General features: G+C 57.5%; 45 protein-coding genes and 2 pseudogenes (1 of these 47 running past the window's edge). 23 read left to right on the top strand and 24 right to left on the bottom strand.

The features are described 5' to 3' along the window. The 6 genes from QRN50_RS03185 to QRN50_RS03160 form a co-directional block, all read right to left on the bottom strand. Positions 1 to 2,134, bottom strand: the beginning of a protein-coding gene (locus QRN50_RS03185) for a type I polyketide synthase (protein WP_096127256.1). 5,048 nt of this gene lie to the left of the window's left edge; the window shows 2,134 of its 7,182 coding nt (coding positions 1-2,134); the start codon lies at positions 2,132 to 2,134; its stop codon lies off the left edge, out of view. A gap of 10 nt (positions 2,135 to 2,144) precedes the next feature. After that, positions 2,145 to 11,840, bottom strand: a complete 9,696-nt coding sequence (locus tag QRN50_RS03180; RefSeq protein ID WP_096127255.1) for an SDR family NAD(P)-dependent oxidoreductase — start codon at positions 11,838 to 11,840, stop codon at positions 2,145 to 2,147. A 20-nt stretch (positions 11,841 to 11,860) separates the two neighbouring features. Beyond that, positions 11,861 to 13,876, bottom strand: coding sequence for an asparagine synthase (glutamine-hydrolyzing) (gene asnB, locus QRN50_RS03175; RefSeq protein WP_239986848.1), 2,016 nt, complete (start codon positions 13,874 to 13,876; stop codon positions 11,861 to 11,863). Between the two features lie 197 nt (positions 13,877 to 14,073). Then, on the bottom strand, positions 14,074 to 14,319 hold the full coding sequence (locus QRN50_RS03170; protein WP_003399878.1) for an acyl carrier protein: 246 nt from the start codon (positions 14,317 to 14,319) through the stop codon (positions 14,074 to 14,076). Between the two features lie 74 nt (positions 14,320 to 14,393). After that, positions 14,394 to 15,368: a TauD/TfdA dioxygenase family protein gene (locus tag QRN50_RS03165; RefSeq protein WP_275086853.1), complete on the bottom strand. Its 975-nt coding sequence runs from the start codon at positions 15,366 to 15,368 to the stop codon at positions 14,394 to 14,396. Positions 15,369 to 15,641: 273 nt separating this feature from the next. Then, entirely contained in the window at positions 15,642 to 15,818 is a 177-nt protein-coding gene (locus QRN50_RS03160) for a hypothetical protein (RefSeq protein WP_158227021.1), read from the bottom strand. Between the two features lie 28 nt (positions 15,819 to 15,846). On the opposite strand from QRN50_RS03160, the gene QRN50_RS25690 reads away from it, so the two are divergent. From QRN50_RS25690 to tnpA, 4 genes and pseudogenes are all read left to right on the top strand, one after another. After that, on the top strand, positions 15,847 to 16,155 hold the full coding sequence (locus tag QRN50_RS25690; RefSeq protein WP_225649713.1) for a restriction endonuclease: 309 nt from the start codon (positions 15,847 to 15,849) through the stop codon (positions 16,153 to 16,155). A gap of 298 nt (positions 16,156 to 16,453) precedes the next feature. Further along, positions 16,454 to 16,750: pseudogene (locus QRN50_RS03150) on the top strand (integrase core domain-containing protein); the annotation flags it as partial. A gap of 54 nt (positions 16,751 to 16,804) precedes the next feature. Further along, positions 16,805 to 17,791 (top strand): LysR family transcriptional regulator, encoded by a 987-nt coding sequence (locus tag QRN50_RS03145; RefSeq protein ID WP_024640791.1) that lies wholly within the window; start codon positions 16,805 to 16,807, stop codon positions 17,789 to 17,791. Between the two features lie 312 nt (positions 17,792 to 18,103). Further along, complete coding sequence (gene tnpA / locus QRN50_RS03140; RefSeq protein WP_096103843.1) at positions 18,104 to 18,379, top strand: IS66-like element accessory protein TnpA; 276 nt, start codon at positions 18,104 to 18,106, stop codon at positions 18,377 to 18,379. On the opposite strand, the pseudogene QRN50_RS03135 reads toward tnpA, so the two are convergent. The 6 genes and pseudogenes from QRN50_RS03135 to QRN50_RS03110 form a co-directional block, all read right to left on the bottom strand. Next, a pseudogene (locus QRN50_RS03135) lies at positions 18,300 to 18,674 on the bottom strand (SIR2 family NAD-dependent protein deacylase); the annotation flags it as partial. The gene tnpA and the pseudogene QRN50_RS03135 overlap by 80 nt on opposite strands. A gap of 40 nt (positions 18,675 to 18,714) precedes the next feature. Then, a complete protein-coding gene (gene hrpB / locus QRN50_RS03130; RefSeq protein ID WP_096127254.1) occupies positions 18,715 to 21,249 on the bottom strand; it encodes an ATP-dependent helicase HrpB in 2,535 nt (844 codons plus the stop codon). A 160-nt stretch (positions 21,250 to 21,409) separates the two neighbouring features. After that, positions 21,410 to 22,312 carry a pyridoxal-phosphate dependent enzyme gene (locus QRN50_RS03125; protein WP_096127253.1) on the bottom strand — a complete coding sequence of 301 codons (903 nt, stop codon included), beginning with the start codon at positions 22,310 to 22,312 and terminating at the stop codon, positions 21,410 to 21,412. Next, a complete protein-coding gene (locus QRN50_RS03120; protein WP_110393100.1) occupies positions 22,309 to 23,511 on the bottom strand; it encodes an MFS transporter in 1,203 nt (400 codons plus the stop codon). Before QRN50_RS03120 ends, QRN50_RS03125 begins: the two co-directional genes overlap by 4 nt. Beyond that, positions 23,508 to 24,299: an alanyl-tRNA editing protein gene (locus tag QRN50_RS03115; RefSeq protein WP_096127252.1), complete on the bottom strand. Its 792-nt coding sequence runs from the start codon at positions 24,297 to 24,299 to the stop codon at positions 23,508 to 23,510. Before QRN50_RS03115 ends, QRN50_RS03120 begins: the two co-directional genes overlap by 4 nt. Continuing rightward, positions 24,296 to 25,009 (bottom strand): serine O-acetyltransferase, encoded by a 714-nt coding sequence (locus QRN50_RS03110; RefSeq protein WP_057457729.1) that lies wholly within the window; start codon positions 25,007 to 25,009, stop codon positions 24,296 to 24,298. Before QRN50_RS03110 ends, QRN50_RS03115 begins: the two co-directional genes overlap by 4 nt. A 169-nt stretch (positions 25,010 to 25,178) precedes the next feature. On the opposite strand from QRN50_RS03110, the gene QRN50_RS03105 reads away from it, so the two are divergent. Further along, a complete protein-coding gene (locus QRN50_RS03105; protein ID WP_096127251.1) occupies positions 25,179 to 26,519 on the top strand; it encodes an aminotransferase-like domain-containing protein in 1,341 nt (446 codons plus the stop codon). 92 nt (positions 26,520 to 26,611) lie between these two features. Here the strand turns inward: QRN50_RS03105 and QRN50_RS03100 are convergent, their stop codons facing one another. Further along, complete coding sequence (locus QRN50_RS03100; RefSeq protein WP_096127250.1) at positions 26,612 to 27,622, bottom strand: J domain-containing protein; 1,011 nt, start codon at positions 27,620 to 27,622, stop codon at positions 26,612 to 26,614. A 122-nt stretch (positions 27,623 to 27,744) separates the two neighbouring features. Further along, positions 27,745 to 28,128, bottom strand: coding sequence for a RidA family protein (locus QRN50_RS03095; protein ID WP_011268968.1), 384 nt, complete (start codon positions 28,126 to 28,128; stop codon positions 27,745 to 27,747). A 167-nt stretch (positions 28,129 to 28,295) separates the two neighbouring features. Between QRN50_RS03095 and QRN50_RS03090 the strand changes: the two genes are divergently transcribed. Continuing rightward, the gene (locus QRN50_RS03090) at positions 28,296 to 28,991 is read left to right on the top strand and encodes a tRNA (adenine(22)-N(1))-methyltransferase (RefSeq protein WP_024639692.1); all 696 of its coding nucleotides are present in this window, start codon (positions 28,296 to 28,298) and stop codon (positions 28,989 to 28,991) included. A 198-nt stretch (positions 28,992 to 29,189) separates the two neighbouring features. Continuing rightward, complete coding sequence (locus QRN50_RS03085; protein WP_096127249.1) at positions 29,190 to 29,729, top strand: DsbA family protein; 540 nt, start codon at positions 29,190 to 29,192, stop codon at positions 29,727 to 29,729. Positions 29,730 to 29,738: 9 nt separating this feature from the next. Here QRN50_RS03085 and QRN50_RS03080 read toward each other — a convergent pair whose 3' ends face one another. Together QRN50_RS03080 and QRN50_RS03075 are read right to left on the bottom strand one after the other, a co-directional pair. Continuing rightward, positions 29,739 to 30,710 (bottom strand): alpha/beta hydrolase, encoded by a 972-nt coding sequence (locus QRN50_RS03080; protein ID WP_058398964.1) that lies wholly within the window; start codon positions 30,708 to 30,710, stop codon positions 29,739 to 29,741. A 75-nt stretch (positions 30,711 to 30,785) separates the two neighbouring features. After that, positions 30,786 to 31,712 (bottom strand): Gfo/Idh/MocA family protein, encoded by a 927-nt coding sequence (locus tag QRN50_RS03075; protein ID WP_096127248.1) that lies wholly within the window; start codon positions 31,710 to 31,712, stop codon positions 30,786 to 30,788. Between the two features lie 275 nt (positions 31,713 to 31,987). On the opposite strand from QRN50_RS03075, the gene pmcY reads away from it, so the two are divergent. Continuing rightward, on the top strand, positions 31,988 to 32,407 hold the full coding sequence (pmcY, locus tag QRN50_RS03070) for a periplasmic Zn2+ metallochaperone PmcY (RefSeq protein WP_003340868.1): 420 nt from the start codon (positions 31,988 to 31,990) through the stop codon (positions 32,405 to 32,407). A 25-nt stretch (positions 32,408 to 32,432) separates the two neighbouring features. Continuing rightward, complete coding sequence (locus tag QRN50_RS03065) at positions 32,433 to 33,326, top strand: cation diffusion facilitator family transporter (RefSeq protein ID WP_096127247.1); 894 nt, start codon at positions 32,433 to 32,435, stop codon at positions 33,324 to 33,326. A gap of 6 nt (positions 33,327 to 33,332) precedes the next feature. On the opposite strand, the gene QRN50_RS25685 is transcribed toward QRN50_RS03065, so the two are convergent. After that, entirely contained in the window at positions 33,333 to 34,052 is a 720-nt protein-coding gene (locus QRN50_RS25685; protein WP_177411222.1) for a DUF6515 family protein, read from the bottom strand. Here QRN50_RS25685 and QRN50_RS25680 point away from each other — a divergent pair. Both QRN50_RS25680 and QRN50_RS03055 read left to right on the top strand, forming a co-directional pair. After that, on the top strand, positions 33,996 to 34,544 hold the full coding sequence (locus tag QRN50_RS25680) for a hypothetical protein (protein WP_419183351.1): 549 nt from the start codon (positions 33,996 to 33,998) through the stop codon (positions 34,542 to 34,544). The genes QRN50_RS25685 and QRN50_RS25680 overlap by 57 nt on opposite strands. A gap of 348 nt (positions 34,545 to 34,892) precedes the next feature. Further along, positions 34,893 to 35,372 carry an Lrp/AsnC family transcriptional regulator gene (locus QRN50_RS03055; protein WP_002555305.1) on the top strand — a complete coding sequence of 160 codons (480 nt, stop codon included), beginning with the start codon at positions 34,893 to 34,895 and terminating at the stop codon, positions 35,370 to 35,372. Positions 35,373 to 35,385: 13 nt separating this feature from the next. Here the strand turns inward: QRN50_RS03055 and QRN50_RS03050 are convergent, their stop codons facing one another. The 4 genes from QRN50_RS03050 to QRN50_RS03035 form a co-directional block, all read right to left on the bottom strand. Further along, complete coding sequence (locus QRN50_RS03050; RefSeq protein ID WP_003399826.1) at positions 35,386 to 36,018, bottom strand: pseudouridine synthase; 633 nt, start codon at positions 36,016 to 36,018, stop codon at positions 35,386 to 35,388. Positions 36,019 to 36,097: 79 nt separating this feature from the next. Next, entirely contained in the window at positions 36,098 to 37,561 is a 1,464-nt protein-coding gene (gene amn / locus QRN50_RS03045; RefSeq protein ID WP_003399822.1) for an AMP nucleosidase, read from the bottom strand. A gap of 52 nt (positions 37,562 to 37,613) precedes the next feature. Continuing rightward, on the bottom strand, positions 37,614 to 39,263 hold the full coding sequence (locus tag QRN50_RS03040; protein ID WP_058399322.1) for an acyl-CoA dehydrogenase family protein: 1,650 nt from the start codon (positions 39,261 to 39,263) through the stop codon (positions 37,614 to 37,616). Positions 39,264 to 39,385: 122 nt separating this feature from the next. Continuing rightward, positions 39,386 to 41,380 (bottom strand): sensor histidine kinase, encoded by a 1,995-nt coding sequence (locus QRN50_RS03035; RefSeq protein ID WP_060409430.1) that lies wholly within the window; start codon positions 41,378 to 41,380, stop codon positions 39,386 to 39,388. A gap of 366 nt (positions 41,381 to 41,746) precedes the next feature. On the opposite strand from QRN50_RS03035, the gene QRN50_RS03030 reads away from it, so the two are divergent. From QRN50_RS03030 to QRN50_RS03015, 4 genes are all read left to right on the top strand, one after another. After that, positions 41,747 to 42,544: a hydroxymethylpyrimidine/phosphomethylpyrimidine kinase gene (locus QRN50_RS03030; protein ID WP_003399814.1), complete on the top strand. Its 798-nt coding sequence runs from the start codon at positions 41,747 to 41,749 to the stop codon at positions 42,542 to 42,544. A 23-nt stretch (positions 42,545 to 42,567) separates the two neighbouring features. Beyond that, positions 42,568 to 43,185, top strand: a complete 618-nt coding sequence (gene thiE / locus QRN50_RS03025; protein WP_003368782.1) for a thiamine phosphate synthase — start codon at positions 42,568 to 42,570, stop codon at positions 43,183 to 43,185. 282 nt (positions 43,186 to 43,467) lie between these two features. Continuing rightward, positions 43,468 to 44,751: a glutamate-1-semialdehyde 2,1-aminomutase gene (gene hemL, locus QRN50_RS03020; RefSeq protein WP_003399812.1), complete on the top strand. Its 1,284-nt coding sequence runs from the start codon at positions 43,468 to 43,470 to the stop codon at positions 44,749 to 44,751. 296 nt (positions 44,752 to 45,047) lie between these two features. Next, on the top strand, positions 45,048 to 45,596 hold the full coding sequence (locus tag QRN50_RS03015; RefSeq protein WP_003399809.1) for a tetratricopeptide repeat protein: 549 nt from the start codon (positions 45,048 to 45,050) through the stop codon (positions 45,594 to 45,596). 42 nt (positions 45,597 to 45,638) lie between these two features. On the opposite strand, the gene QRN50_RS03010 is transcribed toward QRN50_RS03015, so the two are convergent. After that, a complete protein-coding gene (locus tag QRN50_RS03010; protein ID WP_003313868.1) occupies positions 45,639 to 45,965 on the bottom strand; it encodes a DUF1820 family protein in 327 nt (108 codons plus the stop codon). 139 nt (positions 45,966 to 46,104) lie between these two features. On the opposite strand from QRN50_RS03010, the gene miaB reads away from it, so the two are divergent. From miaB to lnt, 5 genes are all read left to right on the top strand, one after another. Beyond that, positions 46,105 to 47,433: a tRNA (N6-isopentenyl adenosine(37)-C2)-methylthiotransferase MiaB gene (miaB, locus tag QRN50_RS03005; protein ID WP_096127245.1), complete on the top strand. Its 1,329-nt coding sequence runs from the start codon at positions 46,105 to 46,107 to the stop codon at positions 47,431 to 47,433. Between the two features lie 176 nt (positions 47,434 to 47,609). After that, positions 47,610 to 48,632, top strand: coding sequence for a PhoH family protein (locus QRN50_RS03000; protein WP_003399802.1), 1,023 nt, complete (start codon positions 47,610 to 47,612; stop codon positions 48,630 to 48,632). After that, on the top strand, positions 48,625 to 49,125 hold the full coding sequence (gene ybeY / locus QRN50_RS02995) for an rRNA maturation RNase YbeY (protein WP_003399800.1): 501 nt from the start codon (positions 48,625 to 48,627) through the stop codon (positions 49,123 to 49,125). Before QRN50_RS03000 ends, ybeY begins: the two co-directional genes overlap by 8 nt. 5 nt (positions 49,126 to 49,130) lie before the next feature. Further along, positions 49,131 to 49,973, top strand: coding sequence for a CorC family transporter (locus QRN50_RS02990; protein ID WP_003368790.1), 843 nt, complete (start codon positions 49,131 to 49,133; stop codon positions 49,971 to 49,973). A gap of 28 nt (positions 49,974 to 50,001) precedes the next feature. Next, positions 50,002 to 51,522, top strand: coding sequence for an apolipoprotein N-acyltransferase (gene lnt / locus QRN50_RS02985; protein ID WP_024660994.1), 1,521 nt, complete (start codon positions 50,002 to 50,004; stop codon positions 51,520 to 51,522). A gap of 66 nt (positions 51,523 to 51,588) precedes the next feature. On the opposite strand, the gene QRN50_RS02980 is transcribed toward lnt, so the two are convergent. Beyond that, a complete protein-coding gene (locus QRN50_RS02980) occupies positions 51,589 to 52,359 on the bottom strand; it encodes a YdcF family protein (protein ID WP_011268978.1) in 771 nt (256 codons plus the stop codon). Between the two features lie 120 nt (positions 52,360 to 52,479). After that, the gene (locus tag QRN50_RS02975; RefSeq protein ID WP_011268979.1) at positions 52,480 to 52,821 is read right to left on the bottom strand and encodes a hypothetical protein; all 342 of its coding nucleotides are present in this window, start codon (positions 52,819 to 52,821) and stop codon (positions 52,480 to 52,482) included. 314 nt (positions 52,822 to 53,135) lie between these two features. Between QRN50_RS02975 and leuS the strand changes: the two genes are divergently transcribed. The 3 genes from leuS to holA all read left to right on the top strand — a co-directional run bounded on the left by leuS (position 53,136) and on the right by holA (position 57,515). Then, complete coding sequence (gene leuS, locus QRN50_RS02970) at positions 53,136 to 55,742, top strand: leucine--tRNA ligase (RefSeq protein WP_024651244.1); 2,607 nt, start codon at positions 53,136 to 53,138, stop codon at positions 55,740 to 55,742. An 89-nt stretch (positions 55,743 to 55,831) separates the two neighbouring features. Then, positions 55,832 to 56,437 carry an LPS-assembly lipoprotein LptE gene (locus QRN50_RS02965; RefSeq protein ID WP_058822766.1) on the top strand — a complete coding sequence of 202 codons (606 nt, stop codon included), beginning with the start codon at positions 55,832 to 55,834 and terminating at the stop codon, positions 56,435 to 56,437. Between the two features lie 40 nt (positions 56,438 to 56,477). Further along, positions 56,478 to 57,515 carry a DNA polymerase III subunit delta gene (gene holA / locus QRN50_RS02960; protein ID WP_003368796.1) on the top strand — a complete coding sequence of 346 codons (1,038 nt, stop codon included), beginning with the start codon at positions 56,478 to 56,480 and terminating at the stop codon, positions 57,513 to 57,515. Positions 57,516 to 57,671 lie beyond the last annotated feature (156 nt).

Here is a 57,671-nt window from a genome sequence, read left to right as displayed (position 1 = left end):
AGTCTTCCAGGGACCAGCGCGACTCAGGAATCTCGGTCACCGCGTTCACGCCGTTGCGCAACAGCTCCCAGAACGCTTCGATATTCGCCGCTCCCGGAAACTGCGCGTTAATACCAATAATGGCGACCGCATCACCGGCCTGCGCATCCACTGCGCGGGGCACTGCCGGACGCGGCTGAGCGTCCTGACGGGCAGAGGCTTGCGGAGCCTGTTGGCTCGCTGCCGGGGCAACCGCGCCGAGCCACGCCTGCACCGCGTCGGGTTGCAACTGGCTCAGTGTGGTGGCCAGGTCATGAATGGATTCCACTTCGTACAGCAGCGTTTTCGACAGTCGAGAGAAATGCTCACTCAACGCCTGATTGATCCGCATGATGGAAAACGAGTCGAGGCCGTAGCTTTGCAACGGCTCGAAGGTGTCGAGTTTGCTTGTCTCCAGCTTCAGGACGCTGGAGATCAACTGTTTGAGGTGAGCGACCAATGGATCATAGGCAGTCTCAACCGATGTCACTGCGCCCTTCCCGCTGGCTGCTTGAGCCGTTTGCTGACTGAGCGCCGGGGTTTGCAGGTTCCGCTGTGGTTTAGCGTTAACGTACTGGCTATCAATTTTCACCGGATCGCCATAGGTCACCAGAACATGGTGGGTATCGGCGGCCAGTAACAACGTATTCACGTGATTGAGGGCCACATCGACCGGCAACGGCAACAGACCGTACTCGACGTGGAGTTCTTTCAGCGCCTGCTGGTCAACACCCATACCGGCGTTTTCCCAGAGCGGCCAGTTCACCGACAACAGGCGATCAAAGCCGTTACGCCCGACCTTGTTTCGAGCGTCGCTGAAACCATCAATGAATCCATTGCCGGCCGCATAGTCGATCTGGCCGACAAAACCTAACTGGCCTGCACAAGAGGAGCAAAATAGAATGAAGTCAAAGCCCGTTTCAGTCTGTTGACTGACGTCGTTTGCAGCCTGAATCAGATGGAGGCTGCCACTGACTTTGGCTTCCAGGGTATTTTCAAACTGCTCGACGGTTTTGTTGACCAGAAAACTGTCATTCAACGTGCCGGCGCAGTGGAAAATCCCTTCGAGGTGATGGGAGGCGACGACCTTGATCAACAGCGACTTGAGGTCCGAGTAGCTCGCCGCGTTCGCCGTGAGATAGGAAACCCGGGACTTTCCGTAGGTGTTTACCAATTGCAGGTACGGCGTATTACTTTGCAGATCGGCTTCACTGCGGCGCCCGGTCAATACGACGCGGGCCTGCTGCCCCTGGCGCAAAATGTAATCTGCCAAGTGCAAACCAATACCGCCTACGCCACCTATAATCAGATAACTCGCATCGGTTTTTATAAAGCTTTGCAACGACGCACCATCAGAACGGTCACTGAGCGTTTCAAACACCTGAACATAACGGACATTCTTGAGGTAGCGCACATACGCCGCGTGACTGTGCTGTTCCTCGGCCAGGCTATTTTGGCTTAACTGACCCAAGGAGGCTTCATCAAGCGCCACCAGTTGAGTGGTAATGCTCGGGTGCTCCTTATTCAGGGTTTTCAGCATGGCTGAAATAGCCGCTTCCACTCCGACATACACAGATTCGTGCGCTACTTTGTCTTCAGCGTAACTATCGGGCCTCAGAAAAAACACCTGGAGCAGCGTATCCGCCGAGCTTTTCCGGCCTTTACCATGCTGCAAAATGGCCGTGACCTGCGCCTTCAAACTGAGGAAAACGTCGAGGATCATCGCACTGGCCAAACCGCTCATCTGGTCGGCAAGCGTGCCTTTGGCGGCCGCCTCTTCGGGAGCCGACACTACCGTCATCCGGGCCAGCAGGCGTTGATCCAGGCGGGCTTTCAAGGTATCCACCAACCGCTCATGACCGTGCTCCGTTACGACCACCACGCAATGCTGTTCGTGAGCCTGAGCCACATCGAGCGCGCGCCCAAGCGGCGCATCGCGCCACACCGGCACATAACGCGTACTGCCCGGCGGCCCGGACTGCTCTTCACGCATACTGCCCCCGGTGGCGTCGGTTTTGGCCAGCGCCTGAACCGCTTGCTCTTTAGTAATACGACCCGCTTTGAGTTGATCAATAATGTAACGCTGAAAGTTAGCAATCTCATTGGAGTTATTCATGACGACACCCTTAATCCTTTCTCAATAGCTGCAGGACCGTCTCGGTATCCAGATCGTCCAAAAGCACTCTATCCAATAAATCTTCATAAAATGAGTGCGCTACAAATTGCTCATTTGAAAAATTATCGACGTCATACCAGGTGGTCACTTGGTCTTTAGGCAGCCAATACCGCTGCTGTTCGAAAGGATAACCAGGCAACACAACCCGATTAGGCCGTGCGCCTCCGTAGAGCAAATTCCAGTTAAACTTAACGCCTTTAACAAACCGCTCCGCCACCATATTGGCATTGTCCAAAGTGAGCAGTTTTGGCAGTGCCTCGTTGGACATTTTCTCGGTTTTCGAGCCCTTGATATGCCCGGTAAAGATGGACACGTGGTTTAACTCATTGGCCCCGGTCGAGAAGTCTGCATCGGACAGTGCGGCCTCACTTTCAATAAACCGCGTGAGTTTGCTCAGGCCATCCGCGCTATCCATGGCCACAATCGACAAACGGTAAGACAGCTCGGCACGCCCAACCTGGAGGGTGTAAGCCACCTCCTCAATCTGCTCGGGATGACTGGACAGGTGCTGGCGTAAATTGATCGCTTGCGAGACCAGCCCACGGCGAGTTTTCGCCGACAGCACCAGAACCACCTCGTGCCCGGAAAACGCCCGGTGCGCACGAGCAGTCGTCCGATTGCTTTCATAACGGCGCAGAACGACGCTGGCAATCGAGCCGCCAAATCCGAAACTGCTGACCGCCGCGAAAATCCCCTGATCACTGGCCTTCAAGCTGGACTGGCGTTCGTTGATCACGAAGCGGCTGTCATGCAGCTCGATATAGGGGTTCAACGGTGAGCAGTGAAGATTGGCGGGCACCGTCCGCTCGCTGAGTACTTTCACCGCTTTGATCAGGCCGGCCACGCCTGCGGCTGACTCCAGATGCCCGATATTGCTTTTCAGCGCGCCGAGATAAATCGGCAAACCATGCGTTTCCGTCACCGCCTGTTTCAGCGCATTGACCTCTACAGGATCGCCAAGCTCGGTGCCAGTACCATGAGCCTCAACATATTGCAGTTGGCTCAAGTCGATCTTTTTAAGGGTTGTACGCAACAGCTCAGCCTGGCTCTTGGCATTCGGCGCCGTCAGCGACTTGGCCCGGCCGCCATGCTGATGCGCGCTGCTTTCAATCACGGCCAGGATGTTGTCGCCGTCTTTCTGTGCCAGCGAAAGCGGCTTCAGGATGACCACGCCCACACCCTCCCCTCGAACATAACCATTGGCATTGCGCGAGAAGGTGTTGCAACGCCCATCCAGGCTCAACATGCCTGCATGGTCAGGCTCGGCGAAGCCCTGGATGTCGAGTAACAGATTGACCCCACCGGCGATGGCAAAGGACGCCGAGCCGGAACGCAGGCTTTCACAGGCATTATGGATAGCGACCAGTGAACTGGAACACGCGGTGTCAATCGACTCACTCGGGCCGTGGATGTCCAGGAAGAACGACACACGGTTCGCCAGCATGGCGTGAGAGTTGCCCGTGGCGATGTAACCGTCCAGCTCCTGGTCTTTTTGCAGCAATGCCCGGTAGTCATTGTTGCTGACCCCGATAAATACCCCGGTGTCCGAAGGCAACTGGCTGGGGTCATAAGCGGCGTTTTCAACGGCGTGCCAGACCACCTCCAGGACTTGGCGTTGCTGTGGGTCCATGAACTCCGCTTCAACCCGCGAAATATTGAAAAACGCCGCATCAAACCCGTCTACCTTATCCAGGTAGCCACCCTGTTTGACGCAAGCCACACCGGCGAACGCCGCTTGGGTGTCCTGGTTGTAACGCTGGTAGGGGAAGTCTTGAATGCTGTCTTGGTTATTGAGCAGGTTCGACCACAACGCTTCAACCGACGCGGCCCCCGGGAATCGTCCGGCCATACCAATGACCGCGATGGATTCATGAGGGTCCGGCAGACGGTGATTCCGCTCGGCCTCTGGTTTCTCGACGCGAGAAACCGGCGTTGCAGCCTGGTTCACTGCAGAGGCGCTGTTCTGTGGCGCCTCTTCACTGGTGCCGCTGACGCCTTGATCCTTGAGGTAAAAACACAAGGCCTCAATATTTTCGCAGTCAAAGAAAACGGCCGGGGTGATTCTGGCGCCCAGCGTCTCGTTAACTTCTTTGCTCAACTGGGTTAAGCCGATGGAGTCAAAGCCGAACTCGTAGAAGCTGGTTCTTGCGTCCACTTCGGATTCATCAAACTTCAAAAGCTTAGCGACGATGGCAGACACGGCTTTGCCGAGACCGTCGGACTCCGTGCCAGCGGCGGCGACTGGTCGTGGAGACTCGGCAGTCTCGTGGCGGAAAACGGGTTGGCTGCGGAAGCTGGCCGTCTCAATGGTCTTGGCGGCACGCGGTTCAATGGCTTGGCTATTGGCGATATACACATCGTCCAAGAGGGACAACAAAGTGCCATTCTTATCAGCCAACGCAATCGTTCCGCGCAACGCTTGCCCCGACGATTCGAGGGAGAACAGCAGGCTGCTGACCTTCGACACAGACGCTAAATCCAGCTGGACATTGCAGGCGCAAAGCGCGTAGTTGCTCCAATGGTCCAGTCCTTGGCGCAAGGCGATGTAGAGGACGGCTTGTTGCAACGCCGAACCGAGTTCGGATAAAAACGTCGTGTTGCGGGCAAAGTGATTGTGTCGATAATCAGTATCTTTCAAGTGCACGCGATAGCGCTGTTCACCGATCAACTGCAGCTCGCTGATAGCATTGACGTAATCGCCAAAAACGATTTTGTGCTCTTCCAGCGCTTTGCTGACCTGTGCACCGGAAAGGCTTTCCCGAACGGTCGCATTCGCAAACGCGGGAAAAGGCTGCTGGAGAACCCTGCGTCCATCGCCAGCTTGCACGGCAAATTCGACCCGTGCACACAGTTGATGCGGCGTCGACGCATCCGCTGTGGAAGAGATGTAAACGTCAGAAAATTGCCCCGTTTGATCATTCAATGCCACCGCATAACACAGCTGCGAAGGCACAACAGGGATAGGCGCCAGCAACTCCCAACGCACAGAGGTGTAGCCGCTTTGCGGATCAGCCTGCTTCATCACTGCAATCGCCGCATCGAGCAGGCTGAACGTGATTAACTGCGGCTGTTTCTTGACCCGGTAAAGGTAGTCGAGGATTTCAATCTCGATCAAATCAGCGGAGTAACGGATGCCGCTCAGGTCGGAGGTGTTGTCACGGACCAGCGGGTGATATTTGTTGCGGTTGCCCAGAGGATCAATAACGCTTGGGGCGTCTTCCAGAACCTCAAACCAGCAGCGTTTCTTCTCGAACTGATAAGCCGGAATGCGTACTTTAATCATCGCACCCAAGGCCGCTTGGTCATTCAAGCCATGCAAGGCAAACCAGTCCACGGTCGAGCCATTGGTCCAGTACTCGGCCAATGTCTCAAGCTCAGCGCTCTCGATAGCCTGACTCAGTTCCCTCCTGGAGAACTCCTTGGTCGCACCCGACGCACTGTCCACGAAGCGCACGGAACGGTTGCTGGAAAGACCACTCAGCCAGCTATCAATCGACCCAATGACCTCATTGACGCTGTCTGCGCAGAATGCCAGGCGGCATTTCATCTGGTTCTTGGCCACTTGCAGGGTGTAGGCCAGCGAGACGGGCGATACATCACGGTGGTCTTTCAGGTAGCTTGAAAAACCCTGCAGGTTCCTGACCAGCGAATCACGATTGGTCGCCGAAAATACAAACAGCTGTTGCTGGGTCTGGCGCGGGCTGCGGCTGGTCGTCCGAGGGTCGACATACTCCTCCAAAATCATGTGCGAGTTCATCCCTCCAGCACCGATGGAGGTGATCGATGCTCGACGCGGTAAGACCAGGTTGCTTTCGGAACGAGGAGCTGGCCACGATTGCAGTTCTTTATGCACATAAAACGGTGAGTCTTCGAAACGAATATTGCTGTTGAGCGTATCCGCACCCAGCGACGGCACGATCTGCTGGTGCTTGAACTGCAGTAAGATCTTCGAGATGCCGGCGATACCAGCGGCCGCGAGAAGGTGGGCAACGTTCGACTTGATCGAGCCAATCGGACAGAACTGCTTCTTATCGGTGTATTTTCGGAAGGCCTGGGTAGCGCCTTTTATTTCGACCGGGTCGCCCAGTTCAGTACCCGAACCATGGCCTTCGAAGTAACCAATGGTTTGCGGGTCAATTTGCGCATCTTCAATCGCTTTTTCTATCGCCAGAGCCTGCATATGCGGCTGCGGAACGGTGAAACCATTGCGTACGCCAGCATTTGACAGGGCCGTTCCCTTGATAATGCCCCAGATGTTGTCGCCATCACGCTTGGCATCTGCCAGGGTTTTCAGGACCACGGCACCCACGCCTTCGCCCAAAATAGTGCCATCGGCGCCAATCCCATAGCTTCTGATGACATCTGAGGTTTTGGTGGTGAAATGTTCCTGGGAACTGGAGATCAGGTTGTAAGGGTGCAGGAGCAAGTTCATGCCCCCCGCCACGACTATTTTCGACTCACCAGACCGCAGCATTTGCACAGCCACATGAATGCAGGTCGATGTCGCCGAGCACATGGTGTCGACAAACAAGGACGGGCCGGTGAACCCATAAAAATACGACAGCATGTTCGGGATCGTGCCGGTGTAGCTGCCGCTGGCAGAACCGCCCCGCGTGAGGTTGTTTTGGAAACCATACAAGTTGTAGTGGTTGCTCATGGTGCCCGCGACAACACCCACGTCGCCTTTATACAGCTGTTGCAACGACTCTTTTGAATAGCCCGAATCTTCCAAGGCCTCGACGCCCACTTCGAGGAACAGCCGGACTTCCGGTGACATCTTCTCGGCTTCGAGTTGAGAAATCTGAAAGTAACGCGGATCAAACTTGTCTATGTCGTCGAGGAAGCCACCGGTCTTGATCGTCGACTTACCCCACACATCGCGTTCTTTGTAGTAAATAGCGTCGTGCTTCCAGCGATCCGCCGGGATCTTCTCGAACGCATGCTGGCCACTTTTCAACAACTCCCAGAGTTCATCCATGTTTCTCGATTTAGGATAACGTCCGGACAGACCGATGATCGCAATATCATGCTGATCACGGTCATCGGCGGCGACCTGACTGGCGACAGGTACTGCTTCAATTTGCTTGTTGATCGACGGTGCCGGTGCGGCAGCCGCCTCTTCAGCGACCTGTTTGTCTTTAGAGGGTGTGTCTGTATGAGCTGCGACCTCGACGACAGGCGCTCTGCCCTCCAGGTACAGGCTCTTTAGTTTTTCGCTGTATTCATCCATCAGATAATCGGCCACTTCATTGATCGTGAAGTATTCGAAGAACAGCGTTTTTGATAACTGACCGAATTGCCCCTCGAGTTGACGGATCATTTCTACCGCCATAATCGAGTCAAAGCCGTACTCTTCGATTTTCTGATCGCCTCGGATCGTCTTGGCGTCGCGTTCAATGACGATAGCCAACTTGTCCTTCAGATAGTCCTGGGCATATTGAAACAGGGCCTCATTATCGACGTCATCACCGCTCTTCGAGGGATCAGGACTCTCCTGACTGCCCCCCTCAGGCACAACGCTGCGCTGGTTAAGGCCTGCGATGTAAGCGTGGATTTTCTCCTGGTTGCCGTACGTGACGAGGATCGGAAAATCATCGGTGGTGGTCAGCGCATAACGCAACGCGTGCATCGCTTCATGGGTGGGAAGCGGCTCCATGCCGGTTGTTTCATGCACCGATGCTAAGGTGCCGGCGTCCATTTTCATGCCACCTTCTTGCCAAAGCGGCCAATTAATGGCGATCGTCTGCCCGGTCCCCTCCCCCTCGCGCACCCGTTGATTGCGATCAATCGCGAAGGCATCCAAAAAGGCGTTGGCTGCGGCATAGTCACTTTGGCCAGCATTGCCAAACGTGCTTGCCACCGAAGAGAACAGCACGAACTTGCCTAATGGCAGACGCTTGATCGCCTGATCAATAGCCAGCGTCCCATCGAGCTTTGGCGACAGCACTGGCAGCGAATCCTTGACCTCTTTACGCAAGATGAAGTTATCGGCAATGTGGCCAGCGGCATGGAATATGACATCAACGCTGTGATGAGTATTCTTCAGTGCAGCGACAAAATTCTCGACCTCAACGACATCGGTAATATCGAGTGGCTGATAATCGACCTTGCCACCCCGTGCTTGTATTTCACTTTTCAAGGCAGAGAAAACAGCCTGCTGCTCGGCGGCGGTTTTGCGCCCGGTCAAGTAGAGCGTGCACCCCGGAAAATCCGCTGCGAGCTGCCTGGAAATCAGTTGACCAATACCACCCAGCCCGCCGGTTATCCAGAACACCGGCTGTTCATTAAGCACCGGAATTTTTCCCTGAACAGGCCTTACGGGTTGCGCTGTAATCCGTTCTATCCGACGCAGGCCTTGCGCATCATGACGTACGCTAAATGCTCCGTCGGCGATGAGAAACTCACGGGCGATGATCGATCCGGAATCGACCAGCGGTGAGTTTTCTATCGATACAAAGCGACCCTGGATCCGTGGGTTTTCATTGTGCGCGACCCGCAGCAGCGCAGTCAGGCTGGAGCGGATCACATCCGGCAGTGTCGAGGAGGCGCAGACCAAAAGGTGTTGAATAGTTTTAGGCTTGGTTTCCAGGAGTTTCTTAATGTATGAAAACACGTGGGAGTACGCTTCAATCGTCGGTGCGCTGCTCACTGCCTCAGGGGAAGACAGCGCCATCGACTGGAACGTGCAGGACGTTTGCGCAGACACCTGATTACGATAATTGGCGATCCAGCGATCATCCTGAATCGTACTGCCCACATAAAGGGCAAGCACGTGATTAGCACGATCTGCGGGCGCTGTGGAGCTTATTGGCGGCTGTTGATGGTCTGTACTGTCAACAACCCACTGTTTCGAAAAATAAAGATTCTGGCTACTCGGTTCATTCGAGCCACTGTTATTCTTGCTGGTCATTTGCTCACCCACGGGACTGCGCAATAAGCACATCGTAAAGTTTTTCGCCGACGCTACCTGTTCGCCTTGTTCGGTAAAAATATTCAGGTCAAAGGTCAACGAGGCTTTAGTGCCGGCAAATCGATTTTTCTCACTGATACGAGCCCAGACGGTCGTGGGGCAAATCTGATAGACCGATAAACTGTCGAGTGAAAAAGGAACATAGGGATAACGTGAGGCGTTATTGGACAACGCCGTCGCAATACCGGCCTGCAATACCGAGTCGAGAATTGCCGGGTGGGCAGAGAATGATTGTTGACTCCCAGCGATTGAAACCTTTACCCAGACTTCATCCACGCCGACATGGATTTGCTCGACACCCTGCAGCCTCGGGCCATGGTAAATACCTGTGCTCTGAAGGTATTGATAGCATTGATCGCGGTGAATTTTCTTGAATGGCGACATGTCCGGCAGGTCAATACGATCGGCTACCGTTGAACCCGGCTGATACTCGCCTTGCACATGAACACGAACTTTATCTTTAGCCTGCCCTTCGATATTTTTGGGATGGGTATAAAAACGAAAGCCTTTGCCTGGCTGCCCAGAGGCAGCGTTTGCATCAGCCTGCTTACTGTCGAAGTCGAGGTAAATCGACTTTCTGATATCGACGTCGTCGTCGGACAGTTCGATGGCAAATGGCGATAACCAAAATACGTTTGAGAAGTCGACATTGATCATTTTATCGGCACGGGGAATCGTCGATAAAATCATTTCCAGATAGTGCACACCCGGCAATATAGATTGGTTATTAACCGTGTGATCTTCCAGGAAGAAGGCTTTACTCGACAGCGTAAATTCGACTGTACCCGGCTGTTTTGGCTTGGCCACATCAGCGTTCTTTTTGGGGAACCAGTAAGCCGTGCGCTCAAATGAATAAAGCGGCAAGCGGACTTTCGCGGGGATCAGGCTAGCGTCGAGATAAAGGTCATTCCAATCGACGGCAACCCCAAAAACCCAGTACTGGGCCAGGCTGAGCATATCGTGATTGGACATCCAGTTTTCAGTCAGTGACGCTCGATTTTCTTCGGCGTAACTCCTAAGTTTCTTGCCTTCTCCGGCATCGTAAGAGTTACCTACAAATGTGTGCTCGGCAGCAGCGCGTGTATCTATAAAGCTCCGAATCGCCAGTTTCAGGTCGTCGATAGACTCAACCACAAAGCACACGCGTTCTGTGAGCGCGTCGCGCTGGCACTGTAATGCATGGGCAATGCCGGGCAGGTCAGAAGGGTTGTCCTCCAGAAACGCCAGCAGGCGCTGGGCATACGCCACCAACGACTCACTTGACTTGGCCGACACAGGGATCGCAAACACGGGATGGTTATCAGCGACTGCACGGGCTGACAACTGCGCGGTTTCAGGAATGAACTCCTGGATCACCGCATGGGCATTGCTGCCACCAAATCCAAATGAACTGATACCGGCGATGCGCCCTGTCGAGCCATCCGCAGGACTCGCCCAAGGCTGATGCTTGTCGACAATATAAAAAGGCGTATCTGTCAGTTCTATCTTGGGGTTGATGCTTTTAAAGTTCAGGTTTCCGGGCAGTTCTTTATTTTTTAACGCGGCTAAAATCTTGATAATCCCGGCAACACCCGCTGCACCTTCCAGGTGTCCAATATTTGTTTTAACCGAGCCAATACCGCAGTAGTTCTTCCTGGACTGCGGGTCATCGACAGCGTGGCTCGCCTGAGCGAAGGCTTTCTTAAGCCCGTGGATCTCGATAGGGTCACCCAACGGCGTGCCGGTGCCATGGGTTTCGATATAGCTAACATCGCGAACATCAATATGACTGCGTCGATAAAGCTCTGCGATCAGGTCCGCTTGCGCCTGAGGGTTGGTCACGGTCAGTGAGCCGGTTTTACCCCCATGGTTGTTGGCAATACCTCGCACCACGGCGTAGATGTTGTCCCCGTCCTCAATGGCCTTGTCCAACGCTTTGAGCAGCAAAAGCCCGCCGCCCTCACCGCGTACATAACCATTGGCGCGGTCATCGAAGGTATAGCTCTTGCCATCTTTAGAGAGCATTCCATTTTTGGTAAAGGCGATAAAATGCTGCGGACTCCAGATTAAATTCACCCCCCCGGCCAAGGCCAGCTCACACTCGCCGGACTTGATGGCATTGACCGCTAACGCCAACGACACCAGCGAGCTTGAACAGGCGGTATCAATGCTGATACTGGGGCCTTTGAGGTCAAAGTAATAAGAGATCCGGTTGGATAAAATCGAGTACGCCGTTCCCGTCGGAAAGTAAGGATCAATCGGCGTGTGATTCAGCGCCAACAGCTCAGCGTAATCCCAGTGACACACCCCCATAAAAACGCCGGTGTTCGTCCCCTTCACGCTGGATGGGCATATCCCTGCGTCTTCAAAGGCATGCCAGGCCATTTCCATGGCAATACGTTGCTGGGGGTCCATGAACTTGCTTTCACGGGGCGAAATCCCGAAGAAATTGGCATCGAAGCACTCGATATCGTCGACGAACCCGCCCCAAATACTCGATGTTTTATCGCCGCCGGTTTTAGGATCACCGTAAAGCTCAGCCTTCGACCAACGCTTTTCATTCACCTCACTAATCAGGGACTTTCCAGCTTTAAGCTTGCCCCAGAAGGCATCAATAGAGTCTGCTTCAGGCAGGCGAAGGCCAACCCCGACAATAGCGACCTGGGTGCTATCTAGGTCAGTTTTTGTGCTTGACATAAACGTTGTCCCTTAGGTTTCTAGTGCCTTGCGTCTACGGCTTGCACCAACAACTTATCCACCCGGCAAGGATTGATATAAGCCGCGCCCTGACGTTTGACAAACCATTTATCCAGCTCGATCAAGGACATCAGATAGACAAACGCCTGGTTGTCTCTGACTGTTATGTCTTCACCGCCGGCAAGGGTTCGTTCGACCACTTTTTTGATCAGTGCTCTTGCAAACACAGGATTAATCAGCTCGATGGCGTCCAGCGCATTTGACTCGCAAAGATGATTGAGATAATCGAGGGCGTGTTCGACAAACGGCCCGCTGTCCGGCGCACGATACGGTGTTTTGGCTTTATGAATGATACGATCCGGCAGAATTCCATCGTAGGCCATGCGCAGCATGTACTTTTCAGTAAAGCCATCGTCAAAACGCAAATTGATGGAGGAGGCGAGTTTCTGCACATTGATGTCGAGGAATGGACAGCGGTTTTCAATACCATGAGCAAGGCCCATACGCTCGCCCTGGCTACTGAGGAGATACCCGGAAAGCAAGGTATTGAACTCCAGCCACTGGGCTTTTTGCGTTGGGCTTAACGCGCTGTACACCGGGTCTTTCGCCACCCATGCCTGAATGCCAGCAAATGGATCATTCTTGGTTTTCAGCAACCGACTGGCAAAGCGCCCATTTTGAAAACGTATTTCGTGGGAGAACAACCCAGGGATTTTTTCTTTCGCATAAGCGTTATAGAAACCCATCAAGTTCGAGTCATTGTCTTCACTGAAGCTTTTCATGTAAGGATACAACTTGGCCAGCAAGCGTTTCTTCTCATCGTGATCAGTGGTGTCCCACTGGGAGCGCAACAGAGTCTCTTTAAAGATGTTGTAGCCCAGAAATACTTCATCCGCTCCCTCTCCGCTCAGAATCGCTTTGATACCGGTCGAGCGAACATGCTTGGACAACATGTACATCGGCACGGGCGCGGTACGAAACAACGGCATTTCAGCATGGAAAACCGTCGCCGAGAAATTATCAACAATGTCTTTATGGTTAATAATCAACCGTTCATGCTTGGTCGAGAACAACGCAGAGACGAGTTGTTGATCACTCGACTCATCCAGGTTCTTATCTTCAAACTCCACAGAAAACGTGCGCAGCGGCTTTTGCTTGATGATCCTTGCCGCAATACTGGTCAAAACGGAGGAGTCAACACCACCACTGAGGTACAGCCCCATAGGCACGTCACTGCGCAGTCTGAGCTTGACCGCCTGCTCGAGGGTGTTGCGGATTTCTTCCTTGGCTTCATTTTCAGTGCCATCAAAATCCACAGCGCGAAAATCCAGGGCGTAGTAGGGCCGGATCTCACACTGAGCCCCTCGCAAGGTCATGATGGACCCAGGTGGCAGCTGACGAATGCCCTGAAACGGGGTTTGCGATGGCAGGGGTGTCCAATGGGCGAGGATTGAGGACAAGGACATTTCGTCAAACTTGAACTCAAACCCTGGAAAGCCAAAAAAGCACTTCATCTCTGAAGCAAAAAGATAACCACCGTCGGTTTGCGTATAAAACAGCGGGCGCTTACCAAAGCGATCGCGCGCTATAAATACTTCATCTTTAACCGTGTCATAAATGGCGAAGGCGAAAGCGCCATTAAATTTTTCCAGGGCCTCATCACCCCACTCCATCCAGCTGCGCAACACCACCTCGGTGTCGGACTCAGTGGAAAAATTGTGTCCCAAGACCTGCAATCGACGCCTTAGCTCGATGTAGTTATACAGTTCACCGTTGTATGAAATCCAATACTGACCTGTGCCATCGCTGAGGGGTTGAATACCTGCCGCAAGGTCAATAATACTTAAACGCATGGTGCCGAGGCCCATGGAATTATTGACATAATACCCTGCCTGGTCGGGGCCTCGATGTTCAATCATTGAAAGCATATTTTTTATGACGGTGGTTTCATCGAGATTTTTATTTTTAACACCAAAGAAGCCAGTTATCCCACACATAAAAATAAACCCACCAAAGTTTAAGTTGGCACCCCACACAGAACTGTAGCGCCCTACCGCCTTAGCGAAGGTCGAAAGTCCCAATCACGGCTTGGAGTTTTTTTGCCAAGGCCAACGCGCACGCGCCACAAACACCGAATAATATTACGGAGAAAAGCATCGACAAACTTTAGCTGTCCTGCCTGACTGACAACAGTATCTGATGGACTGGTGGGCCTCTCAACCGCACCTCGGAACTACCGGGTGGCCGTTGCCCGCTTCTCGACAAACTCTACCATATTCTGGATAGAAACCAGCACATTGCCCATCATATCTTCCTGGGTGAACACAATACCAAACTCCTTCTTCAAGAAAGAAATAAGTTGAATATAACCTACCGAATCGATCAAGCCGAGTTTGATGAGATCATCTTGTTCTGTTATATCCTCGTCGAACTCAAATAAGAAATTTTGAGTCAGATAGGATTTGATTTTTTCTTTCATGTATTCACTCTTTCATAGCCATTGCACATTCCACCGCAACGGAGGGACTTTTAAACGCACCCTCAACGAATAGATCAAGCCGACCCGGCCGACTCCAATTCTGCGCGTTCAAAAGGATATGGATGCCAGTCTTCATTATCATGACTGGTCACTGCCAGGCTTTTATCCCGTTCGTAGTAACTGGTAAACTCCGGAATAATAGCTTGAGTCCGACGCATGATCCTGTTGTGGTTCGAGACCAGCGCACCACGCTTGTGCATGGTGCCATTGCAATTCCAGATCAGAAAATCGTCCTGCTTCCAAAAGTGCTCATAAACGTATTGATCTTTAATTTGATGATCAAACAGAAACTTTAAGAGCCTGTAGCTCTCTGACCTACTCAGCCCTTCAACACGCTCCATAGTGTTGTAGTTCAGATAAAGATATTTTTGCCGGGTGATCGGATTGGTTTTAACTAATGGTTGGTTGACCGGTTCAGTACGCTGAGGATCGACAAAGTAGTGAACCACTCGAAGATTATCAATACGCTTTTTCAGGCTGTCTTCCAAGTCATTATAGGCGGCAACGGTGTCGCAAAATAACGTTGCTCCGCCTTGTGCGGCAGCCAGCTCTGCATATAAGCAATTAATCGTTTCAACGTTTATGGCTTCCGAGTCACCAGTGTGCCAACACGAAGTTCCCTTACCCTTGGTATGATTGTCTTTCTCATCCCATATCGCATGCTCATCCTGAGTTTTGTCGCAAAAATCCGGGCCATTCACAAAATACAAAATCTCCCCATGATTAATTAGCGGCAGCCCATTAGGAATCACCTCGTCATCACCAAAAGTAGTTGTCTCTATCTGCGGCGCCCAAGAGTGTAACTTTAGGTTCGGATTGCCCAGCAGTCGCGTGACTGCGACTTGCTCTCTTCGTGTAAGATTTTGATTCCTGAATAACACAAACCCGCGATATGCCAAGCATTTTTTTATCGCTGCGATTGTGTCAAACGACAGATTTTTGTGTAGTTTTAAATTCTCGATTTCGACGCCAAAACTCTGAGCGGGTATGATATTTCAAAAGGAACACTTGATAATTTTAAACCCATGACAACCCCCCAGAATTTTAATCTACACTGATTGAGTTAACGCTTATAAATACCTTGAAGCTCGGGTCTGTAAGAATCACCTCACCGCCCTCCTATTCAGATTTCTTTCAGCATGGAGTCAAGAACATCGCCTTGGCCGAACCCAGGGTTTTCGACTGGCTTAACGCTTCAGCAAAAACTATCACTGAATGAAAACACCAAAAAATTATATAAATTCATCCTTGATGTATTTTATTCATTCCGCTTGATCTATTCCTTGATGGCTTCTTGCTCGCCGTTTGCGGGCCACACATAGATAGCCAATCAATGTCACTTCATTCAGCTCTTTAATCAGTCCTCTATCCCAGCCATCAATCGTATTCCCCATAGGAAAATCGGCGCCCTTATTGGCACTGTCGGTGGTGCCACCCAAGGGGTCACCTGGGCAATAGCCTTCTAAGGTGACGTCCTGCTCAGAAACCACGATCACCCCACCATCACCCAGTTATCTTGCCGCTGATAGCCTGGAGACGGAGCTTGGACCTCACCCATGCGCCCAGTGTTGGTCGCAGCGGAGAACGGTGCATCGCCCTGAAATAGACAAATTCATCTGCACACTGACCCGCCAGCGAGCACGCAAGGGTGTGTTCATTACCACTTCGGATTTTTACATGGGCGCGAGAGACGGCACTCGACCTGGATATCAAGGCTGTATTAATCGATGGTGTCGAGCTCGCCCGGCTTATGGCCCGGGCACAACCTGGGCGTGAGCGTTAAGCAGAGAGACGAAATAAAGCAACTCAAAAGCGATTATTTTACTCAGGAGTGACGCGCGGGCTAAAAAGCTAACCACAAGCCGGCTTTTTATTTGTCCGAAGTAATCGTAACGCGTTCGAGAATCCTGCCGGTAGCCTAGCTATTCCGGGGTTTCAGGCATTTCCCTGTCCGATGGTGTTCAATACCATTCGACCTCATCCGACGATGAAGTGGAGGGACAGGTGGGGGGACAAAAGGGTCGACAAGGGAAACCCGCGGCTAAGATAGACCGAGTACCAGAGCGTGAAGTTGCTCGGCATCCAACCGGTAACCACCCCAGTTCGCAGCCCGCAGAACAACGGCATGGCCAAGAGCTTCATGAAGACGATCAAGGGTGGCTGCGTGGCGTAAGCGTCCAAGCCAGATCGAGAAATTGGCTCTGTATAACCTGGCAATGCCTTCGAATACTACAATGAACAGCATCCGCACAGCGCCTTGAACTATCGCTCACCGAGAAAGCTCAGGCGCTTGGAGCCGTATCAATTTGGCAGGGATTGGTGTACGGCTTTACGGGGACAAGTCCACGGCAAGATTGACATACCAAAATAACCGGATAAACACTATAGCCCATGTAGTCGCCCAAACAATGGAGTGCTGGCTAATATGTTTTCAAAAATCCCCTTAACGTCTCTACGATCGTTCGAGTCAGCGGCTCGACTAAGCAGCTTCAAAGCGGCTGCCATTGAACTTTTTGTTACTCCTTCAGCGATTTCACATCAAGTAAAATCACTAGAACACTGGCTCGGCTTATTGCTTTTTGAGCGAGTAGCCAAGGGAGTCACCCTAACGACTGAAGGGCTTGATTTATACAAGAATATCCATCAGCATTTTTCAAGCATAAACCAAAGTCTTAGTCAACTACGCTCACAGACCGACGAGAACGCAATCACCGTCACAACCACCCATGCATTTGCCTCATTGTGGCTCATTCCCAGATTAGGAGATTTCTACCGCCGCCATCCAACGATGCAAGTCAACATCATCACCAGCAAAACACAGGCAGACCTGCACAGAGATGCCAGTATCGACGTGGCTATTAGCAGCGTTTTCAAAGAGGTCCCTGATACCTATCAGCTACATCTAATGGACGAAAGCTTTCTGGCCTATATGCCCTGCAGGACGCCCTTATCTGGAGACACAAGGTCCCCACTCATCAACGTTCGTTGGGAGGCTGATGGCCATAACCCATTCGACTGGACGACTTGGTGCCAAGCGGCGGGACACGACGATTGGCTGGCCAACGCCACGTTCAGGGAGTACGACGATGAACATCATGCTTTGCAAGCTGCAACTTCTGGCTATGGGATGGTGCTCGCCAGCGACGTCTTAGCCGTCGACAGTGTCACCCGAGGCTTTTTAACGCCATACAAGCCCGAGGTTAAACTAACGGGGACCCATTATATCTCGGCCTGTGTACCTGGCAGAGAACGAAATCCGCCCGTCAGGTACTTCCTTGACTGGCTCAGTAAAGAAGCCTCTAAACATCTTGTACTGCAACGCCTCCTCACAGAGTCCATAGACTTTAGCGCACACAAAAATCCATTGAGGAACGACCGGAATCAAAGCATGCTCAAGCTCCAGATATACTAACAATGAGACTGGGAGTTCGATGCTCTGCCCCCCCATCGATGGCAATGGAGACCACGTAGATAGGCATAAATCGCCATTTGCCATCAGGCAGTGACAAGTCACTGAGCTACAGTTGCGACACCGCAAACCATTCAACATCACCTGTACACTAAAACCGCGCAGCCGTACACACACGTTTCTCCAATCGTCGCACACATCAATATCCATCCGTATGCGTCCGACCAAGTCATCTACCCAGCCCCACAAAGCCAGGGCATGGTGTGCACTTAAATTTAAGTGGACACCCGTTCTAGCTTTTTAAGCGGGTATTTCATGCAGCCAACACGCCGCTCCTATTCCAAGCCCTTCAAAGCCCAGGTCATTCAGGAATGTGCCCAACCCGGCGCTTCGATTGCCAGCGTCGCACTCAGCCATAGTCTCAACGCAAACCTCGTCCACAAATGGATTCGGCTGCAAGCGCAGAAAAGCCCGGCGCTCCCACCTGCATTTATTCCGTTAGCCATGCCGCCGGCCGGTGCAAACTCCCATGGAGATGCAGTACATCCACAGATCCCGCTCGTTCATGCAAGTCATCAATGTTTTGAGTGATAACGGAGACGTTATACCCTGATTTGGCCAGTCGGCTCACCGCGAGGTGTGCATCATTGGGAGCTGCTTTAGAGACCTGTTGGCGCCGCCACAGGTACCATCCCCATACCAACGGAGGATTTTCACGAAAGGCCTTGGCTGTTTCCATATTGCGCGGATCGTATGAAGCCCAAGTACCGGTCAATGGATCGTTGTACGTGGGGATGCCACTTTCAGCTGAGATTCCCGCACCCGTGAAAATGACGATCTCGGGGGCTTGGGACAGGGCCTTCGCGGCGCTTCCAAATTCAGGCACAGAACATCCAGTCCATAAGGTTTAACCAGTATTTTGCCCTCTAAGTCCCCCTCGGCTTCACCCGCGCCGTAGCCTCCGCCACCAATGGATCATCCGGCCAATAATGCTTCGGATAGCGCCCCTTCAAGTCCTTCTTCACCTCAATGTAGGTCGACCGCCAGAAGTTAGCCAGATCCTGCGTCACCTGTACCGGGCGGCGTGCCGGGGACAGCAAGTGCAGTTTCAGCACCTGCCGCCCATTGGCAATGCGCGGGGTATCGGACAGTCCAAACAATTCCTGTAACCGCACCGACAGAATCGGCGGATGTTCGCTGTAGTCGATACGAATATTCGAGCCAGAGGGCACTTGCAGAGTCTGGGGTGCCTGCGCCTCCAACTGTTGCGGTAATGGCCATGGCAGGAGGTTGCGCAGGATGGAGGACAGGTCGAGTTGGCTGAAATGGCTGAGCCGGGTGATTTTGCCCAGGTAGGGCATCAGCCAGTTTTCGAGTGTCGCCAGCAGTTGCGCATCACTCGGGTCAGGCCACTCGCTCGCTGAGTTTTTCTCGATATCCAGGCTGCGCAACAATGCAACACGCGCCTGCCACTGACGCAGTTCCGGCGTCCAGGGCAGCAGTTCCAGGCCTTTGCGACGCACCAGCGCCAGCAGCGCATGGGTGCGGGTTGCGTCGTCGAGGCCGGTCAGTGGTTCGCGACTGATGATCAATTCACCGACTTTGCGCTGTCGTTCGGCGCGGAATACACCTTCGCGTTCGTCCCAGTCGATCTGGTCCACGCTGATGACCTGCTCGGCCAACACCGAATCGAACAGTGCCGGATGGAACTCGGCGGCGAGGTAGATGCGTTCTTCGCGCTGGCCCTGACGACTGCCCAAGTCGGCGATGACCAGCCACGGCTGTTTCATCAGCGCGTCGGCCTCGGCGAACAGGGCTGCACGACCATTGGCCAGTCGGTATTCGGCTCCGCCCGCTCGGCGTTGCTGTGCGACGCGATCCGGATAGGCCAGCGCCAGCAAGGCGCCCAGCCAGCGTGAGTGGTCCGGATCGCTGACCGGGCTGTTCGCCGCGCCGCGCAGATACCCGCGATATTGCCGTGACAGTTGTCTGGCCCGTTGTACCCCGCCTTGTGCGCCGCGCGCCGCGCGTTCTGTGCCTGCCAGCAGAGTCAGGCGACTGTGCAAGTCAGCGCCAGCACCCCGCAAGATATCGCGCTCGCCCAGCAAGGCCGCAACGTCGCACGCCAGTTCGCCCAACCCTAGCGTATGGCCGCGCAACAGCAGATGGGCGATGCGCGGATGAGCAGGCAGCTCAGCCATCGCCTGACCGTGTGGCGTCAGGGCTGGCGGCTGACCCGGCTGATTGTTCAATGCCTCCAGACGCACCAGCAAATCCTGCGCCTGTGCATAAGCCGCGGCTGGCGGCACGTCGAGCCAGACCAGTTGCGCAGGCGTGACGCCCCAGCGGGCCAGTTGCAGCGCAAGCCCGGCGAGGTCCGCCTGAAGAATTTCTGCTGCCCCGTAGGCGGCCAGTTGATCGTGCTGCGCTTCAGACCACAGCCGGTAACACACGCCCGGCTCCAGCCGCCCTGCCCGCCCGGCACGCTGGGTGGCGCTGGCACGAGAGATGCGCTGAGTCTCCAGACGCGTCATGCCGCTGCCCGGATCGAAACGCGGCACCCGCGCCAACCCTGCATCGATCACCACACGCACGCCGTCGATGGTCAGGCTGGTTTCCGCAATATTGGTCGCCAGCACCACCTTGCGCGTGCCCTTGGGAGCCGGTTCGATAGCCGCGCGTTGCGCATTCAGATCAAGCTCGCCATGCAAAGGACACAGCAGAATGTCAGCACGCTCGCCCAGTGCTTCCGCCAGTTGCTGGTTGACCCGACGAATCTCGGCCTGCCCTGGCAGAAACACCAGCAGGCTGCCGGACTCGCTGCCCAGCGCATCCAGTACCGTCTGCACGACACGCGGCTCGACAAACTCACCGGGCTGAAAAGGACGCCCCCATTGCATGCTCACCGGAAACATCCGCCCATCGCTGCGCACCACTGGCGCATCGTCCAGCAGCGCCGCCAAGCGCTCGCCTTCCAGGGTGGCCGACATGAGCAGAATCTTCAGCGGTTGATCGTCCCGAAACAGCTCCCGGCCGTTGAGGCTCAGGGCCAGGGCCAGATCGGCATCCAGGCTGCGTTCGTGAAACTCATCGAAAATCAGCAGCCCCACGCCTTCCAGCGCCGGATCGTCCTGCAAACGCCGCGTGAGAATCCCCTCGGTGACCACTTCAATACGCGTCTTCGGGCCAACCCGGCTTTCCAGACGAATCCGATAGCCCACCGTCTCGCCGACCTTCTCGCCCAGCTCGCTGGCCAAGCGCTCCGCCGCCGCCCGTGCTGCAAGGCGACGCGGCTCCAGCATCAGAATGGTCTGCCCTGCCAGCCAAGTTTCCTCAAGTAGCGCGAGCGGCACGCGCGTAGTCTTGCCCGCACCGGGAGGGGCTTCGAGCACGGCTTCATGGCGTGTGGACAAGGCCTGGCGCAGGGCTGGCAGTACGGAATCTATGGGTAACGAGGTCATGGGGGCTCCCGGAGAGATGCGGGAGAGTATACCGGGGTGGGGTTGGGGAATCAGGAAGAGTATTGGCATAACGCTTTAGAAAGCCCTCTCTCTACTCACCCTTCTTAAAAATTTGACACCCCATAACCCTAGACGATTTTCTAGCCTTACATAAACGTCACTAAGCTGCACTTAATGCCACTGACCTTTGTAAATCCTGATACCAGAGCCCGTTGTCATAAGCGATTGTCACCAACGTGGTCTCTGCGTATTCCGGAAGGCTGGCAAGACGCTGAGCGACTGACAGACATGCCGCTGCGGTATTACCGACAAAAGTGCCGCTTTGAATATAGAACCCGCGTTGCGCCGCCAGCATCTCGCCATGCTCGACTTGATAGCAGCTGTTTACCAAGGACCAGTCCAGAAAGGGTGGGCAGACGCCAACCGCCATCCCTTCAAAACGATGGTCTGAAAAAACACCATTCTTGGAGTCGCAACCCGAGGGGTCGACCAAGACAGTAGATACATCGAAACCATTGTCCTTCAAGCCCAAGGTAATACCGGTAAAGCTCGCCCCCGTCCCTGCGCAGCCTATAAACAGCAGCTTTTTGTCGGCCTTAGCCTCTTCTAATTGGCAGGCAAGCTCGAATGCGGTCTGGTAGCGATATGCCTCGATCCCAATCTGGTTATTAAACTGATCAGTATAGTAGTAAGACTTGCCCATTTCGACCTGAAACTCTAAATGATGGGCAACGACATCCCTCGGCGATGCGCCTGCGTTCAACATATCCTTGCCAATCAATTTGGCACCAAAGCACTCCAACAAATCTCTTTTGGTCTGACTGAAACCGAGGCCAACTGCTAGCTCAACCGGAATACCATACGCGTGGCAGGCAGATAACAGACCAAAACCAAAATTGCCACCCGTCTTTTCAATTACAGTAGTTATACCGGGAATAATTCTCCCATTGCGTAGCGCATTTTTTACAATTAAATTAGCTGCGCGATATTTGTGACTACCTCCTGGATTATTCATTTCCAGCTTGGTTAAAACTCGATCATGAGTTCTGATAAGTACACTCACTTAATGCCTCCCTCCATAGCGTGGCCCGCTTTTGGTTTTTGGTCCAACAGCGCGACAATTACAGCTAACAACACGATACACAGCCCAATACAAATAGCGTTGGTACCAGACCAGCCTACCGTGCTGAGCAACAGCGAAGGAGTAAACGCACCGATCGTTGCGAAAATAGCGATAGCCAGATCGTTTTTTCCCTGCATGCGCAAGGCTTGCGAGCTGTTCTGAAGAGCTTGAGCCAGAAGTGCTCCGCCTCCCACGTAGGTTAGATTCCAGCCTGAGCCAAGGATGATCAGAGCGAAGACCATGGCGCCGTAAGAGCTTGATCCCATGTTTATGGCTGAGCAGCCGGCCAGCATGAGGACGCCCAAGCAGAGGGTGGTTTTGATCCCTAGTTTCTGGATAATTGCCCCCGTAAAAAAAGACGGAGCAAACATCGCTATCACATGCCACTGGATCGCCAAGCGCACATCCGAGAAATCCTCGTGCATGTGCTTCATGTGCATTGAAGCCTGAATCATCAGCACGTTCATGATTGCGTAGCCTATTGCGGCAACAGACATAGCGATCAACATCGTCGACGTCATCACTTGCGGCGGCTTGGTCTCTGGGCTTCCTCTGGAAACTAATGGCATCACCGGATCGTCAGGCAGGCAAACGGTGACCAGAAAAGATAGTACAGCCAGACCGATGAACGAGGCGTAGCACAATGAAAATAGAGAGTAGCCGCCCAAGTCCCTGAGCACCTCAGTCAGTGTCGGTCCCACCACGGCGGCGATAACCCCACCGGCTACAACCAGAGAGATGGCTTTGGGCTTTAACTTTTGATCAAGGTTGTCGGTTGCAGCAAATCGGTTGAAGTTGGCAAAAGCGATATAAACCCCGAGTGCCGAATGGCTAAACATCAGCATCGGAAAATGCTGGTGCTCGACTGCCCAGAAGCCACTCAAGCCGGATGCCACCAGAGGTATGGCGCCAAACATGAAGGCTTTTTTCCGACCGATCCGGCTCATCAGCCTGGAAGCGGGATATGTGGCCAGCATCAGGAACAGGAACTGTAAACCATACGGCACCGTTGAAAAACGGGCTTCAGGTGCCAGTGCGGAGCCGACAATAGCGGCCATGGTCACGGACATTACAGCGGTGGTCAGGTTAATGGATTGCGCGATGAAATACAGATAGGTGCGTCGCGGAAGCGTACTCATCGTAGGGCGCGCTCATGATAGGGGGACAAATCAATTTCAGCGTTGGGAAAGTCACAGATCAGTCGTTCTTTACCTTTACCCAACCTTTTTCGACGTACGTTCAGGCGGCCTATGGCACTAGGATTAACGAGATGAGTGCCACCGCAGGGAATCTCGATGCCTTGGTAACTCCACATGCGCGCATCCTCAACATCAAAGACCGTATAGCTCTTGATCACGTCGTCGTGGGCGATCAACTCATTTGCGAGTCGTTCTATTTCACTGATGTCATCGCTGCTAAAGGACTCTTCAACAAGAAAATCAAAGCGTGCCGAGTTTTCTTTAATGTGACAGCCGATGGTCCACTGCTTTAGTTCCTCGCTCAGGCTGGTGGCAGCGGCATACAGAAAATGGCTAGCGCTGTGAGATAGACTCAATCGTTCGCGACGCAAAATATCAATTCCAATCAGAGCAGCCATGCCTTCACTTATTGAGTCAAGGAGGTGAAGATCCTCAGGATGTATCATATGGAGGATAACTCCGCCTAACTTTCCGCCCTTGAAGCCTTCCAGGTGAATGGGGGTGCCGTAGAGCTTTTTTACCCAGACAAATCGCACGGTACCAATGGGTAATTCTATAGTACCGAAGTCAGCTTCCTGCCCACCTCCCTCGGGGTAGGCAACCGTACAATCAAGCTCAATAGCGTCTGGGTACAACCGCGTCACTTTGGTATTTGTAGACCCCAAGTACCGATCCTTGTAATACAGTTTTTCCGTGTTACGCAACACATCGTGAGTCGTGGCGATCATTGCTCAATTACCACCTGCAGTGATGTTTTCACTTGCACTCGAGCACCCGAGGGAACGTCTTGGGTGATGATACAGCGCGGTCCAATGAATGCATCGTCACCTATGTTCACCGGACCCAATACGCTTGAAAAAGCGCCTATCTGCACGCGACTGCCTACTTTAGGATGACGCGGTATCGAAGGATTACTGCTGATACCTCTGGCTCCCAGTGTTACACCTCCGAGAATATAACAGTCGTCGCCAATTATGGCGGTCTCGCCAATTACAGTACCGAACCCATGATCGATGATAAGTCGAGCACCTATGCTGCAGCGGAAATGGATTTCTGCGCCAGAGAGCATTTTTCCTCGCCTGGAAATGATGGCTGCCAGAGACTGTTCGTGGGAGTTACAGCTTCTTTTTGCATTTTGGTATACACAGTGGGCCAGGCGGTAATGCATTACCGCTGCGAAGGACGTGTAAGTCCTTGCAATGACCAAAGGATCGCCGCAAGAGGCAGGGTCCTTGCGCGCGAACATCAATAGATCCTCGTGCGACTGCTCGGTAACGTACTCAATGAGAAGGGTTTCTTTTAATTCATTGAACTCCTCTACAGAACAGCATTCCAGCAATGCTGCGATGACAAGGTTCTTGACCAGTTGAAACGACTCCTGACCACCTGCGACGGCGAGTCGGGAAGAAGGTACTGATCGTATGTCCATATTTGGCATTATCTCGATATCCAGTCTCTGATTTCAGGGGCTTCTGCGCAGCTGACGCCCTGCTGGCTCAAATGCCAGCAAGCGCATAATCGCACTCACCCACCCCACAAGCGCGCACAGTCGACAAGCTTTACAGTTAACTGTTAGGGTGTTTTTCCTATCAGTTTGCCGGGTGCTTATGAGCGTTGATGCCCTTTATGACTCGCTGAAACAGCGCCTTGAATCAGGCGAGTGGCTGGCTGGACAACGTATGCCGTCGATAAGGAAGCTGGCCTTGACTGCCGAAGCGAGCTACCACGATGCCGTCTCGGCCTATGCTCGCCTGGTGAGTGAAGGTGTGCTGTCGGCTTCTCCCGGACGCGGTTACTTTGTGAGCAGTCATGTCACCCATGTGGATAACGTGCGGGAAATAGAGTGCATGAGCGCCGACCCACTGTTCAGGCTGCTACAGGCAGGGCCGCACTACACCAAGCTGGGATGTGGCTGGCTGCCACCGGCATGGCGAGATACCGAATTGCTGGCCAAGGCCATTCGACGCACGGCGCGGCTGGAGCAAAGTTCGCTGGCCGAATACGGCGACATTTCCGGCTATCTCCCGATGCGTAAACAGCTTTGCGTTCACCTGAAGCGTCTCACCCGTATCGACATCAGACCCAGTCAGATCCTCACCACCCTGGGAGCAACGCAGGGCCTGGATCTGGTTGCCCGCCTATTGATCAAGCCCGGTGACCATGTATTCGTGGACGAGTCGGGCAATGGCAACCTGATCAGGTTGATTCAGTTGGCGGGCGGACATGTTGTGGGTATAAAGCGGACTCAGGACGGGACGGACATTGCCGAGATGGAGAGTTATCTGGCGAAGCACACGGTCAAAGCGTTCTTCTGCAATAGCACCTTCCACAATCCGACCGGCAGCAACATCAGCCCACACAATGCTTTCAAGGTTCTGCGTCTTGCTGTAGAGCACGAGTTCTTTGTGGTCGAAGATGATGTCTATGGTGACTTCAGCCCCACTGTCCGCCAGACGTTTGCCGAACTGGATAATCTGGATCGTGTGATCTACATCGGCAGTTTTTCCAAATGCCTTTCTGCTTCGCTGCGCGTGGGTTATATCGCCTGCTCGCAAGAGCTCATCGAGCCGCTGACACGCTTGAAACTCCTGACATGCGTTGCCGTTCCAGCGTTCTGCGAGCGGTTCGTCAACACCATTCTTGCGGACGGTACTTATGCCCGGCACATGCAGGATGTTCAACAGAGGCTTATCAGCCAGCAGGTCCAGACTCAACGCGCCCTGCGAGCAAGAGGCTGGCAATTCGATATAGCACCGCAGGGCGGCATGTTCATCTGGGCCTATCACTCGGACATCCCTAACCTGGAGCCCTTCATAAAGAAACTTGAACAACACAAGATCCTGCTGATGCCGGGCTCGGCGTTCTCGGTGTCGCGCGACTACCAGCGTTTTGCGCGAATAAACTGCACGCATTTTTCCGAGGCAATAGAAGAACGCTTTTCAGTGTGATCAACGAAGAGCAGCGTTTAGTTATCGGGGCTACTTGCGCGTGGAGCCCACTGCTCAATAACACTGCCGCCAGCATGCCTCACGCCGAAAACTCAGGTCTTGAACTCGTTACCGTTCTCATCAATAAGGCCATTGTCGTATTTCTTGCGCAATTCAGGATCGGACAAAATCCTGAACGCGTTTGAAATTACTTTGAAACGCTCATTCGCCTCCGCCGCGTTGCCCATGTTTTTATCAGGGTGGTACTTCAACGCGGCCTTCTTGTAAGCCTTTTTGACTGCGGAGAGGTCCGCCGTCATGTCCGAGAGGCCCAAGTGCTCGTACAACTGTTTCACGGGTGGTTTGGCGGGGGCGGAATCGTCCACCTTCGCGGACGCGCCAGTGGGGGGTGTTTTGGGGGGCCGCTCTGTTGACGGCCGCTGAGCGCCCGCATCGGGCTGTGCTTTCGGCGGTGGCGGCGCGCTATTGGCTTGGGGGCGAGTGCGTGGAGGCGTTTGTGGGCGTGCTTGCTGTTGAGTACTTTCAGGTCTCCAGGATGGGCCCGGTGTGGGTCGTCGCACGCGATCGGTGTTCTGCTGACGAATCTCGTTGATCACCTGGTCAGCGATGTCATTCATCAGTTTGTTGAGCTTCAAGTTGCTGGAGAAGAACGCATAGTTCGCCTCACTGTTGTGCTTGCCATGCTCAGGTTCGGGTTTGACCATCGCCTCGGCCAGCGTCTTGCCCAGAGAGAACAGCAGGTTGCCCTTGCTATCATTGATGCCCAAAAAGCTCATCACGTTGCGCATCGACTGGTCGCGCTCCCAGACAACGCTGGCCACGTCGAAGGCAGCTCGCGCCAGATTGAATCGGCCTCCCCCTTCGTGCGTCTCGACATTAGTCACCGGTTCCTTGCCGAGCAATGCGTCGAGGATCACCTCGAGGCCTTTCTGCTGGCGCTCGTTGAGCCGGCCTTTCTGCTCCAGCAATGAGCTGTTGACCTGCAACGCCACTTTGCCAGCGATATGGCTGACGACGTTCATCGCGCGGTCTATCGTTGGCTTTGTCGAATCGCTGAGCGCCACTCGCGCCAACGAAGATGCAAGGTTGGTGAGGTTGATCATCTGCTTCTCCGGAAACTCATACCGCCTTGGTGGCAAGCAACGAGATCCGGTTCCACGGGATGTGCAACTCTGCACAGGTGCAGAGCACTGACGCGAGCATCAGCCAGGTTGGCGAATAATGGTCAGCCCGCCCTGGCCGCCATCGCCGTCACTTCCACCCGCATCCCTTCAACCGCCAACGCCGCCACGCCCACCGCTGCGCGCACGGGCCACGGTTTTTTGAAGAAGCGTTTGTACACTTCGTTGAAGGCTGCGCGATCGGCCATGTCGGTGAGGTAGATGGTCAGGTGCATGACCCGGTCCATCGAGCTGCCGGCGCGTTCGAGGGCGTCTTTCAGGGCTCGCAGGGTGCACTCGCTCTGCTCGGTGATGCCGCCCAGTTCCAGGCTGCCGTCGGGGTGGGTGGGGATTTGGGTGCTGACCAGCACGCCGTTGAAGTCGGCGACGTCCGAGGAGATGGACTCCGGGTCGGGATCGGGGGTGAAGGTGATGTCTGCGTTTGCCATGGGTTCTCTGCTTTGCAAAGGATGGAAAACGCCAAGCCTACGCGAGCGAAAGATGGGGGTCGAGCCGTGGGCTTTGGCGCGGAAAGTTGAAATGCGCCGCGTTGCTCTACAGAATCGCGCCCGGACCCGGCCATGCTGTCGGGCGTTTGGGGTGAAAGGGGTTGCCGTTGAACGAACAGAGATTGTCCATGCGCCTTGAGCGTGTGGCGACGCATGTGCCAGCCGGTGCACGACTGGCCGATATCGGCTCGGATCACGGCTATCTGCCGGTGGCGCTGCTGAACCGTGGCGTCATTGCGGCAGCGGTGGCTGGCGAGGTGGCGTTGACGCCGTTCTGTGCAGCCGAGCGCACCGTGCGCGAGAACGATCTGCAGGATCAGGTCAGCGTGCGCCTGGCCGATGGTCTGGCGGCGATCAAAGCGGAAGACGCGATCACGGCGATCAGTCTCTGCGGCATGGGCGGCGAGACGATTCGCGACATCCTTGAAGCGGGCAAGGCGCGCCTGAGCGGTCAGGAACGCTTGATCCTGCAACCCAACGGCGGCGAGCAACCGTTGCGTGTCTGGCTGATGGAGCATGACTACCGCATCGTCAGCGAAGAAGTGCTGCGGGAAAATCGTTTCGACTACGAAATCATCGTCGCCGAACGCACAGGCCCCGTTAAGTACACGGCTGAGGAGCTGTATTTCGGTCCGCTGCAGATGCAGGCGCGCAGCCCGGCGTTTCTGCTCAAGTGGCAGCGTTTGCTGGGCAAGAAACACAAGACGCTGCACAACTTCGAACGCGCCCAGCAAGCCGTGAACGAAGAGAAGCTGCAGGACGTTGCGCAACAGGTCCGCTGGATTACCGCGTTGCTGGCGTGAAAATCGAACTCATGCCCGAACCGGCTCTCCAACCCGCATGATCCGCAGTTCAGGCGTCAACGCTGCAATGTGTGACGCGGATCGTCACCAACGGCATTCCCACGCGGAGCGTGAGGAACGAGAGGTGTCCGGGAAAACACTTCTGGTGCCTATGCCCGGCGCGTCTTCTACACAATCATCGACGGGAGTAAAACGACCATGCATTCAGACGCACTTTCCTGGGGCCGCGGGCCTCGTCTGTTCGAAGTCTTCCTTGAGCCGACCTGCCCTTTTTCGGTCAAGGCCTTCTTCAAACTTGATGAGCTGCTGGCTCAGGCAGGAGAAGACAGGGTCACGGTCAAAATCCGCCTGCAATCGCAGCCCTGGCACATGTTTTCGGGTGTCATCGTGCGCTGCATTCTGGCGGCTGCGACCCTTGAAGGCGGTAAGCAAAACGCCAAGGCGGTCATGACGGCGGTTGCGTCGCACCGTGAAGAATTCGAGTTCGAACACCATGCCAGCGGCCCGAACATGGACGCGACGCCCAACGACATCATCGCGCGTATCGAGCGTTACAGCGGCCTGGCGCTGGCGGAGGCATTCGCCAATCCCGAGCTTGAGCAGGCTGTGAAATGGCACGCCAAATACGCTCGCCAGAACGGCATACACGTCTCGCCGACCTTCATGATCGACGGTCTTGTGCAGCCGGGCTTGAGCAGTGGCGACCCGGTATCGAAGTGGGTCGCGGAGATAGGTTGAGGGGCGGGCTCAACCCAGCGCATCGATCCGCTCATTGATCCACTCGCGGCTGCGCGCCAGCGCCTTGCGCGCCAACGTGGTCGGGAAGTGGATGAAGCCGTGCGGCGACTCGGGCATGAGGTGCATTTCGACCTCTGCCGAGTTGGCCCAGCGCTCGGCCATTTGCAGTGTGTCATCCAGCAGCGGGTCAATCTCTCCGACGAACATCAGTGCGGGCGGAAGGCCGGTCAAATCGCCATACAGTGGTGACAATGGCGGTTCACGGCGTTTATCGTCGCTTCGATCAGGGGTGAGCGCGCGCATGGCGCCGACCATGCCCGGACCGTCCAGCACCAGTGTCTCGGGCCCTGCGGTACGCACGCTCATGGTACCCGTCAGGTCGTAGACGCCGTAGTACAGCACCGTACCCACTATCCGCTCGAGCAGATCAGGTCGGTTTTTCAATTTCAGGAGGGTGGCTGCCGCAAGATGCCCGCCAGCGGATTCGCCGACCACGATAACCGGCAGGCCGGCAAACTCTTCGCAGTCTTTGCCCAACAGCCAGCAGGCGGCAGAAAAACAGTCCTCCATCAGGCCCTCAATGGGGGTTGTCACAGCGAGTCGATAATCAACCGAAACAATGGCCACGTCGCAGGCATTGACCATGGCGACGTTGAGATCATCGTTCATCTGCGCATTGCCGATCACCCATCCGCCGCCGTGGATGTCGAACACCACGCCCCGGGGTTTGCCTTTGGGGCGGATGATGCGCACGGGCACCGGTACGTTATCCGAGCTGACCGTTCTTTTCTCGATGCGCAGGTCATGCCCTCCCGGTTTCAGGGCGCTGCCGATCTGAGCTGCGCGCAACAGCGCCTGAATCAGCCGGGGCGTGACGCGATTGCGAATCTGGAAACGCGGCATCCGCGCGAGGGTTTTATTGAACCGTCGTACTTCTACCAACTCCTGCTCACTGCAAGGCCAAGGCTGTTTTGTGTCCAATTTCTGCTCTCTTGTCAGGCTGACGTATGCGGGGGCGCGTAATTCGGTTTGCCCCCACCTGTAGCTGAGAGGCTTTTAGTCGTAGAACGGTTCAACGGATGCCCGACTGCCCACGAAAAAACTGTCCGCGACCAGCCGCAACGGTTGCAGGTCCAGGTCACTGGCTTTATCGCCGATCAGCTGTTGGAAGTGTCGATACACCGCTGCGTACTCGCCCTCCTCCGAAACAGCCTGGCGCACGCCATCGATACTCAACAGCGCACCGCCGTTGTCCAGGCGCAACGTGCCTTCGGCGCAGCGAATCTCGATGCTCCAGAGTTCGTCGTGACCATGATCGAAATCGAACTCGGCGCGAATATCGAGATGGCGCGTGTCGGACATCTTGATGGACGCGGCGATAGGCGACTGGCAATTGCTCGGCACGCGCAGTTCGGCAGACTCGACGAACAATGGCAGTGGCAGCAGGTGGGTCACGATCGACAGGGCATTGATGCCGGGATCGAACACGCCCAGGCCACCGGGCTGCCAGATCCACGCCTGACCGGGGTGCCATTTGCGCACGTCTTCTTTCCAGTCGATCTGCACGCTCTGCAGGGTGCGGCTGGACAACCACTCACGCGCCGCTTCGATACCCTGCGCGTAACGCGAATGCCAGGCGAACAGACCGCTGACGCCCTGCTCTTGCACCTGGGCCACCAACGCCATCGCCTCACCCAGGGTCGCGCACGGCGGCTTCTCGACCAGCACGTGTTTGCCGGCCGCCAACGCCTCTTGCACCAGGGCAAAGCGACCTTGCGGGGGCGTACAGAACGCAATCGCGTCAACCTGCAGCCCGCTCGCAAGCAGTTCGCCCAGGGATTTGAAATTCTCTACCCCGGCGCACGGCTGGCCTTGCGTGGCCACGGCCACCAGCTCAAACGCAGGGTTGGCGTGGATCGCAGGGACGTGTTGATCCTGCGCAATCTTGCCGTAGCCCACCAGACCGAGACGAATCGGTTGCATACATGACTCCTGGGTTTTTGTAATTATCGTGCGACACAGTAAACCAGATGTTAATCGTGGTCGGTAAGAGGCATTGGCGATGGAGCTGTTTTCCTGGCCGATCTCACATTCGATAATTTTCAGCGCCCGCTCAGGGCCCTGCGATTCTGCAGTTCAGAATGCTCCGCATCCCATTGGGTTTAACTTCACGAGCGCAGAACCACGCCATCACTCAATAGTCTTAGCCTTGCAGTCATTGCCTTGTATAGTTGCCGTCTTCATCTCAGGAGCTTTCCATGCGCATTCCTTCTCGCTTGATCGGTGGCGTTCTGGTCGCCACGTTGCTGACTCAGATTTCCGCCTGCGGCAGTATTTTCTATCCTGATCGTCGTGGTCAGATCGATGGCAAGGTTGACCCGGCCATTGCGGCGCTGGATGCTTTTGCGCTGCTGTTCTATATCGTTCCGGGCGTGATTGCGTTTGCGGTGGACTTCGCCACTGGCGCGATCTATTACGGGCCCGGCGAGCACGCGCAGATCGATCCGCAGAAGCTGCAAAAAGCGCTCAAGGCTGACGGCAGCGTCGATAACACCAAGCTGCAAGCCATCATTGAAACCGAGCTGGGCCGTTCCCTGCCGTTGAACGATCCACGCCTGATCCAGCACAAAGGCAGTGTGGAACAACTGGCAGCACTGGGCCTGGTCCCTGCCGCCTGATATCGATCCCGTTCAAGGAAGCGTCATGAGCACCACTGCCGAACATTCCCGACTGCTGCGTCTGGCGACACGGGCCTCGCTGGCGGTTGCCACGACGCTGATCCTGGCCAAGGGCGTTGCCTGGTGGCTGAGCGGCTCGGTGAGCCTGCTGGCCGGCCTCACCGACTCGCTGCTCGATGGCGCAGCCTCGTTCCTCAACCTGCTGGCGGTGCACTACGCACTCAGGCCTGCCGATGACGATCATCGCTATGGTCACGGCAAGGCGGAAGCGCTGTCGGGCATGGCGCAGGCGTTGTTCATCACCGTCAGTGGTGTGCTGATTGCCGTTCAGGCGGTCGAGCGCATTCAGAACCCGGAACCGCTGGGCGCGCCGCTGCTGGGCATGGTCGTGATGGTGATTTCCATCGCGCTGACGATCGCACTGCTCACCCTGCAATACCGGGTGATCAAGGCGACCGGCTCGGCAGCGATCCGCGCTGATTCGCTGCACTACCGTTCAGACCTGCTGCTTAACGCCAGCATCCTGGTGGCGCTGACGCTGGCGTATTTCGGCTGGCAGCGGCTGGACGCGTATTTTGGTCTGGGCATCGCGCTGTATATTTTGTGGAGCGCCTTTCAGATCGCCCGCGAAACCATATCGGTGCTCATGGATGCGGAGTTGCCCGCCGATGTCAGCACTCAAATGCTGGCATTGGCATGCGAAGTGCCGGGCGTGCTTGGTGCGCATGATCTGCGTACACGAATCTCCGGCAATCACTGGTTTGTGCAGTTGCACCTGGAGCTGCCGGGCAGCCTGACGCTGTCGGTCGCCCACGCCATTTGTGATCAGGTGGCTGACGCCATTCACAAGCAATTCCCGAAGGCCGAGGTGCTGGTACACGCCGACCCTCAGGAAGTCGTCAAACAGGCCAGTGCCTGACCGATATCAGTTGACGGTGTAGCCCCGCCCCGCCAGGCACGCGCCCATTGAGCGACGATACAGATCGACCACGTCAGGCGGTGGCTGGCTGGTGACATTGGCCGGGTCGAAACCGCTTTGCTCCGCAGCCCAGCGGTAGCACTGGTATTTATCCAGCTCGACCTGCTGCGGGCTCTGCCCGTTGGCAGGGTAGGCCACCGGATCGTAGCCATTGCTCTGTTGTTCGGCCGGCGGAGCCTGATACACGGCTTCGTTCTGCGGCGGATTGACCACCACGTAGTCCTGGCTGTCCGGCTGGTAGGCGTAATAGGTCCCGGCAGCCAGAAACAGCAGGCTGCTGCCGATCCATACTTCCTGAGAGTAGGACGGTAGTCTGCTGACACGCACGCCGTAGGGCGGTGTCACCACGACATAACGCGGGCCTTGCGGGCGATACCAGTAGCCACCCGAGTAGTAATAGTCCTGACCACGATAGGGAATACGCGAGTAGCCACCCGGTACGCGATCTATCGCATAGCCAGGCCGATATTGCGGACCAAGCCCCCAGCCATTGCCGTGCCCGTCGGGACGCCCTTCCCAACGGTCATTCGGGCGACCGTTGCCGGCCTGCCAGTTGCGGTTGTTGCCGCGTGGAATGTCCTGGTAATAGCCCTGCCGCGGCGGCTGGGTTTGCCAAGCCTCTTTCGGGCCGCTCTGGATCGGCAGGTTGTCCTGAGCCTGGCGCAACTGCTGACGCTGCTGGTTTTGCTGCTGCTGAATCTGGCGCTGCTGATCGCGCTGTTGCTGCTCGATCTGCTGTTGCTGCTGGCGTTCGATGTTGCGCTGCTGAAGCTGCTGTTGCTGGATCTGCTGCTGTTGCTGACGCTCGACCTGACGCTGCTGATTCTGCTGCTCCTGAATCTGACGTTGCTGATTGGTCTGCTGCTGGTTGATCTGCTGTTGCTGCTGACGCTCGACCTGGCGCAGCTGGTTTTGCTGCTGTTGGATCTGCCGCTGCTGGTTGTTCTGCTCTTGAGCACGCTGCTGTTGCTGCTGACGCTGCTGCGCGTTTTCACCAGGGCTGCCGTAAAGCGGATTGCGCGGTGGTTCATCACGTTCGTCGGCCAGCGCCTGAGCACCGATGCTCAGACACAACAGACTTACACCCGCAAACTGCCAGATGCCAGATTTCATGCTTTCCTCACTAGAGCGCGGGTTGACGTCATTAAGACTGTTTAAGCGTAGCGCCGTTCTGCGCACTTTATCAGCAGACAAAGAAAAGGGGACCAAATGGCCCCCTTGAGATACTTCGTCCTGGCGCAGCGCTTTTGACGCTGGCTCACCTCATGCCGTCTTCTGGACAGTATGTAGCCCGGGGGCCTGACACACCCTGTCGGGTGGGAGGCCGCGACTGGCCTGATTCGGCGGGTCGCGCTGGACGCTGTGTCCGGGCAGTGATTCTGTTTAAAAGAATAGGCCTGAGGCTAAGGCAGAAGATTGCTAATATTGCGGATTAAAACATTACTTGCGCAATTTTTGACTTCAGATGAATAATCCAGCGCAATTGAATTGATAATGGGGTGCATCGTGAGCAAGCTCGACAGATACGACCTGAGCATTTTGGCTGAATTGCAACGGGACGCACGCATATCCAACCAGGAATTGGCCGAACGCATTGGTCTGTCGCCGTCACCCTGCTCGCGCCGGGTCAAGCAACTGGAAGACGACGGTTATATCGTGCGCCAGGTTGCCCTGCTGGATCGCAAGAAACTGGGTTTGAACCTGACCGCCTACGTGCTGATCGGTATGGACCGGCACACACCCGAGCGCTTTGAGAACTTCGAGCAGCAGATCCGCAATCTGCCTCAGGTTCTGGAATGCAGCCTGGTGACCGGCATGGACGCGGACTATCAACTGAAAGTGGTGGTGCCGGACATGGATCACTATCAGAAACTGCTGTTGGGCCATCTGACCCGCATCGAAGGCGTGACCAGCGTCAAATCGAGCTTTGTGCTCAATCAAGTGCTGGCCAGCACCGAAATGCCGCTGACTCACCTGCGCAACTGAGCCAGCACCGGCATTACAGTTTTGCGGCGACTTCCCTGTACTGGCCCTGATCCAGGCCCTCCAGCGTCCAGTCGCCAATCCTGACCCGCACCAGCCGCAGGGTCGGCAAGCCGACGGCAGCGGTCATGCGCCGCACCTGCCGATTACGCCCTTCCTTGATCACCAGCTCCAGCCAGCTTGTCGGCACGCTCTTGCGAAAGCGCACGGGCGGGTTGCGCGGCCAGAGTTGCGGTTCATCAAGCTGCCGCGCTTCGGCGGGCAAGGTCGGCCCGTCGTTGAGCTGGACACCGTCGCGCAGCTGCTGCAACTGCTCATCGCTCGGCTCGCCTTCGACCTGCACCCAGTAGGTCTTGGCCAGCTTGTGTTTCGGATCGGCAATGCGCGCCTGCAACTGACCGTCGTTGGTCAGTAACAGCAAACCTTCGCTGTCGCGGTCCAGACGCCCGGCCGGATAGATGCCGGGGATCTTGATGAAGTCCTTGAGCGTCGCCCGCCCTTCCTCATCGCTGAACTGGGTCAGCACGTCGAAAGGCTTGTTGAACAGGATCAGCCTGGGCTCGGCCGGTGGTGCTTTGGCGACACGCCGGGCAGCACCTGCCGGTTTGGAGGCAGGACGGCGGGAAACGGGGCGTTGGGTGCGGGACATGAGAATTCGGCAATCGGCAAACAGAAAGGGCCACTTTAGTGGCCCTTCGTGCAAATACCAATCTATTAACGGCAAGCCATCAACGGAATGGCGGCTCGTCGAAGCTGCGCAGTTTGCGTGAGTGCAGCGAGTTCAGCTCGGTGCGCAGCAGGTCCAGCGCAGCGATGCCGATCTTCAAGTGCTGGCTCACCGCACGTTCGTAGAACGCATTCGCCGAACCCGGCAGCTTGATTTCGCTGTGCAACGGCTTGTCGGATACGCACAGCAAGGTGCCGTAAGGCACACGCAGGCGATAACCCTGAGCGGCGATGGTGCCGCTTTCCATGTCGACCGCCACTGCGCGCGACAGGTTGATCAGCGGACGTTCCTGCGCCCAGCGCAGTTCCCAGTTACGGTCGTCATAGGTCAACACCGTGCCGGTGCGCAGGCGCTTCTTGAGCTCTTCGCCGCGTTCGCCGGTAATCTGCGCAGCCGACTCCTGCAGGGCCAGCTGCACTTCGGCCAGGGCCGGAATCGGGATATGCGGCGGCAGCACACGGTCGAGAATCCCGTCGCGACGCATGTAGGCGTGGGCCAGCACGTAATCGCCGATGGTCTGCGACTGACGCAGGCCACCGCAGTGACCGATCATCAGCCAGCAATGCGGACGCAGTACAGCGAGGTGATCGGTGATGTTCTTGGCATTGGACGGGCCGACACCGATGTTGACCAGCGTCACGCCATGACCGTCTTCGGCGATCAGGTGGTAGGCCGGCATCTGATAGCGGTGCCAGACCACGCTGGCGACGATGGCCTGGGCTTCGTCCTGGCCCATGCTCTTGTCGACTACCACGTTACCCGGCAGGACCATGCGCACGAAACGCGGGTCTTCGCGAAGCTTTTCCAGGCCGTGCAGAATGAACTGGTCGACATAGCGGTGATAGTTGGTCAGCAGAATCCACGGCTGTACGTGGCGCCAGTCGCTGCCGGTGTAATGCACCAGACGGCGCAGCGAGAAATCCACCCGCGCAGCGTCGAACAGCGCCAGTGGCAGCGGGTCGACGTTGGCCCAGTCATACAGGCCGTCGGCAATGCCATCGGTGGCGGCCGACAGGTCGGTGCTCGGGAACACCCGTGCCAGCGCCGCAGCGGTGACGCCCGTGCCGGCCAGCTCATCGCCCTGCTCGACCACGTAAGGATAAGGAATGCTCTGCTCGCTCATGCCGACTTCGACCGTCACGGTGAAATCGTTCATCAGCGGAACGAGCTGTTCGAGCAGGTACTTTTTGAAGGCTTTGGGCTGCGTGACGGTAACGCTGTAGGTGCCCGGCAGCTGCACCTTGGCGTAGGCACGGGTGGTCACCGGTACTTCGCCCTGGCATTTGTAGATCAGGCGCAGTTCCGGGTAGCTGAATTGCGCGCGCTCTTCGGCGGTGGGTTCGACGCGGTCTTTCAGGTAGCGCTTGAGCGCCTGACTCAACGCACTGGTAGCGCGTTCATGCAGCTCGGCGAGCCGTTCTACAGCCTGCTCGGCGGTGTCGACAACAACAAAGGCTTGGGTCACGATTCATGTCCTGTCTGATCTTGCAGACGTGCATCGTAACGGGTTCGCGTGCTCATGCCACCTGCGGCGAGGACCTTTGCAGCAATGTTTCTACGTCAACGCCCGTGGGCAATGCGCCATACACCCGCCCGCCGGACGCTATCCGACCGGCAATGAAGCCGTCACTGACCGCCGCGTTACCCGCTTCCAGCAGCAGCTTGCCCTGCAAGGCGATGGCGATGTCTTCGGTCAACTGGCGGGCGCGATACTGAATGTCGCCGGTGTCCTGAAACGCGGCCTTGAGCGTGCCGATGTGCGCCGCCAGATGCCGGTCGCCATGCCCGTCGCCCAGCTCGTCGAACAGCGCATCGAGTGCGCCGGGCTCCTTGGACAGGGTTCGCAGCACGTCCAGGCATTGCACGTTGCCGGAGCCTTCCCATGTCGAGTTGACCGGCGCTTCGCGGTACAAGCGGGGCAGAATGCTGTCCTCGACATAACCGGCGCCGCCCAGGCACTCGGCGGCTTCGTTGATCATGGCCGGGGCGCGCTTGCAGATCCAGTATTTGCCCACTGCGGTGACCAGGCGCACAAAACGCTTTTCGTGATCATCATCCAGGTGGTCAAGCGCGCGCCCCATCCGCAGGGTCAGGGCCAGCGCGGCCTCGCTTTCCAGTGCCAGGTCAGCCAGCACGTTCTGCATCAACGGCTGCTCGGCGAGCAACCGGCCACTGACCGCACGGTGCGCGCAATGATGAGTCGCCTGAGTCAGCGCCTGACGCATCAGGGCACTGGAGCCGATCATGCAGTCGAAACGGGTCATGGCGACCATTTCGATGATGGTCGGCACGCCGCGCCCTTCTTCGCCGATCATCCACGCCAGCGCGCCGCGAAACTCAACCTCGCTGGAGGCGTTGGACCAGTTGCCGAGCTTGTTTTTCAGGCGCTGAATGTAGAACTCGTTACGCGTGTCGTCCGGCCGGTGGCGTGGCAGCAGAAAACAGCTGAGACCCTTGTCGGTCTGCGCCAGGGTCAGGAAGGCATCGCACATGGGTGCCGAGCAAAACCATTTATGCCCGACCAGTTCGTAGGCCTGGCCGGGGCCGCCTGCCCCCACCGAAAACGCACGCGTGGTATTGGCACGCACGTCGGTGCCGCCCTGCTTCTCGGTCATGGCCATGCCGATGGTCGCGCCACTCTTGTGCGCAATGCCCACGTTGCGCGGATCGTACTCAGTCGACAGCACCTTGGGCAGCCAGATTTCAGCCAGATCCGGCTGCAGCCTGAGCGCAGGCACGCTGGCAAAGGTCATGGTCAGCGGGCAGCCGCTGCCGGGCTCAGCCTGGGTGTGCAGATAGCTCATGGCCGCACGCGCCACGTGAGCACCGGGCTGCGGCTCGGTCCACGGCAACGACGGGATGCCATGCGCGATGGCCGTGCTCATCAACTGGTGATACGCCGGGTGGAATTCGACCAGGTCGATGCGATGCCCGTAGCGGTCATGGCTGGCAAACTCGGGCCTGTGCTGGTTGGCTAGGAAGCCCGCCGCCATCAGCGGACCTCCTGCCAGCGCACCATAGGCGTCGATACGCGGCTGCGCCCAGCCTGCACCGAATCGGCTGCTCCACTCCTGAAGCGGCACGTCGATACGGTAAAGGTTTGCCCCGTCCAGCGGCGGCGGTTGATTGGTGACTTCGTGGGTTTCGGCGAATTGATTCAGGTTCATGAGTCATCTCCTGCCTGCATACACACGCAATATGCACACAGTGAATCACGCACCCGGCCCTCGCAAAAGTACCGCAGCCGCCTAACGGTCGGCGCTTTAAGCTGATGGCGCTATAAGGCCGCTTATATGCCCCATTGAGCCTTGAGTTCAGGCGCCCTGCGCACTGCGCCCGGTACGACCATCAGCATCGGGACACTCAGCGTAAAACAGCTGCCTTTGCCGGGTTCGGAACGATGACTCAGCTCGCCGCCCTGCAACTCGATCAGTTTCCGGCAGATCGCCAGACCGATGCCCAGCCCACCGTACTCACGGGTCATGGAGCCGTCGACCTGAAAGAAATGCTGATACAGCCCGGCTTCGTCAAGGCAGCTCAAACCGATACCGCTGTCCATCACTTCGACCCGCAGGTACAGGCGCTCCAGGTCTTGCGGATGACCACTGAAACGCACCTGCACTGCGCCTTTTCGGGTGAATTTGATCGCGTTGTCCACCAGGCACTCGATGCACTGGTAGAGCTTGCCCGCGTCGCCACGAAGGCTCGGCGGCAGTTTATCGTCCAGATCGAGCGTCAATATCAGGCCCTTGGACTGAGCCGCACCGCTGAAGCGTTCACGCAGCCTGTCGGCCAGATCCTTGGGCGAAAACGCCTCGCAGTCGGCATACAGCACCCCGGCCTGCAGCTCGGTGAGGGTCAGGATGCCGTTGATCATGCTCATCATGTCGCGTGCCGAACTGGCGGCGGTTTGCTGATACATCTCGACTTCGTCGTCCATGTCGAGCGTCTGCATGACTTCCAGCGACCCGATCACGCCGTTCATCGGCGTGCGCAGCTCATGGGTGAGCGTGGCCAGGAACTCATCCTTCAGCCGGTTGCTATTGGCCAGTTGCTGGTTGAGACGCTCCAGATCCTGACCGGCAGCCAGCAAGGTTTGCGCCTGCTGCCTGCGGGCGTGGTTGATACGGTCGGCCAACGCCATCGACAGGAACGCCATTTCCAGCACCGTGCCGATGTGCGAGGCGTACATGGTCAGGAAGGTATTAGGCAGATAGCCAAGCAGCATCAAGCCGAAGATCAGTCCGCTGACCATGAACACCGACCAGGCGAGCACAAAATAGCGCCCGACCCGCTCGCCTTTGATGACCGCAACGATACCCGCCAGGTAGATCGTCAGGGCGCCTGCCATGACCAGTTGAGCGGCGCCGCGCAAGGCTGGCCCGTAGCTGAGGAACAAGGCCATACCCATGACCAGAACGGCAGCGCCGATGACCGCCAGCAACAGCCGGTCCAGCCAGCGGCTCAGTTGTGCCGTGCCCAGGAAGCTGCGCGAAAACTGGCACGCAAATAACGTCGCCAGCGATATCAGGAAGGGGGTCGACGCATTCGCCCACCACGGGCTGTCAGGCCACAGGTATTCGATCGCAACGCCGTTGATCGACATCTGGTAAAGCCCGAACGAGGCGACGTACAGCAGGTAATACAGGTAATCCACCTCACGAACGCTGAGGTAGATGAACAGGTTGTAGACCAGCATGCCCAGCAGCACGCCGTAGATCAGACCGAAGACGTAAATCTTGGTGGGCTGCGCATCCATATAGGCATGGGTGGACCAGAGGTAGAGCGGTGCCTGAACAGCGCCTTCGCTGCGAATACGCATGTACAGGGTTCGCGTCTGGCCAGGCGGCAGGTCCAGCTGGAAGAGGTAGTTGTTCTGGGCGAACTGACGGCTGGAGAACGGCAGCATATCGCCGGTATGCCAGGCGCGAGTGGGCTGCCCGTCGGCATCCGGGCCGTAGAAGTCAATGTGGTCCATCGGCGGATAGGCCAGTTCCAGCAGCCAGTCGTTATGGATGCTGGCATCTGTGGGGCGATAGGTCAGCTCGACCTTCAGCCAGAAGGCAGAACGCGAATAGCCGGCGTTGAAGGTTCCGGCAGACACGGGCTTAAAGGCACTGGCATGAGCGGCAGCGCTGACGCTTTCGATGGTCGCCTCGCCGGTGGGGTCCTCGAATACCTGAATGGCACGGCCCAGCGGCAGAAAACGAGTGTTTTCATCAAACTCGACTGCATGACTCTGCAACGGCAGCCAAAGAGCCAGAATGATCAACAGATAGCGCATTGAAGCCCCAAGGTAGGTCGTCGCGTTCAATCCATCCATTGATTACGACGTCCCGCAAATTTCTATCCTTGAAACAGGCTAATGATTCAAACACACCATTGAACGTGCACATGTACCGGCAGACATCAGTAAAAGCCCGAACCGTCACTCGTCAGCCTTGCCACTCAAGCATAGCCGCTAATAGCTGAAAGACAGTATCGCGATCAAAATCAAGGCAATAGCTCTATATCGGTGACTGCAGAGCAAACATGAGTACTTTTTAAGGTTTTGTCGAGCCTGCCGTCGTCGCCGACTGACCTCGATCCGCAAGAAAAAACCGGCCCCCCCGAGCGGCCCGCGAAAGGTTTAGTGATAAGCTCGCGCACCATGAATATCTATAGCTCCCGCCCCGTAGTCCTTTGCCTGTCCGGCCACGACCCTAGTGGCGGTGCCGGTATGCAGGCCGATATAGAAGCCCTGCTCGCCCAAGGCTGCCATGCCGCTCCGGTCGTTACCGCGCTTACGGTGCAAGACACCGTCAATGTCAGTGATTTCCGCGTGCTGGATCGCGAATGGGTGATGGCGCAAGCCAATGCAGTCCTCAACGATTCGAGCGTAGCAGCTGTCAAGCTGGGCATGCTCGGCTCACTGGAAATGGTCGATACGGTCGTCGATCTGCTTCTGGCTCACCCGCACTTGCCCATGGTCTGTGATCCGGTGTTACGCGCTGGCGGCGGCGGCAGACTGGGCAAGGACGAGGTCGGCTACGCCATGCGCGAACGCCTGTTGCCACTGTCGACCATCGCCACGCCGAACCTTCCGGAAGCCCGCATTCTTGCCGAGCTGCCCGAAGGTACTGCGGATGAGTGCGCTGACAAACTACTGCCGTTTTGTGAATATCTGTTGATCACTGGCGGTCATGGTGATGAACAGCAAATCCATAACCGCCTGTACCTGCGCGGCGGCCAGACCCACACCTTCGTCTGCGAGCGTCTGCCCGGTAGCTATCACGGTTCCGGCTGCACCCTGGCCAGCGCACTGGCCGGGCGGATCGCCCAGGGGCAGGAGCTGGTCAGCGCGGTGAAGTCGGCACTCGACTACACCTGGCGAACGCTGAGGGATGCCGAACAGTTGGGCCGGGGGCAATTCGTGCCACGTCGGCTGCCGCTGGATTTTTGCTCGTAACACATCGCCATGAGGGTCGATTCATGAAACTGCGTGGCCTGTATGCCATCACCGACAGCCAGTTGCTGTCCGGAAAATTTCTGTCGTACGTCGAAGCGGCACTGGACGGCGGCGTGACGCTGCTGCAATACCGCGACAAGAACAGTGACGAGTCCCGCCGTCTGCGCGAAGCGACCGAACTGCTCAAGCTCTGCGAACGCTACAAGACCCGGCTGATCATCAACGATGACGCTGAACTGGCTGCGCGGCTGGGGGTGGGCGTGCACCTGGGGCAGTCCGACGGCTCGCTGCCCGATGCCCGCGCCCTGCTCGGGCACAAGGCGATTGTCGGGGCTACTTGTCATGGCCGCGTGGAACTGGCCGAGCAAGCCAAGGCTGACGGCGCGACGTACGTGGCATTTGGCAGGTTCTTCAACTCCCTGACCAAACCCGGCGCCCCGGCCGTGCCGCTGGACCTGATCGCTCAGGTGCGTGCCCGGGTCCACCTGCCGATTGCGGTGATTGGCGGCATTACCCTGGAGAACGCACCGCAACTGGTCGAACACGGGGCCGACCTGCTCGCCGTGGTGCACGGCCTGTTCGGCGCTGAAAATACTCAGGAAGTGACGCGCCGGGCGAAAGCTTTCACGGCGCTGCTGTAGAGCCCAATCACTGTGGGCGCGAGCCGGGCGACGCTTCGCTTGCTCGCGAAGGCGATGGTTTAGACCCGCTATTTTCGGGGCCTGCATTGCCCCCTTCGCGAGCAAGCTCGCTCCCACAAGTACGTGGATCCTCATTCGCAGCCGCGCTTCATTTGATATAGTGCGCGTTCCTGCGCCTTCTCTGGCTCATGCCACCCAATAAAGCAGCCCACCCTGAAGCTGCCCGCCTCGGCTGACCCCAGCGTAGACACGAATTCCCCGCTTCAAAGCAGAGACCCGATCATGTCCCGTTCCGAAACACTGTTCGCCAACGCCCAAAAACACATCCCCGGTGGCGTCAATTCGCCGGTTCGCGCCTTCAAGAGCGTGGGTGGCACGCCGCTGTTCTTCAAGCACGCTGCGGGCGCCTACGTGACTGACGAAGACGACAAGCGTTATGTGGATTACGTCGGCTCCTGGGGCCCTATGATTCTTGGCCATAGCCATCCCGACGTGCTCGACGCCGTGCGCAGCCAGCTGGAACACGGCCTGTCCTACGGTGCACCGACAGCCATGGAAACCGAAATGGCCGACCTGGTCTGCGAACTGGTGCCGTCCATGGAAATGGTGCGCATGGTCAGCTCGGGCACTGAAGCGACCATGAGCGCGATCCGTCTGGCCCGTGGTTTCACCGGCCGCGACAGCATCCTCAAGTTCGAAGGCTGCTACCACGGTCACTCCGACAGCCTGCTGGTCAAGGCCGGCTCCGGCGCACTGACCCTGGGCGTTCCCAGCTCGCCTGGCGTACCTGCAGCATTCGCGAAACACACCCTGACCGTGCCCTTCAACAACCTTGACGCCGTGCGTGACCTGCTGGCCGAAGTGGGTCAGGAAGTGGCGTGCATCATCGTCGAACCCGTGGCCGGCAACATGAACTGTGTGCCGCCCGCGCCTGGCTACCTGCAAGGGCTGCGCGAGCTGTGCGACGAGCACGGCGTGGTGCTGATTTTCGATGAAGTGATGACCGGTTTTCGCGTAGCCCTCGGCGGCGCACAGGCTTATTACGGCGTGACGCCCGACCTGAGCACCTTCGGCAAGATCATCGGTGGCGGCATGCCGGTCGGCTGCTTTGGCGGCAAACGCGAAATCATGTCGCACATCGCACCGCTCGGCCCGGTCTATCAGGCCGGCACCCTGTCGGGCAACCCGCTGGCGATGGCAGCCGGCCTCACCACGCTGCGCCTGATCAGCCGTCCAGGCTTTCACGATGAACTGAGCGACTACACCCGCCGCCTGCTCGAAGGTCTGCAACAGCGCGCCGATGCAGCCGGTATTCCGTTCGTGACGACCCAGGCCGGCGGCATGTTCGGCCTGTATTTCAGCGAAGCCGACGAAATCGTCACGTTTGAAGACGTGATGACCAGTGACTCCGAGCGCTTCAAGCGTTTCTTCCACCTGATGCTGGACGGCGGCGTGTACCTCGCGCCAAGCGCCTTCGAAGCGGGTTTCACCTCAATCGCCCATGGTGATGCCGAGTTGAAACTGACCCTGGATGCCGCAGAAAAGGCATTCGCTGCGCTGAAATAAGCTCCTCAGGCATCACTCGCGCAGGGTGTCAGTGAACCGGCGCGAGTGATGACTGCAAATGAAACTGAACGTTAAGTATGCATTTTGCTTCTACAATGCACTGCGAACGCTGCATATACACGCCGACAACAACCCTGTTTCAGGTAATCCGCCCGTAAAGAAGGGTGTTTTCAGGCCGTGCAGCAGAAAATCCGTAAAGACTTTGTAAGGTTGGCTCTGCTTATTTCATAATGCGCAGCCAGCACGTTTAGCTGGTCGGGCATGCCCGCACCTTTTTCAGAGGTAAGTCGACTCCCATGAACCGCACCGGCCGCACCCTTGTATTGGGCTGCCTGTTGCTTGTCTATCCCCTGCTGGCAACTGCCGGCGGCAACTCGTTGTTAGTACCGGCGATGGGTCGTTGCACCCTCAATACCCAGCCAGAGAACCTGCCTGCAGCGCTCGAAGCCTGCCAGCAGGCCGCCAAGGGTGGGGACGCGCAGGCACAGTACGAGTTGGGTGAGTTCTATTACGAGGGCAAAAATGCACCTCGCGATTTGCCGCAGGCGCTGAATTATTTCGAGCAGGCTTCACTGCAGGGCCATGCCCAGGCGCAGTACCAGCTGGGCTTGATGTTCAGCCGTGGCGAAGGTGTGCAGGCCAACAACATTCAGGCGTACATCGTGCTGAAGATGGCCGCGGTCAACGGTTCGGAAGAGGCGCTGGACGCTGCCGACGAAGTGTCGGCGAAGATGCCGCGTGACGAGCTCGAAGTGGCCACTCAGGTACTGGGGCAGATTTTCCGCAAATACCTGCTTGAACTGCAGACCGCCGAAGGGCGCAGTCCTTTCTCTCCGTTGCCCTGATCAGGAATCTTTCAGGGCAGTCGCGATGCAAACCTGCAACGCTTACTTTTCCGGCATCGGCATGGGGAACGGCATTACATTGCTGGTACCGCGCGCCTCGCTGATCTTCGGCGTGCCCATGCGTTCGACTTCATCGATGCGCACAATCGAGTGCATCGGCACAAAACTGCGCACCACGCCTTCGAACTGGGCCTTGAGCTTCTCTTCGCTGGGGTCCACCACAACGGTCGTGCGCTCGCCGAAGACGAATTCTTCAACTTCCAGAAAGCCCCACAGATCACTTTGGTAGATCTGCTTGGCGTACATCTCGAACACCTGTCCCTGGTTGAGGAAAATCACCTTGTAGATTGGAGCTTCGCGTTTGGTCATAACGGGCGGGTAACGATCAGAGATGAAAAAGGGGCGCGGACTATAGCATGTCCGCCCGCCTCGTCGGACAGCCAACGCTAGGAACCCGAGCCCTTCATCCTTATAATGCGCGGTTCACTGACACGGTTGATCATCACGCATGGCCAAAAAGCTTTATATCGAAACCCACGGTTGCCAGATGAACGAGTACGACAGCTCGCGCATGGTCGACCTGCTGGGCGAACATCAGGCCCTGGAAGTCACCGCTCGCGCGGAAGACGCCGACGTGATCCTGCTCAATACCTGCTCGATTCGTGAGCGCGCCCAGGACCGGGTGTATTCCCAGCTCGGCCGCTGGCGTGAGCTGAAGCTGGCCAATCCGGAAATGGTCATCGCCGTCGGTGGCTGCGTGGCCAGCCAGGAAGGCGCAGCCATTCGCGATCGCGCACCCTATGTGGACGTGGTGTTCGGCCCGCAGACCCTGCACCGCCTGCCGGAAATGATCGACGCCGCACGCGTGACCCGCTTGCCGCAGATCGACGTCTCGTTCCCGGAAATCGAAAAGTTCGACCATTTGCCCGAGCCACGCGTCGATGGCCCGAGTGCTTATGTGTCGGTGATGGAAGGCTGCAGCAAATACTGCACGTTCTGCGTGGTGCCCTACACCCGTGGCGAGGAAGTCAGTCGTCCGTTTGACGACGTGCTGAGCGAAGTAATCCACCTGGCCGAAAACGGCGTGCGTGAAGTCACCCTGCTGGGGCAGAACGTCAACGGTTATCGCGGCACCACCCAAGACGGCCGCGTTGCAGACCTGGCGGACCTGATCCGTGTGGTCGCCGCCGTCGATGGCATCGACCGCATTCGCTACACCACCTCGCACCCGCTGGAGTTTTCCGACAGCCTGATCCAGGCCCACGCGGAAGTGCCGGAGCTGGTCAAACACCTGCATTTGCCTGTGCAATCGGGTTCCGACCGCATCCTGGCGGCGATGAAGCGCAACCACACCACGCTGGAATACAAGTCCCGCTTGCGCAAGCTCAGGGCCGCAGTGCCGGACATCAGTATCAGTTCCGACTTCATCGTCGGCTTCCCCGGCGAGACCGAAAAGGATTTCGACAACACCATGAAGTTGATCGAGGACGTGGGTTTCGACTTCTCGTTCTCGTTCGTCTACAGCCCGCGTCCGGGCACGCCCGCCGCGGACCTCAAGGACGACACGCCGGAAGCCCTGAAAAAAGAGCGACTGGCGGCGCTGCAACATCGTCTGAACCAGCAGGGTTTCGAGATCAGCCGACAGATGGTCGGCAGCATCCAGCGCATTCTGGTAACCGACTACTCGAAGAAAGACCCGGGAGAACTGCAGGGGCGCACCGAGAACAACCGGATTGTCAATTTTCGCTGCGACAACCCCAAATTGATCGGGCAGTTTGCCGATGTACACATCGATGATGCACAGCCTCACTCATTGCGCGGCTCGCTGCTACAGTAAAACCTGAGTGTCGGCGCAGAAACGAATCGCCGAATGAATTCGTTTCTGCGCGGTCCCTACCATTGAGCACGGTGAATCCCTGGCGCGGCCTTTAACAAGGCAAAGCTTTCGCACAACCAGCGCTAGGGTTATTCTTCAATACATCTCAATTGCCGCCGGACGGCCATTAAACGACCTTGAACGCACCCATAGAACCTCATCGCTTCACCCTCGAGCCTTTCGAGGCCCATCGTTTCGCCAACCTGTGCGGGCAACTCGACGAGCACTTGCGCCTGATCGAGCAACGCCTGGACATCGAGATCCGCAATCGCGGCAATCAATTCGAACTCATTGGCGACCCCAAACAAAGTCATTCCGCCGAGAACCTTCTGCGCCGTCTGTACCGGGAAACCAAAGGTACCGAACTGACGCCGGACATGGTCCACCTGTTTCTCCAGGAATCGGGTGTGGACGGCCTCGACAACCACCCTGCCGCCGAAGTCGGCGTCTCGCTGCGCACCAAAAAGGGCATGATTCGCCCGCGTGGCCTGAACCAGCAGCGTTACGTCAAGGAAGTCCTCAGCAACGACATCAACTTCGGCATCGGCCCTGCGGGTACCGGCAAGACCTACCTGGCGGTGGCCTGTGCGGTGGATGCACTGGAGCGCGAGCAGATTCGACGCATCCTGCTGGTGCGCCCGGCGGTCGAGGCTGGCGAGAAGCTGGGCTTCCTGCCCGGCGATCTGGCGCAGAAGATCGACCCGTACCTGCGCCCGCTGTATGACGCGCTGTACGAGATGCTCGGTTTCGAATACGTCGCCAAGCTGATCGAGAAGCAGGTCATTGAAGTGGCACCGCTGGCTTACATGCGCGGACGCACCCTTAATAACAGCTTCATCATTCTCGACGAAAGTCAGAACACCACCGTCGAGCAGATGAAGATGTTCCTGACCCGTATCGGCTTCGGCTCCACGGCCGTGATCACCGGCGACATCACCCAGGTCGACCTGCCCAAAGGCACTCGCTCCGGGCTGACGCATGTCATCGATGTGCTCAAGGACGTGCCGGGCATCAGCTTCACGCACTTCAAACCCAAGGATGTGGTTCGCCACCCGCTGGTACAGCGCATCGTCGAAGCCTACGAGCGTTTCGACGACCGCCTCAGCGATGGTCCGTCGGGCAACAACAGTTACCCACGGGACAAACACCGCGATGCTTGAGCTGGACCTGCAGGTTGCAAGCGAGACCAGCGCCCCTGACGAAGCCCGATTGCGCCTCTGGTGTGAAATGGGCTTGCGTCAGCGCAGTGCCGACTCCGAGCTGACCATCCGCCTGGTTGACGAAACCGAAGGCCGTGAGCTCAATAACACCTGGCGACACAAAAATTACGCAACAAACGTGCTTTCATTCCCGGCGGACGTTCCGGACGACATGCTGGACATCCCGTTGCTGGGCGATCTGGTCATCTGCGTTCCGGTCGTCAACCGTGAAGCCGTTGAACAGGGCAAGTCCGTCGACGCGCACTGGGCGCACATGGTCATTCATGGCTGCCTGCATCTGTTGGGTTACGACCACATCGATGATGAAGAAGCCGAAGAAATGGAAGCACTGGAACGAACGTTGCTTGAGGAGCTGGGCTATCCCGATCCTTACGCCGACGACGAAAGTGCCGACCCTCCCCATTCAGACACACCAAGCAAGGACCACGAGTAAGGGCTATGAGCGAAGACCGATCGAGCAACGGGCAAAAGTCATGGTTGGGTAAACTGACCCAGGCCTTTGTCCATGAGCCGAAAAACCGCCAGGAGCTGCTTGAGCTGCTGCGCGAAGCCCACCAGAACAAACTGCTGGACAGCGAAGCGCTGGCCATCGTCGAGGGCGCCATTCAAGTGGCTGACCTGCAAGTGCGCGACATCATGGTGCCGCGCTCGCAGATGATCAGCATCAAGGCGACCCAGACACCCCGTGAATTTCTGCCGGCGGTCATCGATGCTGCGCACTCGCGCTATCCGGTGATCGGCGAGAGCCACGATGACGTGCTCGGTGTGCTGCTGGCCAAGGATCTGCTGCCGCTGATCCTCAAGGCCGACGGCGACAGTGATGACGTCAAGAAGCTGCTGCGTCCGGCCACCTTCGTGCCCGAATCCAAGCGTCTCAACGTGCTGCTGCGCGAATTTCGCGCCAATCACAACCACATGGCCATCGTCATTGACGAATACGGCGGCGTGGCAGGTCTGGTGACCATCGAAGACGTGCTGGAACAGATCGTCGGCGACATCGAAGACGAGCATGACGTCGAGGAAGACAGCTACATCAAACCGCTTCCCAGCGGCGACTTCCTGGTCAAGGCCCTTACCCCGGTCGAGAATTTCAACGAATTCTTCGACAGCACGTTCTCGGACGACGAGTTCGACACCGTGGGCGGTCTGGTGATGAATGCCTTCGGCCACCTGCCCAAGCGCAACGAAATCACTGAAATCGGTGCCTATCGTTTCCGCATCCTGAGCGCTGACAGCCGTCGCATTCATTTGCTGCGCGTGACGCCCATTTCACGTCCGTAAACACTTGATGCTGCTTTAAGGAATCTACATGCGCTGGATAACCCGCCCCGGCTGGCCCGGTAACCTGCTGGCCCTGGCGGCTGGCGGGCTCACGACCTTCGCCCTGGCGCCTTTCGACCTCTGGCCTCTGGTGCTGGTGGCAGTGGCGATGTTCTATCTGGGCCTGCGCGACCTGAACCCGCGCCAGGCACTGGCCCGCGGCTGGTGCTACGGCTTCGGTCTGTACGGCGCCGGCACCAGCTGGATCTACGTCAGCATTCACACCTACGGCGGCGCGTCTGTACTGCTGGCCGGGCTGCTGATGCTGCTGTTCATCGCCGCCATTGCCCTGTTCTTTGCCCTGCCCGCCTGGGTCTGGGCGCGCTGGCTGCGTCGCAATGAGGCACCGCTGGCTGATGCGCTGGCCTTCGCAGCCCTGTGGCTGTGGCAGGAAGCGTTTCGCGGCTGGTTTCTCACCGGTTTCCCGTGGCTCTATTCCGGCTACAGTCAGCTCGACGGTCCACTGGCCGGGCTCGCCCCCGTCGGCGGCGTATGGCTGATTTCGTTCTCGCTGGCGATGACTGCTGCACTGTTGTGCAACCTGCACCGCCTGCGTGCACGCAAATCGTTTCTGGCCATGGGCGTGGTGCTGTTGCTGGCCCCGTGGGTGACAGGCCTGGCCCTCAAGGGGCACGCCTGGACATCGCCGTCCGGCGCGCCACTGAAAGTCGCGGCGATGCAGGGCAACGTCGAACAAAGCATGAAGTGGGACCCGCAAAAGCTCAACGATCAGCTGGCCCTGTACCGCGACATGACTTTCCGTTCGCAGCAGGCAGACCTGATCGTCTGGCCGGAAACCGCCGTGCCGGTGCTCAAGGAAAGCGCAGAAGGCTATCTGTCGATGATGGGCAAGTTCGCTTCGGACCGCGGCGCGGCACTGATCACCGGCGTACCGGTGCGCGAACCGACCGGGCGCGGTGAGTACCGCTATTACAACGGCATCACGGTCACAGGTCAGGGTGACGGCACCTACTACAAGCAGAAACTTGTGCCGTTCGGTGAATACGTGCCGCTGCAGGACCTGCTGCGCGGGCTGATTTCCTTCTTCGATCTGCCAATGTCGGACTTCGCGCGCGGCCCGAACGATCAGGCGTTATTGCAGGCCAAGGGTTATCACATCGCGCCGTTCATCTGCTACGAAGTGGTCTATCCCGAGTTTGCCGCTGGCCTGTCGGCGCAAAGCGACCTGCTGCTGACGGTCAGCAACGACACCTGGTTCGGCACCTCGATAGGCCCTCTGCAACACTTGCAAATGGCCCAGATGCGCGCCCTTGAAGCGGGTCGCTGGATGATCCGCGCCACCAACAACGGCGTGACCGCGCTGATCGACCCGTTCGGCAAAATCACCGAGCAGATTCCGCAGTTCGAACGCGGCGTGCTGTACGGCGAAGTAGTGCCGATGCATGAACTCACGCCGTATCTGCACTGGCGCTCGTGGCCGCTGGCAATTGTCTGCCTGCTGCTGTTTGGCTGGGCATTGATGGCGGCACGGATTTCCAAGACCGTCTGACTGTACGAAGCCGGTTTCATCTGCCTGCAGGCGGAATCGGCTTCAAATGATCACTGCTCCAGATGATCATTGCCCCTTCCGATAGACCCACGGATACACCAGCAAGCCTGCGGCTTCATTGAGCAGCATCCCGCTCTGCGTGAACACGCGACTTTCAGGCAGCCAGCCACCAAAAGGCCGAGCGTTGTCGACCCCCAGAAAGCCGACCGGCGCACCCACCACCGTGAAACCCGCCTGCTCGAAGCTCCAGCGTGCCCGCGGCATGTGCCAGGCCTGAGTCACCAGCACCACGCGCTTGATACCTTGCGGCTGCAGAATCGCGGCGCTCATGGTTGCGTTTTCCCATGTGGTGCGGCTCAGCCCCTCCTGCCAGCGCACCGTCACGGCAAAATCGTCCTGCAGCGACTGCGCCATGATCGCCGCCTCGCTGGGCGGCTGGTCAAAATGCAGGCCGCCAGAGGTCAGTATTGGCAGTCCGGATTCTTTCGCCAATCGCGCCGCCAGACGCAGGCGCTCCAGCCCAAGACCGGTGGGCGTGTCTGTGCCCCAGGTCGGCGAGTTGCGCTCGCGCCCGTTGCCCAGCACCACAATGGCATCCGCCTGCTGCGCCAGCATCGCCCACCGCTGTTGCGGCAAGGGCGGGATCTGCTCCAGTCTACGAGCGGCGAACTCTACGGCGACCGGCAGACTCATCAGCCACAATCCGCCGAGGCCGACCGCGAAAAACGCCGTCGCCAGACGTGGCCGGGAGCGACGCAACCACCAGCCGAGGATCAGCAGGACAAACAGAATGCCGGGCGGCAAAAGGAGGGTTTTGAGCAGGTAACGCAAGGGCATCGGGACATCTCCATGAGTGCCCGCAGCCTAGAATGTTTGCAGGCACGCGACAATGCCTGGAGCAGGAAGCCGATGATAGCCAGGCCCTTGGCCTGCGCGCGCAGGCAGGCGTGCAATTGCCTAAGTGTTACGGCCCAGCCGTACTGACGCCTTGGCTCGTCGCCGATCCTTCAGCCACACGATCGTGGCTGACGCTCGGGGCGACCGGCCATGCTCCGCAGCAACCACACCGTTGCCCGTAGACGTGTCCACGACAGCTGCGCCTGCGTCCCCGCTACCTTTTTCGAGATAGGCCTCGATCAACTGGAACTCGGCGCGGCTCAACCCCTTGAGCTCAAGCTCGGCAGGCGACTCGTTTCGGAGCCGGACCGAGGTACTCGCCGTCTCGAGTGCAAGTCCGAGACGGTCGATCAGACGCCCATACAGCCTGGATAGACTTACAACATGCTGCAACTCTGTCATCCGCTCACCTCATCGAAGATAAATCATCACCCTCGCGTTTGAGCTTAGCGCTGCTGCAAGAACCGGCATGGAACTACGACCAACGGCCAGATAAGGTTGTCGGCCGGGCGTTGAGCCCACACGGGGACGCAATCAGGGTTTCCCTCGATAGACGGCCCTCATGTATGCTACTGCGCTTCCTGTAATTCCACTTCCGCGCTCTTGAGCCCGAACGCACCGCACAGACAGTTGCAATTGTCCGCCACGCGGTGCCGACCTGACTCGGCGAAGCAATGAAGAGGTCAAGGGTCACTAATCCTTAGTAAAAAGTAGCCATGCACGAACTCTATCAGCCCCGTGAAATCGAAGCCGCCGCCCAAACGTTCTGGGATGAGCAAAAGTCTTTTGAAGTCAGTGAACAGCCAGGCAAGGACACCTTCTATTGCCTGTCGATGTTTCCTTACCCGAGCGGCAAGCTGCACATGGGTCATGTGCGCAACTACACCATTGGTGACGTGATCTCCCGCTACCAGCGCATGCTCGGCAAGAATGTTCTGCAGCCACTGGGCTGGGACGCTTTCGGCATGCCGGCTGAAAACGCCGCCATCGACAACAACGTCGCGCCGGCCAAGTGGACCTACGAAAACATCGACTACATGAAGACCCAGCTCAAGAGCCTGGGTCTGGCGGTTGACTGGTCGCGCGAAGTCACCACCTGCAAGCCTGATTACTACCGCTGGGAACAATGGCTGTTCACTCGCCTGTTCGAAAAAGGCGTGATCTACCGCAAGAACGGCACCGTGAACTGGGACCCGATCGACCAGACCGTACTGGCCAACGAGCAGGTCATCGACGGCCGCGGCTGGCGTTCCGGCGCGCTGATCGAAAAGCGCGAAATCCCGATGTACTACTTCAAGATCACCGCGTACGCCGATGAGCTGCTGGAAAGCCTCGACGAACTGCCGGGCTGGCCTGAACAGGTCAAGACCATGCAGCGCAACTGGATCGGCCGTTCGCGCGGCATGGAAGTGCAGTTTCCGTACGACCAGGCGTCGATCGGCGAAGCCGGTGCCCTGAAAGTCTTCACCACCCGCCCTGACACCCTGATGGGGGCGACCTACGTCGCCGTGGCGGCTGAACACCCGCTGGCAACCCTGGCCGCGCAAGGCAACCCCGCCCTGCAGGCGTTCATCGATGAATGCAAGGGCGGCAGCGTTGCCGAAGCCGACGTTGCCACACAGGAAAAGAAAGGCCAAGCGACCTCGTTGTTCGTCGAGCATCCACTGACTGGCGAGAAACTGCCGGTGTGGGTCGCCAACTACGTGCTGATGCACTACGGCGATGGCGCGGTCATGGCCGTACCGGCACACGACGAGCGTGATTTCGAGTTCGCCACCCAGTACGGTCTGCCGATCAAGCCCGTGGTCCGCACCAGCGCCGGCGACCAAACGCCGGCCCCATGGCAACCGGCCTACGGTGAGCATGGCGAGCTGATCAACTCCGGCGAGTTCACCGGCCTGACCTTCCAGGACGCGTTTGACGCCATTGAAGCCGCGCTGGTCAAGAAATCCCTGGGCCAGTCCCGTACCCAGTTCCGCCTGCGCGACTGGGGCATCAGCCGCCAGCGCTACTGGGGCTGCCCGATCCCTATCGTGCATTGCGACACCTGCGGCGACGTGCCGGTCCCGGAAGACCAGTTGCCGGTTGTCCTGCCGGAAGATGTCGTGCCCGACGGCGCTGGCTCGCCACTGGCGCGCATGCCCGGGTTCTACGAATGCAGCTGCCCGAAATGCGGCGCACCGGCCAAGCGTGAAACCGACACCATGGACACCTTCGTCGAGTCCTCGTGGTACTACGCGCGCTACGCGTCGCCTCATTACGAGGGTGGTCTGGTCGAGCCGAACGCTGCCAACCACTGGCTGCCGGTGGATCAGTACATCGGCGGTATCGAACACGCGATTCTGCACCTGCTCTACGCCCGCTTCTTCCACAAGCTGATGCGCGACGAAGGCCTGGTAACCTCGAACGAACCGTTCAAGAACCTGCTCACCCAGGGTATGGTCAACGCCGAAACCTACTTCCGCATGGAAACCAGCGGCAAGAAAACCTGGATCAACCCGGCCGACGTGACCCTCGAAAGAGACGCCAAGGCCAAGGTGATCAGCGCCAGACTGACCAGCGACGGCTTGCCGGTGGAAATCGGCGGCACTGAAAAGATGTCGAAGTCGAAGAAAAACGGCATCGACCCACAGACCATGATCGACCAGTACGGTGCCGACACCTGCCGTCTGTTCATGATGTTCGCCTCCCCGCCCGACATGAGCCTGGAATGGTCCGACTCGGGCGTCGAAGGTTCGCATCGTTTCCTGCGCCGCGTATGGCGTCTGGCTCAGGCGCATGTAGCTCAAGGGCCATCGACCGGCCTGGACGTTGCGGCGTTGACCGATGAGCAGAAAGCCATCCGCCGCGCGATTCATCAGGCGATCAGACAGGCGAGCCAGGATATTGGCCAGAACCAGAAATTCAACACCGCTGTCGCGCAAGTGATGACGCTGATGAACGTGCTGGAAAAGGCCCCGCAGGACACACCGCAGGATCGCGCCCTGATGCAGGAAGGCGTGGAAACCGTCGCCCTGCTGCTGGCTCCGATCACACCGCACATCAGCCACGAACTGTGGAAGCAACTGGGCCACAATGAGCCGGTGATCGACGCGGGCTGGCCTGCATTCGATGCAAGCGCGCTGGTACAGGACAGTCTGCAACTGGTGATTCAGGTCAACGGCAAGCTGCGTGGTCACATCGAGATGCCCGCCAGCGCCAGCCGCGAAGAGGTCGAAGCGGCCGCACGCGTCAACGAGAACGTATTGCGCTTCACTGATGGCCTGACCATTCGCAAGGTGATCGTCGTGCCTGGCAAGCTGGTCAACATCGTCGCAAGCTGATTGGATCGGGCGCCCGGCAAATGCAGGGCGCCGAACATATTTCCAGGGCACGCACTGGCGGCCCAAACGGATTCAAGGGGAGCATCAAGATGATCAAACGCAATTTGCTGGTGATGGGCCTGGCTGTTCTGTTGAGTGCCTGTGGCTTCCAGCTGCGTGGCACCGGTACCACCGAGCTGGCGATCAAGGAGCTGGATGTCAGCGCCCGCAACGCCTATGGCGAAACCGTGACGCAACTCACTCGCCTGCTGACCAGCTCCGGCGTCAAGGTCTATACCGGCGCGCCTTACAAGCTGATGCTGACCAACGAGGCCGAGACTCAGCGCACCATCAGCTACTCGGGCTCGGGTCGCTCGGCTGAATACCAGCTGACCACCACCCTGACCTATGAAGTGCATGGCGACAGGGATCGCATGCTGCTTGGCGATAAAGTCACCGCAGACCGTTCCTACGTGCACGACGGCAACAATCTGACCGGTTCCGACCAGGAAGCCGCCCAGGTTCGTCAGGAAATGCGCAACGACCTGATCCAGAAAATGATGGCTCGCTTGCAGCAACTGACCCCTTCGCGTCTGGACGAGCTGCAGGCCAAGGCCGATGCGGTTGCCAAGGCCGAAGCCGACGCACTGGAGGCTGCCCAGCGAATCCGCGACGAGACGCCTCAGCAGTCGCCTGTCGAAGTTCCAGCCAGATAAGTGTTCGGGGCCGTTCTCCGGCCCCGATATGCTCTGACTCATGAAACTCGCCCCCGCCCAACTCGGCAAGCACTTGCAAGGCACACTTGCGCCCGTCTATGTGATCAGCGGTGACGATCCGCTGCTCTGCCAGGAAGCAGCTGACGCCATTCGCGCAGCCGCACGCCAGCAAGGCTTCGATGAGCGGCAGGTATTCAGCGCCGACGCCAGCTTCGACTGGGGCACATTGCTCCAGGCGGGTGCCAGCATGTCGCTGTTTGCCGAACGCCGCCTCCTGGAGCTGCGTCTGCCCTCCGGCAAGCCCGGCGACAAGGGTGCTGCGGCACTTATGGAATACTGCGCCAGACCTGCCGAAGACACCCTGCTGCTGATCAGCCTGCCCAAGCTCGATGGCAGTGCGCAGAAAACCAAATGGGGCAAGGCCCTGGTCGAAGGCGCGCAAACCCAGTTCGTGCAAATCTGGCCGGTGGACATCGGCCAGCTGCCGCAATGGATCCGCCAGCGCCTGTCGCAGGCAGGTCTGGCAGCGACTCAGGACGCTGTCGAACTGATCGCGGCCCGAGTCGAAGGCAACCTGTTGGCCGCCGCGCAGGAAATCGAAAAGCTCAAATTGATGGCCGAAGAAGGCCAGATCACTGTCGAGACCGTGCAGGCGGCCGTAGCCGACAGTGCGCGCTTCGACGTATTTGGCCTGACCGATGCAGTGCTCAATGGCGAAGCTGCCCACGCGTTGCGCATGCTCGAAGGACTGCGTGGCGAAGGGGTCGAAACGCCAGTGATTCTCTGGGCATTGACCCGCGAACTGCGCGCCCTGGCCAACATGTCGCAACAGTTCAGCCAGGGCGTACCGCTGGACAAGGTGTTCAGCTCGGCACGCCCGCCGATCTGGGACAAGCGCAAGCCACTGATGAGCAAAGCCCTGCAACGCCACTCGGCAAAACGCTGGAGCCAGCTGCTCATGGATGCGCAACGCATCGATGCGCAGATCAAAGGCCAGGCAGCAGGCTCGCCCTGGAGCAGCCTGAGCCGACTGGCGTTGCTGATGGCAGGGCAACGATTGGCATTGCCTGCGGAGTAGGCAGGTGTTGTCGACTCTCGTTCCCACGCTCTGCGTGGTAATGCCCTTCAGGACGCTCTGCGTCCTCCTGTGACGCGGAGCGGCACGATAATCAAAGCGAGGCAAGCTCGCTTGTGTCTTTGATCAAGGTAAAGTCTGGGGTGAGAGGGGTGGATG

The organism is Pseudomonas sp. MEJ108 (assembly GCF_030208985.1).
In the GTDB taxonomy this organism is placed as follows: domain Bacteria; phylum Pseudomonadota; class Gammaproteobacteria; order Pseudomonadales; family Pseudomonadaceae; genus Aquipseudomonas; species Aquipseudomonas fragariae.
Note: the sequence above shows the minus strand (reverse complement) of the source record. Positions and strands in the feature narration are given on the sequence as shown.

Excerpts from the sequence above, each read along its gene's own strand:
- QRN50_RS03180 (WP_096127255.1), bottom strand. The coding sequence starts at position 11,840 with ATGTCAAGCACAAAAACTGACCTAGATAGCACCCAGGTCGCTATTGTC.
- QRN50_RS03170 (WP_003399878.1), bottom strand. The coding sequence starts at position 14,319 with ATGAAAGAAAAAATCAAATCCTATCTGACTCAAAATTTCTTATTTGAG.
- QRN50_RS03145 (WP_024640791.1), top strand. The coding sequence starts at position 16,805 with ATGTTTTCAAAAATCCCCTTAACGTCTCTACGATCGTTCGAGTCAGCG.
- tnpA (WP_096103843.1), top strand. The coding sequence starts at position 18,104 with ATGCAGCCAACACGCCGCTCCTATTCCAAGCCCTTCAAAGCCCAGGTC.
- hrpB (WP_096127254.1), bottom strand. The coding sequence starts at position 21,249 with ATGACCTCGTTACCCATAGATTCCGTACTGCCAGCCCTGCGCCAGGCC.
- QRN50_RS03120 (WP_110393100.1), bottom strand. The coding sequence starts at position 23,511 with ATGAGTACGCTTCCGCGACGCACCTATCTGTATTTCATCGCGCAATCC.
- QRN50_RS03115 (WP_096127252.1), bottom strand. The coding sequence starts at position 24,299 with ATGATCGCCACGACTCACGATGTGTTGCGTAACACGGAAAAACTGTAT.
- QRN50_RS03110 (WP_057457729.1), bottom strand. The coding sequence starts at position 25,009 with ATGCCAAATATGGACATACGATCAGTACCTTCTTCCCGACTCGCCGTC.
- QRN50_RS03105 (WP_096127251.1), top strand. The coding sequence starts at position 25,179 with ATGAGCGTTGATGCCCTTTATGACTCGCTGAAACAGCGCCTTGAATCA.
- QRN50_RS03100 (WP_096127250.1), bottom strand. The coding sequence starts at position 27,622 with ATGATCAACCTCACCAACCTTGCATCTTCGTTGGCGCGAGTGGCGCTC.
- QRN50_RS03095 (WP_011268968.1), bottom strand. The coding sequence starts at position 28,128 with ATGGCAAACGCAGACATCACCTTCACCCCCGATCCCGACCCGGAGTCC.
- QRN50_RS03085 (WP_096127249.1), top strand. The coding sequence starts at position 29,190 with ATGCATTCAGACGCACTTTCCTGGGGCCGCGGGCCTCGTCTGTTCGAA.
- QRN50_RS03075 (WP_096127248.1), bottom strand. The coding sequence starts at position 31,712 with ATGCAACCGATTCGTCTCGGTCTGGTGGGCTACGGCAAGATTGCGCAG.
- pmcY (WP_003340868.1), top strand. The coding sequence starts at position 31,988 with ATGCGCATTCCTTCTCGCTTGATCGGTGGCGTTCTGGTCGCCACGTTG.
- QRN50_RS03065 (WP_096127247.1), top strand. The coding sequence starts at position 32,433 with ATGAGCACCACTGCCGAACATTCCCGACTGCTGCGTCTGGCGACACGG.
- QRN50_RS03050 (WP_003399826.1), bottom strand. The coding sequence starts at position 36,018 with ATGTCCCGCACCCAACGCCCCGTTTCCCGCCGTCCTGCCTCCAAACCG.
- QRN50_RS03040 (WP_058399322.1), bottom strand. The coding sequence starts at position 39,263 with ATGAACCTGAATCAATTCGCCGAAACCCACGAAGTCACCAATCAACCG.
- QRN50_RS03035 (WP_060409430.1), bottom strand. The coding sequence starts at position 41,380 with ATGCGCTATCTGTTGATCATTCTGGCTCTTTGGCTGCCGTTGCAGAGT.
- QRN50_RS03030 (WP_003399814.1), top strand. The coding sequence starts at position 41,747 with ATGAATATCTATAGCTCCCGCCCCGTAGTCCTTTGCCTGTCCGGCCAC.
- thiE (WP_003368782.1), top strand. The coding sequence starts at position 42,568 with ATGAAACTGCGTGGCCTGTATGCCATCACCGACAGCCAGTTGCTGTCC.
- hemL (WP_003399812.1), top strand. The coding sequence starts at position 43,468 with ATGTCCCGTTCCGAAACACTGTTCGCCAACGCCCAAAAACACATCCCC.
- QRN50_RS03015 (WP_003399809.1), top strand. The coding sequence starts at position 45,048 with ATGAACCGCACCGGCCGCACCCTTGTATTGGGCTGCCTGTTGCTTGTC.
- QRN50_RS03010 (WP_003313868.1), bottom strand. The coding sequence starts at position 45,965 with ATGACCAAACGCGAAGCTCCAATCTACAAGGTGATTTTCCTCAACCAG.
- miaB (WP_096127245.1), top strand. The coding sequence starts at position 46,105 with ATGGCCAAAAAGCTTTATATCGAAACCCACGGTTGCCAGATGAACGAG.
- ybeY (WP_003399800.1), top strand. The coding sequence starts at position 48,625 with ATGCTTGAGCTGGACCTGCAGGTTGCAAGCGAGACCAGCGCCCCTGAC.
- QRN50_RS02990 (WP_003368790.1), top strand. The coding sequence starts at position 49,131 with ATGAGCGAAGACCGATCGAGCAACGGGCAAAAGTCATGGTTGGGTAAA.
- lnt (WP_024660994.1), top strand. The coding sequence starts at position 50,002 with ATGCGCTGGATAACCCGCCCCGGCTGGCCCGGTAACCTGCTGGCCCTG.
- QRN50_RS02980 (WP_011268978.1), bottom strand. The coding sequence starts at position 52,359 with ATGCCCTTGCGTTACCTGCTCAAAACCCTCCTTTTGCCGCCCGGCATT.
- QRN50_RS02975 (WP_011268979.1), bottom strand. The coding sequence starts at position 52,821 with ATGACAGAGTTGCAGCATGTTGTAAGTCTATCCAGGCTGTATGGGCGT.
- leuS (WP_024651244.1), top strand. The coding sequence starts at position 53,136 with ATGCACGAACTCTATCAGCCCCGTGAAATCGAAGCCGCCGCCCAAACG.
- QRN50_RS02965 (WP_058822766.1), top strand. The coding sequence starts at position 55,832 with ATGATCAAACGCAATTTGCTGGTGATGGGCCTGGCTGTTCTGTTGAGT.
- holA (WP_003368796.1), top strand. The coding sequence starts at position 56,478 with ATGAAACTCGCCCCCGCCCAACTCGGCAAGCACTTGCAAGGCACACTT.